The organism is Paenibacillus sp. FSL A5-0031, assembly GCF_001956295.1.
GTDB lineage: Bacteria > Bacillota > Bacilli > Paenibacillales > Paenibacillaceae > Pristimantibacillus.
The window spans coordinates 1-57,671 of sequence record NZ_MRTD01000012.1; the positions used below are offsets into that span (position 1 = coordinate 1).

The following is a 57,671-nucleotide window of genomic DNA, read 5'->3' on the forward strand; positions in this document are numbered from 1 at the left end:
GCAATGAAGAGGAACGGGGCGATGCCCATCTGCTGCAGGAGCTTATAAAGAAGCATCGGGTAGAGGTGCTACAAATTACGCCATCACGCTTCAAGTGGTGGATGGCGCAGGTGAGCCAAAGCGAGGTTTGGAAATTCTTAAGCGTAGTCATGATTGGCGCGGAGCCGTTGACGATGGATTTGCTCGAGAGACTGCGCGCGATGACGAGTGCACGTATTTTCAATCTCTATGGCCCAACGGAAACAACGGTATGGACATCGGTGTGCGAGGTAACTAGCGGTGAAGCTATTACGATTGGCACACCTATTGCAGGGGCAACAATGGTCGTACTGAGTCCAGAGCTGCAACTGCAGCCAACAGGTGTAATTGGCGAAATTTGCATCGGAGGAGCAGGCGTTGGTCGGGGTTATCTTCGCCATCCGGAATGGGATGAGGGAACATTTATTATGAGCCCGTTTGGTACAGGTGAGAGGATGTACCGCACGGGTGATCTTGGCCGTAGGCTGGCGAATGGTGAATTTGTATACGCAGGCCGCCGCGATCATCAGGTAAAAATACGAGGACATCGCATTGAAACCGGTGAGGTGGAGCAGCAGCTGCTGCAGCATGAACGTGTGAAGGAAGCGGTTGTCATTGCGTTTCAAGAGCATGAGGGTGAGCCTGTTCTCTGCGCTTATGTTGTCCTACAAAAGGCTGATGATGCTGATCTGCCAAATATCACCTCGTACGCGGATCATTATGTTGCAGCTGCTTTCGAAAGTATCCATAAGGGAGAAAGCGTATGGCTAGATTATGTAGGCGGGCATTCTCTCGGTGTAACCGAGGAGCTAATCGAGCATCTGAGAGGCAAGCTGCCTGCTTATATGATTCCAACCTATGTGATGCTGCAGGATGAAATACCGATGACGCCAACAGGCAAAATAAATCGCAAGGCACTTCCAAGACCGCAGCAGACAGAACGGAATGTACGACATTACCGGGAGCCGAGCACGGAGACGGAGCGCAAGTTGGTTATGCTCTGGCAGGAGCTGCTATTGACGGATAACATCGGAGCGACAGACAGCTTCTTTGAGTTAGGTGGACATTCGTTAAAGGCGGCAACATTGGTCAGTCGGATAGGCGTACAATTTGGTGTGCGCGTGCCGCTGAGAGAATTGTTTCAGAATCCGACACTAGAGTCACTCGCTCTAGTAATTGAAGGTCAAAGCCAGCAAACGTATGAATCGATTCCGCGTCAGCTGGACAGGGCGTATTTCCCGATGTCGCGCGCTCAAAGAAGGCAATATGTTTTATCTCTGCTGTCTGGAGAAGCAACGATGTATAATGTCCCTTTCGCACTGCATATCCGTGGGAATCTGGATGCGAAGAAGCTGGAGCAGGCGTTCACCGCTTTAATCATGAGGCATGAGAGTTTACGGACTTCTTTCCATTATGAAGATGGACAATTCAAGCAACGGATTCATCCATCAGCGGCATTCAAGCTGGATGGCAATGCATGGGCACGAATGACTGCCAAACGTTTGTTGTCAGAAGCGGGAATGGATGAAACCATCACTAGATTAATGGCGCGGTTCATCCGTCCATTTGATCTTGGCAGCTGCTTATTGCTGCGGGCAGGTCTTGTTCCGCTAAGCTCTAGCTCTCACTTGCTGCTGCTTGATATGCATCATATTGTTACGGATGGTGTATCGGTCAGTGTGCTTCTAAAAGAATTGATCGAATTGTACTCCGGCAATGAGCTTGCAGAGCTGCGGGTACAGTATAGAGATTATGCCGTCTGGCAGGAAGCTCAATTAATTGGTCCAGGGTACGAGGCGCATGAGCGCCACTGGCTGGATATGTTCTCAGGCGAACTGCCGATATTGGAGCTCCAGGCAGATAAACCGCGACCAGCGATGCAGAGCTTCGAGGGGCGGAGATATAGTTTTAGGTTGAATGAGAAACTTACGAGACGAGCGCAGCACATGGCAAAAGTACTGGGGACAACATTGTATACGGTGCTGCTTGGCGCTTATGCGCTTTTGCTTGGCAAGCACAGCGGCCAAGAAGACATTATTATTGGCACGCCGACAGCGGGACGTGACCATGTTGATCTTGAGGGGCAAATCGGTATATTCGTTAATACAGTTGCGATTCGATGCCGACCACAGCCTGAAAGAACACTTGTCGGTTACATCGCCGATGTTCATAATGATGTACTGCAAGCGCTGGAGCATCAGGAGTATCCGTTTGAGGATTTGGTGAAGCGATTGGAGCTTGGGAAAAATCAGAGTCGAAATCCTTTGTTCGACACGATGTTCATTTTGCAAAATATGGATCGTTCTGTCATGCAAGGAGGCGATTTAACCTTTGAGCTTCAGCCGTTCGAGCCGGGAGTTAGTAAATTCGATTTGACGCTGGAGGTTGTGGAGAGCAATGGAGAAATGATTTGCAGCTTGGAGTATGCCACAGCACTGTTTCACTCAGATACGATTACGCGCATGGCTCAGCATTATTGTGCAATCGTAGAGGAAATGACGGCTGCTGCCAGCCCTCTGATGAAACTAAGCGATCTATTGCTGCAAGATAGTCCTAAATAACATCGTTCTCGGCGGTATTTCCTTCGCGCTGTACCGCCGAGAAACGATTAAATGATACGAGTTTGGATCAATTAAGGAGGATAAGCGGATGAAAGTTACGTTGGACAGACAACCATTTAATGAATTCTGGGCGAACTGTATGCTCAATCAAGCCTATTCAATCGCTGTTTCTGCTCATCCCAGCTACCGATATGCGGCATATTTGAACATTCATCGATATTATCCTTGGTCTGCAGCGACAGACCAGCAATTTCGATATCCGACGATTGATACGCTATATTATCTCGACGATTGGACCAAATTCCCATTAACCGGTGTTATTAAGTGGATTGAGCCGGGGCACTTCCGCGATAAGGAAAAGTTTATAGATGAAATAAAAGAGGTGCTTGACGGTGGGCGCAATTTAAGTGTGAATGTCGATTTGTTTTATTGGCTGCCGGGAAGCATGGCTTGGAAAAAGTTTCATTGGTACCATTATTCACTGTTTAATGGTTACGATAATGAACGCTCATCCTTCTATGTCATTGACGATACGCTTGCTGGCTACAGTGAACATGAGGTTCCTGAGGACCGGCTCAGAAAAGCATTCAAAAATTCAGAGTACAATATCAATAAAAACTATAATGGCCCTGCCTATTATATTTATAATCTTCATCCAACGATCAAGCCGTATGAATTGAACTTATCGGAAGTTGTTGACAATGCCGAGCGGCTTACGCGGGAGCTTGACGATTTCTCCATGGAGGGAATGTGGCAAGTAGATTCAAGCCCGGATAAATATAGCGCTCATATTACGTATGCACTCATTGGAATCAACATTATATGCAACCGGCATATTGCAAATGAAGGTCTTATTCGAACGCTGCGAGAGCAGAAGCAAATCAATGTGACATTATACGAATCCCTTAAGGATCAATTGGAGATGATCTGTGACGGCTGGCATGCGATTAAGCAATCTTTTGTTACGCATAAATTTCAGCGAGATAGAGAGATAGCTCTAGCAGAAAAACTATTTGCGATGGAAAAAACATTTTGGCGTACGCTGGCTAGTGGTGTTTAACAAAATCAAATAGCTTCCTAACAAGGTGGTCGTTCCTAATTATGGATAGTATACCGTTGCTTTGTTTGCCTTACGCGGGGGGCTCCGCTCAGGTTTATAAGAAATGGTCGCGGCAGCTAAATCCTTCTATTCAATTGATCCCGATTGAATTAGCTGGGAGAGGAAGCCGGATGAGTGAGCCGCTCTACGAGGATATTCATGAGGCAGTTAAAGATGTATTGCATTTAATCCGTGACTATTCACAAAAACAGTATGCTTTATTCGGCCACAGCATGGGATGCTTGATCGCTTATGAATTAATTCATAGCATTCATGCAGCAGGATGGACGCTCCCATCCGTAGTTTTTATGTCAGGGTATGGGGCGCCTCATTCCAGCCATGTGAACCGAGAAATATATCAGCTTCCCGATAAAGCTTTTATCGAAGAAGTATTAAGCCTTGGCGGAACATCTGCTGAGCTGTTTGAGCATAAGGAGCTGCGAGACGTATTTATGCCCATATTGCGAGCTGACTTTAAGCTGGTTGGCACGTACAAGCCAGAGGTTAAGCCGCCGCTCCCTCTTCATCTCATTGTTATGAATGGCTCTGAGGACAGCAGCCTGTACGGGACTTCAGAAGATTGGCAGTCACAAACGACGGAGACCTGTAAAATCGTCAACTTCGAAGGAGGCCACTTTTTTATACATGAACGGGAACAACAAGTCGTTTCGCTCCTAAATGATACGCTCCTGAGGACATGGGCTGGCAAAAAAAGCATCCATTCACAATAGAGAGGAGCAAAAAATATGGATAAGGTAGTCATAGACGCCGGCCAGAGAAATCAATATTTGTGGCGAGAGGATGGAGGTTTTCCCTCCGACTTGCTTAGCAGAGAAGCGGAGTATCGTTTGATGGAGCAGCGTATCCATTTACCCAAAGAGCTCTCAGAAATGCTGCTCCGATATGCTGAAAATTCCAATCAGCGATTGTATAGCGTACTGCTTACTGCGGTTTACATCATGCTTTATAAATATAAAGGGGATGACCGATTAACGATCGGCATTCCGTCTCAGAGATTCGGAAGTCATATGGACGGGACATGGATTCCGCTTCAAATCAGGGTAGATGAGCAAAATATGCTTCAGTCATTGCTAAAGCAATTAGACGGAGCTCTGAATGAATTCGAGGACAGTAATAAGGGACATGTTTTGGAATTAGAAACTATCGATTCCGCCAGAACAAGCAGCTTCAATTCGGGACAGGCTGTAGCCGTAACCTTGGAAAATAGTTATGGGAAACCGAGTGCTGAAGGGGTTGGTTTGCTCTTTTCGTACAGTGTCTTGGAGTCAGAGTCACCCGCCATAACGCTTACTATGATATACAATAGCTCTGCTTACAGCTCAACAATGATGAAAAATCTAGCTAATCATGTTCATCGGGCAGCGGAGCTGTTAGTTCGAGGCGACGACATTCTCCTTAGAGATGCAGCCATACTGGATGAAGATGAAGTTCAAGCATTAATAAAATCACTTTGTATTGGTTCATGCACATCCACTGAAACTAAGCCTTTGCATAGAAAGGGAATAGCTGGTGAATCAAGCATGACCATGAATCACCTATTCGAGAAGCAGGCTCAATCTCGCCCCCATGAGACTGCACTTATTTGCGGCGAGGAGTCGTTTACTTACGACACGCTGAATCAGCGGGCCCACGAACTTGCTAGTAGACTGCGCAGCGAAGGCGTGCGTTCTGGAATTGTGGTTGGACTGATGGTGGAGCGAACGGTCGAGCTGGTAGTTGGCATCATTGGCATCTGGAAGGCTGGAGGCGCCTACTTGCCCATTGATTTGGAATATCCAGTGGATCGCATTCATTATATGCTGGAGGATACTAAGGCTCCGGTTTTGTTAACGCAGCATGATCTTCTCTCGAAAGCTTCACAATATGAAGGCAATATTGTTTGTATCGATGAGAGAGATGAGCAGGGCGAAGCTGGCAGGGAAGAGAAGGATTCACACATACTCTCAAGCAGCATGGAGCAGGACAATGCCTCTCAAAATCTAGCTTATGTGATTTATACATCAGGTTCAACAGGCAGACCAAAAGGTGTCATGATTGAGCATGAGAGTGCGATACGGTTTATAGAAGGAATGGCAGAGCAAATAGAATATGTACCAGGTAAAACGATTGTTGCTTTAGCAAGCGCTGCGTTCGATGTATCTATACATGACTTAATTATGCCGCTTCTTTATGGGATGAAGGTGATTCTAGCATCACAAGCGGAGCGCAGAGACCCAGACCTGCTGGATCGTCTCATCGTCAAACATGATGTTGAGATGATGGTAACTACCCCGATGAGACTGCAAATGCTGCTGGCTGGCAAAGAAGAGAGACCATGCTTGCACTATTTAAAAGATTTGATCATTGGCGGGGAGCCGTTTATTCCAACCCTATGGAATCGGCTGAAGCCTTATCCAAAGCTTCGAATATACAATGTGTACGGGCCGACAGAAACGACGGTATGGTCAACGATACAGCGGATTGAGGATAATCATCCCGGAATAGGCAAACCGCTTGCTGGAGTGCGAACGTACATTTTGGATAAGGCGGGACGTCTTCAGCCTCCTGGAGTAGCTGGTGAACTTTGTATAGCGGGGACAAGATTGGCCCAAGGTTACTTTGGGAAGCCGGAGCTTACGGAGGAACAGTTCGTTAGCGACCCTTTTTATCCCGGTGAGAGAATGTATAGAACAGGTGATCTTGCACGTTACTTAAACGACGGAAACCTTGAATTTCTCGGGCGCAGTGACTTCCAAGTGAAAATCCGCGGACATCGCGTCGAGCTGGAGGAAGTTGGAATGATGCTCGCACGGCACGAGGACGTTACTGAATCGGCGGCGCTGCTGGAAGAGGAGCAGACTAATGGCGGATGGTTATGCGCTTATTATGCAGCGGAGTCTGAATTGTCCGCATCAGAGCTTCGCAGCTTTATGGCAAGTCGAGTGCCTGAATATATGGTGCCGCAGCGTTACATTTGGCTTGCAGCATTGCCATTGAATAATAATGGAAAGATTGATCGCAAGGCGCTGCCAAAGCAGAATGAAGTGACTCGTTTGCAGGATAATGCTGCATTTGCGCTGCAGCTGCTTGAACTGGATACCGATACGGAGCGGAAAGTAGCGGCTCTTTGGCAAGAGGTGCTGCATACCGTCGACTTTGCCGCTGAAGACAACTTCTTCGAGGTAGGAGGCAACTCCATTCTGCTTGTTGCATTACATCACAACCTGGAGCAGCACTACCCTTCTCGTGTATCCGTTGCAGATTTGTTCGGACATGCGACACTCCGCGGAATGGCTGCGCTAATGGATGCACCGTTCAGTGAAGAAGGAGATATGGATGGGCTAGCAGGGCTGAAAGGTTTAACTTTCCCTAATCGCAACATAAGCAGAGAAACGGGTATAGATCATGCAGCCATTCCCCGTTCATGCAAGCTGGATGAAGCGATGCTCGGAAAATTGATGCAGCTATCAGAAGACATTGGATCAGATATCGTTGATATATTGCTTGTCCTTTATATGTACGTGCTCTCCGATCTTACGATGTCTGATGAAGTTACAGTCATCGTCAAAGACGGTGTAGGAGATCGGATGGTGCCTGTGACGCTGAATATGTCCCACTATATGACGGTTGTGGAAATGATCCCTGAAGTAGCTGATCAACTGGAAAACGGCGACTATTATACCTTTTCCTCGCTTGCGACAGCAGCTGGTTTCCGTACATTGGACAATGGAATCATACCATGGTTCTCATCAACCGACTTGAGAGGAATGGAGTCCTATATGCCGCTAATTGGCTTTGCGCTTCAGCTTGAGTTTAGTGAAGATGAGTTAAACATCCGATGTCTATATGATGCTCTTTCATGGGACATAGCAAGTGTGGATGAATTGCTCTCTCTGTATCTAGCATCACTTAAGGTTGTAATGGCAGAATTAGAAGAGGGAGCTGAAAGTGTATGGTAGGCGGCACATTGCTGTTTCCCGGTCAGGGCTCACAGTATGTTGGCATGGGCAAGGATTTGTATAGGAAATATGAGCTCGCCAAAGAGACCTTTCATGAAGCGAGTGAAGCGATAAGCATGGATCTCACAAAGCTTATGTTTGAGGGCAGCATGGAGGAATTGACAAGGACGGAATATGCACAGCCAGCTATATTAACTGTAGGGATGGCAATGTACAAAATATACAGAGACCTGCTGGGAAAGGCTCCGCGATTTTTAGCCGGTCATAGCCTTGGAGAAATTACCGCCTTAACTTGTGCAGGGGGTATCCTATTCGACAGCGCTGTCCGTATCGTTCATCGTCGCGGTGAGCTCATGCGTGATGCGGACGCTGCCGGCAGTGGTGCAATGGCGGCGGTAATATCGCTTAGCGCAGCTGAAGTTGCAGAGATCTGCAAGCACGCTAGTTCCTCGTTTCAGGGTGGAGCTGAAATTGTTGTAGTGTCTAATATTAATTCAGATGATCAGGTTGTCATCTCTGGACATAAAGGCGTATTGAACGAAGCGGTGCAGCGTATTTCCAAGCGGGGAGGCGTTGTCATCCCGCTTCATGTGAGCGCGCCGTTCCACAGTCCTCTTATGGCACCGGCAGCGCAGCTATTTGCAGAGGAGCTTAAAGGACTGAAGCTTGGAACACTCCAGCATCCGGTTGTTTCCAGTGTGACTGCAAGATTATATCGGAGTGCGGATGAGATTCCAGCAGTACTGACAGAGCAGATTACCGCACCCGTACAATGGACAGCGGTTATCCGTTTTTTGCTGGAGAACGGGGTTTTGGAAGCGGTTGAGATGGGCCCCCAATCGATATTGAAGAAACTAGCCAACAATAGTACTGCCCTTAGGGTGCTTTCTTTCGACCATGAACCGGATAGGGAACAGCTCCTTGGGAAGGGGCGGGATGAGGGGCAAGACTATTCGTTAGATTTTATTAACCAATGTTTGACTATCGTTACTTGCTTGCGTAATCGGAACAGGGATTTAGAACAGTATGAGCAAGGTGTAGTTGTACCTTACCGCGAGGTTCAGTCGATGTTGAATGAGCTTCAGCTTTCTCGTGGCAGGGCAGAGTGGAAGCATCTGGTTAAGGCTTATGAGATGCTGATCTCTGTGTTCCATACGAAGCTTGTTCCAGAGAACGAACAGAAGGATCGATTGGAACAATTGCTTCAAGACAACGGCCTTAAGGATAGATTAGGGAGTGAATTTTTAGCTTCTAATAGAAGTTAAAGGATATAAAAGGGAAGTCAACCATGCCAAGGAGGACTTTACGATGATTAGCAGCTTGGACGGGCCGATATATGAGTCCCCTCAATATCTATTGCAGCAATTAATACGGTTCAATACAACGAATCCACCAGGCAATGAGCGAGATTGTATTTATTTTATTCGTGATCTTCTTCTTGAATCGGGTATTAGCGATACGATCATTATTGCACAAGAAGAGCATAGACCTAATTTAATTGCACGATTAAAGGGGTGCGGAGATGCACCTCCTTTTCTCATGTACGGGCATGTTGACGTTGTAGGTGTAGAGAAGCAAGCATGGAGCCGCGATCCATTCGGGGGTGAGATTATCGATGGTTACGTATGGGGGAGAGGAAGCCTAGATATGAAAGGCGGTGTAGCGATGTTGCTTGCCGCCTTTCTAAGAGCCCACGCAGAGAAAACAACATTACAAGGCGATATGATTTTGGCTATTGTAAGCGATGAAGAAGCAGGCGGGGATTTAGGAGCCTCCTACTTAGTTAAACATCATTCTTATCTCTTTGCTGGCGTGAACTATGCGATTGGGGAGTTTGGGGGCTTCTCCTTTCATGTAAGCGGCCGAAAATTTTATCCCATTATGGTGGCAGAGAAACAAATTTGTTTCCTTAGAGCTACGGTTAGAGGAGGAGGCGGACATGGTTCTCTCGGCCAAAATGAAGGAAGCATGGCGCAGCTTGCCTATATGCTGGGAGCGTTAAATAAGGTCAAGCTGCCGATTCATGTCACGCCTGCAGCATCGTATATGATTCAATCCATGGCATCGGCATTGCCCCTATTGCCGAGGTTATTATTGAAGGGGCTGCTTCGGCCAAGCCTGAGCAATCTCATGCTGAGGATATTGGGTGACAAGGGGAAGTTGTTTCAACCGCTGCTTCGCAACACAATCAGTGCTACGGTTGTGCATGGCGGCGATAAAATCAATGTGCATCCCAGTGAAATCATCGTGGAGATGGATGGGAGGCTGCTGCCCGGTTTTACTCCAGAGCAGTTCATTGCCGAGCTGTACGCTCATGCCATACAACATCAAATAACGTTACAGGTAATTCGTCATGACCCTTGTCCAGAAAACCCGGAAATGGGAATGTTTGAATTGCTGTCAGATGTGCTGAAGAAAGCGGATGAAGCTGCAGTGCCCATTCCGATGCTGCTGCCGGGTGGAACAGATGCGAGACATTTTTCAACATTAGGCATCCAAACGTATGGTTTTTTGCCTATGACGCTCCCAGAGGACATGAATTTCTCGGAGTTGATCCATGCGGCAGATGAGCGTGTGCCTGTTGAGGCTATTCGTTTTGGGGCAAAAGCAATTCATGAAGTGATGGCGCGTTATGGGAAAACGAGTTTATGATAGATTCAGACGAAACTTTCGGATTAATTGAGGGGGAAAGGAGCAGCATAGCGTGCAGGCTGAGATCATGGTTTTGAAAATACCGCAAAACATCACGTCGAATGACTACCAGCAATTGTTAAGTCTTATATCAGAAGAGAAGCGTTTAAAAATAAGTCGATTGCGACAGCAATGTGATGTTTATCGGACGTTATTTGGTGAAGTGCTTGTACGTGCTGCAATTGTGCGAATCCTAGACCTACCCAATCAAGAGATTCAGTTTACTTACAATTCATATGGAAAGCCGTCACTTATCGGCTGCGAAGGTTTTCACTTTAATATTTCGCATGCTGGAGATTGGGTTGCCCTATTTATAAGCTCTTCCCCGGTAGGCATTGATGTGGAACAAATATGTGAAATAGATGAAAGTATAGCAAAATCTTATTTTTCGAAAATGGAATATGAACGTTTGTTTTTTTTGAGAGGGGAGGAGCGAACCTCCTATTTCTATGAGCTTTGGACGCTGAAGGAAAGTTACATAAAAGCAAAGGGTAAAGGGTTGTCCATACCGCTGGATTCCTTCTCTATACATATTGGCGAGGATAGCTCCATCGCTTTAAATCCGAGAACAGAGGGTTATTTTTTCAAACAATATGAACTGAACCGAAGCTATAAGCTGGCGGCTTGTACTACTGCTCCAAAGGGATTCCCTAATCAGCTGCAGCATTGGAGCATGGAGGATTTAATACACCTCTTTTTCTAATTAAGTGAAACGACATGACGCGTGATAAGCGAAAACCCTTTCTGTATCGAAAGGTGTACTTGGCTTATCGCGCGTCTTTTGTGTTTATACTATAATCAAAGATACTTGTGAATGGAAGAAAACGGATGTATGGAGGTTGTTGGATTGACATTAACGTTGATTGGTGAAATTACTGGCATAAGCAGGTACCCGATTAAGTCATTTGCAGGAGAGGATCTGGATACCTGTAAAATCGATAGTTACGGATTAATGGGCGACCGTTGTTATGCTTTTTATGATGAAACAAAGGAAGGCTGGGATAGCTTCTTTACTGCAAGAGAAATTCCGGCGATGCTCGCATACAAAGCGAAGCTGGTTGATGAACGCACGAGCGCAGAGCATCCCTTAGTAGAAATAACTTCTCCAGAGGGTCAGACCTTTAGCTGGAACGAGGAGCTGTTAGCTGAGATACAGAAGTACTCCAAGAAGAAGATGCGGATGCGCAGCTATCAGGCACAAAGTCCTGACCTTAAAGCGGTGGATGAAGGCAGCATTCTCATCATCACCGATAGGAGCTTGCAAAAGCTCGAAGCGATATGGGGAAAACAGCTGGACGCACGGCGTTTTAGAGCAAATATACTGATTACAGTAGAGGAAGGCGCTTTTGGAGAAAAAGAGTGGATAGGCAGAAGAATAACGGTAGGCGGTGCTGAATTGCAAGTGGATAAATATTGTGATCGCTGCTCCATGGTTACGCTTGATCCAGATTCCCTTGCACGTGATGCTTCCCTATTGAAAAAAATTAACACAGAGATGAATTTAAACTTCGGGGTGTATGCTTCTGTAAAAAAGACAGGAGACATTGAAGTAGGCGAAAAGGTATTTCTAATGGGTTGATATGAAAAAAAGATCGCTCCCTGTATGCCATAGTGGCAATAGGTTAGCGATCTTTTTTTGAACTAAGATGCTTATAGTCGTTTCCGTTTATAGAAGACGATGAATGCACAGGAGAGAAGCAGGATCACGATGGCAATTCCAACCGTCGCGGCTTCTTTAGGGCTGCCTTGTTCCTGAGTTTGCTGCGTGCCAGGGCCGCCGAAGCCTCCGCCCATGCCGCCACCCATATCATTTGGTCGTTGGCCGCCAAACCCGCCTTGCATGCCGCCTTGCTGATTAGGCATTTGACCATCTGGCGGCGCCATGCCCGCATCGCCCTGAGGGACCTGCCCGTCAGGAGCAGCAGTACCTGCGTTGCCCTGAGGGACCTGCCCGTCAGGAGCAGCAGCACCAGCATCGCCCTGAGGGACTTGCCCGTCAAGAGCAGCAGCATCTGCATTGCCTTGAGTGCTCTGCGTAGTAGGGGAGGTAGTATTATCAACTACTTGCTGAACGACGCTATCTGCCAGAGCACCTTGCGGACTCAGCTCTTTGTTCGCTGTAATTCCGGCATTAAGCTGTCCGGCTCCTGCGTTAACAGCAGCATTGCTGTTTCCCGCATCGGCTTGACCGTTACTCTCCTGAGCGTTTGGCCGATTGCCGCCGAATCCGCCGCCACCGCCCATGCCACCACCGCCACCCATCCCGCCGCCGCTGCCAGATCCGTCGCCAGCTGCAGGAATGGTGCCGGCGAGCTGCTGTGCAATGGTGCTGGTTTGCTGCGAGTTAAAGGAAACAACCTGAGCAACGCCTTGCTCATATTGCTCATACGTGTAGAAGGAGGAAGGGTCAGCCTTTACATAATCCGAGATCATAGCTTTAATTTCATCGACTCTTGCCTGAAACGTATCAGTTGCCAAATATCCTTCTAACATGCTTGTAACGATTTCGTGATATTTATCTTTATAGGCATCCACTTTAAGCAGCTTGTCAATAAGCGGCCGATCGGCTACCGCGCCGGTAGTTGGCTCATCAATGAGCACACTGGAGCCGCCGAAACCGCCAAAGGACATATTATAATCCCATGGCAAAATGCTGAAAATACCATCATCCTCATACAAATAATAATTATGTTTTTTCTCAGAGAGGTAGCTGTCAAAGTTGCCGGCTACTGCGTTTAAGGCAATGAACTTAAGCGCTTCATCAACGTCCAGCACACTCTCGTAACTTGCGCCATTGTTCAGTACATCCAGCATATCGAGCAAAATATCATCATTTGATTTGTCGGACTTCAAATCGAGGCCCGTATAGGCATCGATCGTTTCCAGCCAGTTGAGCTCGCTGCCGTTGCCGCCGTTTGCTTTGTAAAGCGCGCCATATGCATTGCCGAAATTACGTTCAAGATAGGCATCGCCAATCTGCTCGACAGCCAAATAAAAGCCCCATAGCTCTCCATTGACGTATACATTGACATATGAATATTTTGGGGTTGGAAGTCCCATTTGCTCAGCAAGCTCATACGATAGAAACTCTCGCATATAAGAGGCATCGCTGTAGTTGTTATTCAAATTAATTTTGCTTATTCCTTGCAAGGTTTGATTAACATACTCATCGAATGAAATTTTAAAGCTGTACCGATCGGAATCAGTCATTCTTACGACACTGTTCAAGCTGAGGTTGCCCTTCGTTCGAATGGCTACGTTATCGAACTTCTGACCGTTGTATTCGACCGAGGCTTCTTTGTATTCCTCCGCGCTGGCGTTGTCCAGCATATTTTGGAACGCATCCTCGTCGATCGTAATTTTTACATCTACGATTTTATCTTTAGGAAAAACCGTTTCATCTAGCTTTTGCTCATCCGCTGATTTCTCATCTGTACCCGTTGCTGCACCCGAGCTGCTGAGACTGAAGGATGTACCGCCTGCGGCACATCCAGCGAGTAAAGTAATCAGGAGAATGGAGCAAAAGCATAATAAGCTTACACGCGCTTTCGCTTTCATGAAAACACCTCCCGATAATTAGGATACATAGTCCCCGCTATAGCTAATAAGTACGGCGTTACGAACGCCAGCCAGCTCCGTCAGTTGGTTAACGAAACGTCCGGTTTCGTCGCGAAGGCGAATTTCCAGCGTCATTTCAATATTGCCCTGCGTCACGGTTTTTTGCTTCACGTTATAACGTTTAACGAGCGTACCGACTTGCTTGTGAACAAGCTGCTCGGTAGCGTCGCTGTCGCAGTTAACAACAAGCAGGTAAGGTGTTTCCACCGATCCGCCCTTAACGAAGAAGAACAGAATAAGACCAACAACAACCGAACCAATTACCGCTAGTGTAAAGAAACCCGCGCCAGTAACGATACCTGCAACAGCAGCCCAGAATAAGAAAATTAAATCGGTTGGATCTTTAATTGGAGTACGGAAACGGACGATGGACAGAGCGCCAACCATACCGAGCGATAGCACGAGATTGGAGTTAATCGCGATAATGACCACTGCAGTAATCATGGTCATGCCGATCAGCGAAACGTTAAAGCTTTTTGAATAAAGCACACCGCTAAATATTCGTTTATAAAGCAAGTAAATGAAGAAGCCGAGTAAAAAAGCGACGCCCAGCGTCATCAATATTTTCGAAAGGCTGATATCAGAAGCAAAGTTATCCAGTACTGAATTTTTTAAAAGATCGGCAAAATTTGTTGTCGTCTCCGTTGCTGCCGCGGCAGTTGTATTGGTTTCCATTTTAATAATCCTCCCAAGTGTTGAACTTCAAATGTTTTCGGCAGATGACATATTTTGAAGCGGATTGCCGGTTTAATCCTTCCAACTGCAAAGCGATTCGAATAAAAGCTGGAATGTATTCGTCATATTTCACCTCAAGAATGATTAAATCATTGTCGAGTGCGCGTACGGGCTCCACCTTCTCATCAAAAATATTAACGGCATGAAGCCCGGTGCGCAGCTCCTTATCGAACGTAATGCGTACGTTGCCGTTAGCGTAAACATATGGCTCACGGACATAATCGACGATGACCTTCGGGCGCAGCAAATGATGCTTCATTTCATTGTGAATTTCGTTCAAAAGCGGCTTGTCCGGCCCTCTAAGGACGTCGTAATCGCCATCCATAAGCTTGTCGTACATTTCCCTCGTTAGCGGCTCCTTCACCTTTGCGATGTAGTCCTTGAATTTAATCTTTTTCTCAAAATGAATGACATGGTCTTGGCCATTGTATATGCGGATACGATATTTGACCCGATCGCGAATGCCGCCAAGCTTCTCATGCAAAGCTTTGTTGTTTATATCATCAAAATATAAGCTTCTAATATGGTACTCGCCTGACGGACCGACATGTTTGTCTTGCTCCATCAGATCCTTTAGCCGCTGGCGAATAATAAAGTATTGATGATAGTTAATGAAAAATTTCAATTCATGGCGATAGTTTAGGTTATTGTTCATCTCACACCTCATTTCATGTTCAGCGCCCCTCGCTGCTTACAAATGTTATTCTACGAGCCTTTACTTATTCTTAACTTAAGGCTGGCTGAAAGATTGCTGAATGCGCCGTGCAACAGCTTTTTGTTAAGATATAATTAAAATTAGATAGAGAAAAAGGAGTGTGACTAGGATCAAGATCCGAAAAGACATGATGATACTGCTCATATGCTGCGCCTTATTAGTTGTTGGAGCCATTGGCATGGAATGGTTAAAGGCCAATAAGTCGGTAAAGCCAGCCGCGATTGTGACCACGTTCAAGGGCGATCCAAAAACTAGCCGCGCCTTCACTTGGCATAGTACGAATGCACATTCCGATTCAATTGTTCAGATCATTGAAGGAGCCGCCCCTAGCGATTGGGAAGAGGCTCTTGTAATGACCTTTAAGGGTACGACATCATCGAATGACATAGGTGAGGACACTTTGCGGGGTGTTCATAAAGCAGAAGCTACCGGACTTAAGCCGGGAACCACGTACACGTACCGAGTAGGCAGCGGAGAAAAAGAGACATGGAGCGATGCTGCACAATTTAAGACGGAGGCTGAAGCAAGCGATGCTTTTACTTTCATAAACGTAACGGATTCGCAAGGTGTGACGGAGCGTGATTTTGAGCTGTGGGGAAATACGCTGGATCAGGCGTTTAACGTTTTCCCATCCTCTGCTTTTATTGTTCATAATGGTGATCTGACAGAAGAGCCCACCGATGAGCAAGCCTGGACCGAGCTTTTCGCAAAAGCAGGCAAGTGGGTAACACAGGTTCCATTTATGCCAGTTACGGGCAACCATGATGAAGTGGATGGAGATGCCAAGCGATTTGTTTCTCAGTTCAACTTACCTGCGAGTGGCGTGAAGGGATCGAATGCGGGAACGACATACTCGTTTGATTATGGTTCTGTTCATTTTGTTATTTTAAATTCGGAATCAAATATAAAGGAGCAAACAAGCTGGCTGAAAAAAGATTTGGAGAGCACGGATAAGCCATGGAAAATCGTTGCTCTGCATCAAGGGCCTTATGGTGGTAATACGAACAAGAAGGTGAAGGATTGGACAGCGCTATTTGACGAATTTGAGGTTGATTTGGTGCTGCAGGGCCATAATCATGAGTACTCCAGATCCTATCCGCTTCGTGATGGTCAAATCACAGGCGATGGTAATCAAGCGGTGCAAAACCGAGCGGGCACTGTATATGTGGTAACCAATACAGCAGGGCAAAAATTCAATGAGAAAAAGGAAGATAAGTTTTATCACAAGGTTCATTTTCAGAATGAGAAGCAAATGTTCGCAGGGATTACGGTAAACGGCGACAATCTAACTTATCAAGCCTATGACGTGGAAGGTGCAAAGCTGGATGAGTTTGTGCTTCAGCATGGAGCTGCAGATTGAATAGTGAAGTGACATTACAAAAAGCCGATTTCTTTGCAAGCTAAGAAATTCGGCTTTTTCCATTTAAAATAATGTTTTTAGTTTTTGTTTGATCCCATTTATTATTTTTTGTCCGGTATTTACTTTATGAAGTGCAATGTCCCACAGCAGGACATCTTGATCTGATGTAGGATTAACAATTTTTATAGTAAGTTCCTTTGCTCCATTCAAAGGGATCTGAAAAAATTCGGAAGGAAGCTCTTCCTGTCCATCGAAACTCCATTCATATGAATGGATTACGGTTCCGTCTGCGCTAAAAATGAGATCGATATTTCCATTGCTGTTGCTTTGAATTAAGGCTTTTGATATCACGACATTACCTGCTATCATGTGATATTTGCCGTCTAAAAGATAGGTAAACTCATTTGTTCGTGTATTGTTTCGGCTGTACTTATTTAGTTTTGGCTCAACGTTCTCTTGAGCTGCGGGAAAGCTGGAGAGACTTTTATCCCAAAGAACAGTTCCAGCCTTTAATGGCAGTTCATCTAAAGCGATAACCTCGCTGCTTGCTTTATCTAGATAATTATTAATGCCTCCAATACTGCCAATGACAACAATCGCAAGTACAAATGCTGTTATTATTATTTTGCAGAAGCCTTTGAATGTATCACGCTCATGTCGAACAAACCTTTGTGCGCAGTAGCCTACTGCAGCGCCTAACGTATTAATAATAATATCGTTGATATCAAAGGAGCCTAAACGGGAAAACATTTGCAGCGTCTCAAGCATGGTAATCGATACAATAAATAGCAGTATAAAACCCAGAAAACGAGAACGAAACAGAAGCGGGATCATGATTCCGAAAGGTATAAATGCTGCAAAGTTGCCGAACTCAAAAAGCGAAAATGAAAAGTCTCTCTGCATAGGGAGGAATAAATGGATCTTTTCGGGTATTAGATTATATCGCAAGCCGCTGTCATGAATAGAGGCAGCTCTGTTGAATCCGACATATAAGAAATAGAAGATTAATACGGTATATAAAACCAACAGTAAAATAGTCATTTTTCGCAGCTTTCCTTGATACATCGTTACATCCTTTCTTGTCTGAGTGCGGCTATTACCAGAACAATTGCTTTACGTGTTATTCTATAGAATGAACATGAAAACTTTTTTAAGCATCTCTTATTTTTTCCTGAAGATTACTTTTATCCAAGACGATATTCTGATATTATCGGTGTAACTTATTAAATGAATTTAATAAGTGTAGCACTCAGAGGTGGTGATCATCATAAATGAGCTATTTGCAACTCCAAAAGAATGGAAAAAAGTTATTTTACGCAGCATTCGTGCGGCTCTTCTGGAGCATGGGAGTGCCACGAAGGTTGAGCTAAGTCAGAAGCTAGGAGTAAGCTTCCCTACCATTAGTAAATTTCTCACGCAAATGGAAAAGGACGGTGAACTCATTTTAGTTGGTCTCGACCATTCAAGTGGCGGAAGAAGAGCAAACAGATACGCATACAATCCCGAGTTCATGCTCGGTTTGGCTATATTTTTAGAGAAAACAGAAACTAACTATACCATTTTTAATTGTTTAGGCGAAGAGAAAGAACAAGGCAGTACTTCAAGTGTGCTAATGGATGATGCTTTGAGCTTATCTCATTTACTTGAAAGCATTATAGAAAAGCATCCCAAAATCAGCTCTGTAGCTATAGGTGTGCCGGGTTCAGTCAATAATGGCCGAATTATTTTCATCCCGAGCTATGAGCAGTTTCATGATTTTGATTTAAAAGGATATTTTGAGGAGCGTTTATCCATACCTGTCGTTGTTGAGAATGATATGAATGCGGCTGTTCTTGGGTACTACGACAACCGGATCAATAAAGACAAGGGTTCCTTGGTCTACTTGTATTTAGGTCAAAATGGTCCTGGTGCAGGCATTATGATTAATGGTGACGTCGTGCGAGGCAGTACGTTTTTCTCAGGAGAAATATCCTTTGTTCCTCAGTATGATGACCGAAATTTTGTACAAGCCCTGAATAACGAGGATGGAACAGAAACTGCATTGGTTCATGATGAAAAAAAGATTGATGCGATTAGTCGGTTGGTAGCCTCATTTACAGCTACAATAAACCCGCACACGATTATTTTTTCCAATGATGAAATAAATAAGCAAATAACCGACCAAATAACATTAAGAAGCGCAGCCTATATTCCTAAAGAACATTTGCCGGAGCTTACTGTGAGCGACTGGAAACAAGATTATTTGTATGGATTACAGAAGCTTGGTTTAGGCCTAATGATTTCAGGAACAAAAAAGTAATTGAATGAAGTGACCAGACAAACCGTATTTCTGCTTAAAATTGAAACAACAAACAGGAGTGGTACCAAATGAAGACAGAAAAAGAGAAAATGCTCAGTGGTGAGCTTTATAATGCAGCCGATGCTGTGCTGGTTGCGGATAGAATGAACGCTCGCAGACTTACGAGGTTATTTAATCAAACCTTGGAGACAGAGGATAACAAAAGAACTGAGCTGCTAAAGGAATTGTTCGGGTCCACAGGCAAAAGTCTATATGTCGAGCCCACTTTCCGTTGTGATTACGGCTACAACATTCATGTTGGAGAAAACTTTTATGCTAATTTTGATAGTGTACTATTGGACGTTTGCGAAATTCGAATTGGCGACAATTGTTTTCTTGCACCAGGAGTAAACATCTACACAGCAACTCACCCCTTGAATGCAAAGGAGAGAATATCTGGCGTTGAATACGGAAAACCGGTAACGATTGGCCATAATGTATGGATAGGCGGGAGAGCCGTTGTAAACCCTGGCGTAAGCATCGGCAATAATGTCGTTGTTGCTTCCGGTGCTGTCGTTACAAAGGATGTGCCAGATAACGTAGTTGTAGGTGGAAATCCCGCCAAGATTATAAAGCAGATTGAAGAGTGATGGAACGTAATTGAAATTTTTTATTAAACAAAATCGCTGGCTTTATGCTTGATTAAGGTGCCGAGCTTGAGAAAATAATATCGTCGACCATCCATGTATTTTGAATTTGTTTAAGGATGATTCTTCGCTCGACAATCATGCCTCCAGCATGTAAGGGGGATTCATATTGATTAATATATCCTTCTTTTCCTTCGGAATGACTGTATGCTGTACCTGTGAATGGAACGTTGAACTTTAATCCATTTTGTTTGATGATCTTATTAATGAATGTCCCAGTAAAATTGGATTTAAAATGGGCTCTAATTTGTGAATAGGATGATAGATTAGTCGCTTCGTTCGCTTTTTGGATCAGCGTATTGATATGTTCTTGCGGGATTGTAGACAAGTTAAAAGTAGACTCTGTAGTAATTCTTACTTGTTTGTCGCCTAAAGAAATGTCGGCTACTCTACTTTTAGCATCCCAAGAAATAGTACCGCCTAAGCTTTGTGAGATAAAGCGAATGGGGACGTATGTAACCCCTTTGGTTATTTGAGCAGGAACATCAATCGTGATTTCAGTACCATTCTGCATCACTTTATTTGAATTAATTTTGAGCATAACCTCGGTTTTTCCGTTAAGAATGGTTACCGTTTTGGACTGTTGGTTCCAATTAACCTCAGCCCCTAACCCTGCAGCAACATAGCGTACTGGAACTAAAGTGCGTCCCTGAACCACTTTTCCCTCTATTACGAATGGCTGATTTGCTGCTTCTGCATGAATGTGATTAACTGAAAATATACTGGCAGACAACATAAGAGATAATAATGCAACAGTAGTTTTTTTCATCTGAAAGTCCTCCATATCATGTATATCGTAATAGACGTCTCCACAAAGGATTAGTTGCTTAGATAACCAAAGCAATTTAATCCTTTTTTCATTTTTATTTTGGCAGGATGGGTGTAAACTGAAAGGAAAGATTGCTATACAGATATGAAAGCGTGGATAGGAGGCTGGACAGCTTTATGCAGGTGAAAATCGAAAAGGATCGGTTCGTTCGCAATGAGCGCGAAGCGGAAATCGCGGCGACAGCGGATCAACTGGCGAGCAAGTTTGCAGGAAGATCAGCTAAGCATGATAGGGAAGGATCTTTTCCACATGACAACTTTGCCGATATGCGGGAGTGCGGGTATTTGAAGCTTACTGTGCCGAAGCAATATGGCGGGGATGAAGCGTCATTGTATGAATTTGTACTAGCGCAGGATCATTTGGCCCGCGGTGACGGTTCAACGGCGCTCGCCGCGGGCTGGCATCTGGGGCAGGTAATGCAAATGCGGATAAGCCGTCCATGGCCGGAAGCTTTATACGCCAGCTTTTGCAAGGAGGTTGTAAGCAAAGGCGCCACAATAAATCATTATGCAAGCGAGCGAGCAACTGGAAGCCCAAGCAGAGGCGGCAAGCCGGAAACTACAGCGATAAGAACGGCTGGAGGTTTCCTTATTAACGGGCGCAAGACCTATAGCACGCTTAGTCCTGATGTGTCTTATTTCACCATATCTGCATGGATGGAAGAAGAAAATCGTGCAAGCGAGTTTTTAATTCCAATGGGCGCAGGCATAAGTATTGAGGAAACATGGGATACGCTCGGCATGCGGGCAACAGGGAGCCATGACCTCCTGTTGAATCAAGTATTCGTGCCAGACAGCGGTACGCTTGAAGGCGCAGAAATTAATCGTAAAGGCGGGACGGCCTTCGATGGCGGAACGCTGCTTCATATTCCTGCCTGTTATATCGGCATTGCACATGCGGCACGTGATTTTGCGATTCACTTTGCCCAAAACTATCGGCCTAACAGTTTGCCAGGCCCGATATCCGAACTGCCAACGATCCAGCGGCAAATTGGCGAAATGGAAGCGGAGCTAATAACGGCTCGCACCTTACTCTACAGCATCGCCGATCGCTGGGACCGGGAACCGGAGGGACGGAGCGGATTAAAGCCCGAGCTGGGTCTCGCTAAATATGTGGCGACCAATTCAGCCGTTCGTATCGTTGATCTTGCCATGAGAATAGTGGGGGGAAGCAGCTTGTCTCGCACGCTTCCGCTGGAGCGGATGTACCGCGATGTTCGCGCAGGCTTGCATAATCCGCCGATGGATGACATTACATTAAACGGATTAGCTCAGCGGGCATTAGCAGAGATGCAGTCTGCGGAATAGATGGTAAATAATGAGGGTGCCTATCCTCAAAAGCCATAAAATTGACAAAGATATCCTCTTTTATGAAGACAGTGCAGCACATACCAAGATCACCTTCTCTAACGAACTGTGTCAAGCTTATTAGGTAGAAAATGACCTTTTTTAAAATCTAACGAACCTTATTGATGTTAAGTCACACTTTACAGGGTGTCATACGCTGTTTTTCGCGAAATAACGATTCTGGAGTTCGTTACCTTTCAAATTGCTTACAAATAGTCTAAATAAGAGTTAATGAATTCGTTAGATATTGCCAAAAAATAAAGGAGCTAAGCACATTCTTTTCGCTTAGCTCCTTTTGTATTAAAATGTGTTCTTTACAGCTAAGAAATGTTTTTGTAACACTGAATCATCTCACTGCTGGCTGTAGTCTTGCATGTCGACTGGATTAGGCGGGGTGGTTGGGAGCAATATGCGGAAGGTTGTTCCTGCTCCGGGCATACTGTCTACTGTAATTGTACCTCTATGAGCTTCTACAATTGATTTCGTTATGGCAAGCCCTAGACCTGCGCCGCCCTTCTTACGCGTTCTGGATGATTCGTTTCGATAAAAGCGCTCAAACAAATGCGGCAAATGCATAGCCTCAATCCCTGTTCCATTGTCGGCAACGAGTATTTCTGATTGATTATTGTACGTTGCGAGCGTGATACTGATCACGCCTGTCTCCGAATCGGTATGCTGCACCGCGTTGAAAAATAAATTGAGCACCACCTGTTTCAGCTTATCCGCATGGAACTGGCCGCTCACATTAGGTGTGAGCAGCAGCTCTACTGTGCGATTGCCAGCAATCAATTGCAATTGCGGCTCCATCTCGAGCAGAAGCGCATCCAGCTTTGTTTCGGCCAGCTGCAGCTGCGGGTCTTGATCAAGCTTCGCCAGCACGAGTAAATCCTCGACCAGCTTGTTAATACGATTGGATTCAAGAAACATGCTGTTAAGCGCGCGCGAGAGTTGATCTGGATTCGAGGCCGCCCCTCGCAGCAGCACTTCTAGAAATCCGTGAATAGAAGTAAGCGGTGTACGCAGCTCATGGGAGGCGTCCGCTACGAAACGCCTCATTTTTTCAGTTGTTTTCCGTTCCGCCTCGAAGGAATGATCGAGGCGCTCAAGCATGCCATTAAACGCATCGGATAAACGATCGATTTCCTCTTGTCCTTGGCTGGCGGGAATTCGTTTCGTTAAGCTGCCTGCATCGGTTTGCTGCGCTGCCACAACGACGCGAGATAAAGGACGAAGCGTACGCCGAAGCAGCGGCAAATAAAGCGCGAGCCCTGCTGCAAGTGCAAGGACAGATAAGCCAGCGAATATAGCAAGCTGTGTCATGAGCAGCTGCTTGAGTGAATCGGTTTCGGTGCTCACTTGAATGATGCCTTCGGCTCTGCCTGGCGGTCCAGCCATGCGGAAGACGACTAGCTGCTCGATGCCTTCGGCATTGTTCAAGATTTTATAGCCAATTTGCTTATGCGCTTTAAGCTGATTTCTAATTTGCTCATATTCGCCCGCAGCTAGAAGCGGGGCGTTAAGGTTATTATCCTTCGATACGTCAGCCGTGACACCGTTTGAATCAATCAGGACGATAGACAACCCCGGTTGATAGAACATGGGCGAGTCGCGTCGATCTCGCTGCGGCTGTTCAGCCGAATTAGCGGGATCACCCTGATTGCTCGTTTCAGGTCGGTTATTCGTATCTTTCCCATCCATAAACCAATCCATGGGCATCGACATGATTTGAGCGTTTAAGGCATCGGCTTTATTTTGAAAAATAAAGTCCTTCATAATGAAGTATTGAAGCACGCCAATTAACAGAAACAAAGCCGCTAGTATAAGCAGCGACCGATATAATAATTGATATTTTAGTGAACGTGGAGCAAAGAAACGAGTGACGTCGGACGTTTTAATACGCGTCATGGCAGATCCATCCGATAGCCGGCCCCGCGGAGTGTTCGAATGAGGCGATGCTCCTTGTCGTCCAATTTGTCGCGAAGCGAGCGGATATACACCTCGACAATATTTTCTTCTCCACCGAATTGATATCCCCATACCTTATCCAAAATGAGCGATTTACTGAGCACGACACCATGATTTAGAATGATAAACCTTAGCAGCTCATATTCGGTAGGAGACAGCTCAAGAACCTGTTCCATATAAATGAGTTCTTTGCGGCGGTCATCGAGCCGGAACGGTCCATACACAGCCTCACCAAGCAAATTAGGAAACTGATTCCGCAGTCTCGCTCCTATGCGGGCAAGCAGCTCGCTGAAGCTGAAGGGCTTCACCAAATAGTCGTCAGCTCCAAGGGTTAAGCCTTTGACACGATCCTCAATCTCATCTTTTGCTGTCAGCATAATAATAGCGATATTATCGCCTGTAGCCCTTAATGCCTCGCATACTTCGAATCCGTTCAGCCCGGGCATCATCACATCGAGGATGACGACATGGGGCTGAAAGGTACTCGCTTCCTGCAAAGCGGATTCCCCGTCATAGGCGAACCGAATATCAAATCCTTCGTTAATTAGACCGAGCTCCAGAAATTGCACGATATTTGGTTCATCATCCACAAGCAATATTTTAATCCCTTTGAAGGACACCATTTCAAATTCCCCTTTCGCAGCTTACCCCTCTATTATCTGTCTTTTTAGAAAAAGATGCATCTGTTTACTCGCTCTTTCAGCAAACTTTCAGCCACATACGAAACCGATTGATGGGTTTAGTTTACAGGTTCTATTTTGCAAAAAATGAGGTAACCTTTATATTTATAAAGCATCTTATTCCTAGTGCGTTACTTAAACTGACGTAAACTTGTTTTTTTGTATTGACTAGAGAGGAAACGTTTGTTAATTTATTGATTAATAGAAACTAATTATTGAATAATGATAATAAGGAGAATCGGATATGGATCGAATTGTGGCTGCCAGAGGCGTTGAACTGCGTTGCAAAGGCTGGAGGCAGGAGGCGCTGCTGCGAATGCTTGAGAATGTTCTTGAAAATGGCGAAAACCAACAAGAGCTTACTGTCTATGCTGCCCTTGCGAAAGCGGCGCGTAATTGGGACTCCTATCATGCAATTGTCAGCACGCTCAAATCATTAGAGGAAGATGAGACGCTGGTCATTCAATCAGGCAAGCCTATCGGTATTATGAGAACACATAAGTACGCTCCAATTGTTGTAATGGCGAATTGCAACATTGTTGGCAAATGGGCAACGAGCGACAATTTCTATAAATATCAAGAGCAGGGATTAATCGTTTGGGGCGGTTTGACCGCGGCAGCTTGGCAATATATCGGTTCACAAGGCGTCATACAAGGAACCTATGAGATTTTTCAATCGATAGCTAGAATGCATTACGACGGCAATCTGGCTGGGAAGTTTATTTTGACAGCCGGTCTCGGAGGGATGGGCGGCGCACAGCCGCTTGCAGGAACGATGGCGGGTGCCGTTATTTTATGCGTAGAAGTGTCCGAGGCTAGAATCGACAAACGTATCGAGGTCGGTTATTTGCAGAAAAAAACGGCAAGCTTGGATGAGGCTTTGGAATGGATTCAAGCAGCTTGTGCGAATAAGGAGAGCTTGTCAGTCGGCCTTCTTGGCAACGCAGCCGATATTTATCCTGAGCTGATTCGCAGAGGCATTCAGCCTGACGTTGTAACCGATCAAACGTCGGCGCATGATCTCATGTACGGTTATATCCCTTCAGGCTACAGTTTAGATAAGGTTGCTGAGCTGCGCAAAACCAAACCGGATCAGCTTCAAGCGGATGCAAGAGCTTCTATCGCATTAGAAGTTGAGGCGATGCTGGAGTTCCAGCGCAGAGGTGCTGTCGTTTTTGACAATGGCAACAATATTCGTTCGCAGGCAGTACAAAATGGCGTTACAAATGCTTTTGATATTCCTGTGTTTACCGAAGCGTTTCTAAGACCGTTGTTTTCTCGTGCGATTGGGCCGTTCCGCTGGGTCGCTTTGAGCGGGGAGGTTAGTGATATTCGCAAGATAGATCAATATATATTGGAGCATTTCAGCGATAACGAGGTTGTAGTCAACTGGATTCGCTTAGCGAATCAGTATGTTCCGGTCGAGGGTTTGCCAGCACGCATTGGCTGGTTCGGTCATGGCGATCGGACGAAGCTGGCACTAGCGGTTAATGCCATGGTTCAAGCTGGCGAGCTGAGCGGTCCCATTGCCTTCTCGCGTGATCACCTCGATGCGGGATCAATGGCTCACCCGAATATTATGACGGAGAACATGAAGGATGGCAGCGATGCAATATCGGATTGGCCGCTGCTTAATGCGATGATTAACTGTTCATCGATGGCTGATCTTGTAGCGATACACTCCGGAGGGGGCGGCTACAGCGGATATATGACAAGCGCGGGTGTCACGCTCGTTGCAGATGGCACATCCGATGCAGAACTTCGATTAAAAACGACGCTAGACAATGACACAGGCCTTGGCGTACTTCGATATGCTGACGCTGGTTATGAGGAAGCGCTGGATGAAGTAAGCAAAAAGCGAATACGTCGAATTGATACGAATCGGAAGGAGAATGCATGATGCGTGAATTAACGATAGAGGATGTAAAAGCAGCAGTAAGAGGAGGGGCAGTATTCGCATCCGGAGGCGGGGGCTGGGTTGATCATGGCCTTGAGATTGGCGGAGCAGCAGTAGGCATTGCTAGACCAAAGCTGGTTTCGGTTGATGAGCTGCCTGATGATGCCATTATTGTGACAGCGACGGCGATTGGCGCACCAGCAGGCAATGACTGGGAAATGTGGGGCATTGATTATATTAAGGCTGTTCAACTTCTGATGGACAACTATGACGGCAAGGTTGTGGGGGTTATGACACCGCAAAACGGTATGTCGAGCACTATTAATGGCTGGCTTCCAGCTGCGGCGCTCGGTCTGGTTGTCGTTGATGCGACTGGTGATATTCGTGCGCATCCAACAGGCAAGATGGGTTCGATGGGCCTTGCTTCCCGCACCGATTATGAAACGATTCAGGTCGTTGTTGGCGGACGCAGAGATACGGGTTCTTATTTGGAGCTCGTTGTAAAAGGTACGCCAGCTAAGACATCGAATATTTTGCGGACAGCTGCAGATATGTCGGGAGGATTTATCGCTTCTGCTCGCCATCCGATTCCAGCATCTTATGTGAAGGAGCATGCAGCAATTGGAGGCATTTCGTTAGCGCTTGATCTAGGTTATGCGATGATCGAGGCTGAGCCGAACGGCGCGGAAGCGATTATGGAAACGGTTTGCAGCAAAACAAATGGACAGATCATCGGCCGTGGTGTCGTTTTGAAAAAGGACGTTCATTATTCAGGCGCTTTCGATATTGGCACCATTACAATGGCGGACGGATCAGGTGGTCAACTGACGATGCATGTCATGAATGAATATATGGCAGTGGATGATGCTGACGGTAAACGACTTACAACTTATCCGGATGTCATTACAACCTTTGAAGCAGCAACAGGTCTGCCGATCAGCGTAGGCGGCGTGAAGGAAGGCATGGAGATCGCATTGTTTGCAATCGATAAGCAATATGTGCCTCTGAGCTCCAGCGTGAAGGACCCTACCGTATATCCAGAGGTGGAGAAGGCGCTTGGCATACCGCTTGCTGAATATGGCTTGAAGGGTATTGTCTAGCACGATCAATCTAATTTATCGATATCTACTAAGAAGGTGCCTATTATGAATGAAGTTATAGATGGTATCGGTTTGGAGGATACACAGTCGTCCGAACGAGTGGTTACGCTTGATGGCAATACGCTCACGATTCGCGAGCTTGAGCTAATTGCATCGGAAGGTTATCGCGTGGAGTGCTCGCAGCATGCATTAAAGCGAGTAGAGGAGGCTCATGTTCTCATTCATGAGCTTGCTGCAGAAGGCATTCCGATCTATGGGCTAAACCGCGGCGTAGGTCTTAATAAAGATCGAACCATTACAACGGAGATGTATGAACAGTTTAACCGCAATCTTATTTATTCCCATTCGGCGGCTATTGCGCCTGCTGCTTCTGAGCAGCAGGTGCGGGCCGTGCTCGTTGCCAGGCTGAATTCATTGCTTATTGGTTGTACAGGTGTGCAGCCTGCGGTCGTACTCATGTATCAGGATTTGCTTAACGCAGCTATCCATCCGATCATTCCGCTTCGAGGATCTGTTGGCGCAGGCGACATCTCGGTTTTGTCACATATCGGCTTAACGATGATGGGAGAAGGAAATGTGAATTACAAAGGCCAAATGATGAGCGCGGAAACGGCTTTTCAAGCGGAGGGGATTACTCCTGTGAAGCTGGGGCCAAAGGATGCCTTGGCAATTGTAAGCTCCAATGCGCTGTCCGCGGGCACAGGTGCTCTGGCAGCAGCAGCGGCTTTAAAGCTGCTCGGTACGGCAGATGCTATTTTTGCATTGTCGCTTGAAGCGCTTCGGGGATGCATGAATCCGCTTGATCCGGCGTTATTTGAGGTAAGGCCATTCGAGGGAGCTGCAGCAAGCGCGGCAAATGTGAGAAGTTATTTGCAAGGCGGAACGCTGCAGCAGTCAAGTAAAAACGATAAAATTCAAGATCCGCTCAGCTTTCGCAGTGCTTGCCATGTACATGGCGCAGCTCGTGATGCGCTTGCTTATGCGACAAGGCTGCTGCTCATTCAATTAAACGGATCTGATGATAATCCTTGTATATTAATAGATGAAAGAAGAGTAGTGCCCTCCTCAAACTTTGACGTAACCTCATGGACCGTGGCGTTTGAGATGGTAGCGATAGCGCTAAGTCATGTATCCAAAATAAGCTGCTACAGATCACTTAAGCTCGGAACGCCATCCTTTACGGGTCTGGAGAGGTTTCTAGCCCCAAATCCAGAGTCTATCGCATTCGGAACGCTTCAAAAAACATATACCTCCCTTGATGCGGAAATCCGCTTGCTGTCTAATCCGGTATCTGCTGATTATTTATCGCTGGCAGGCGATATGGAGGATCATGCAAACAATACACCACTCGTCATTCGTAAGCTCGAAGATATCATCGATCGCTTAACCTACATTATAGGGATGGAAGCGCTGCATGCAGCCCAAGCCATTGATTTACGCGGTATACAATCTGAATTAGGCAGAGGCTCGGCCGCTGTTTATTCACAAATTCGCAGTGCAGTGCCTATGTTGACGGAAGATCGTCCGCTAACCCCAGATATTTCTGCTATGCATGAGCTTATTCGCAGCGGCATTCAATTGGAAGGAGGAGCAAATGGTGAATAACAGCTATGATCTCGTCATTTATGGAAATCTCGTACTTCCAGAGGGCGTCGCATACCATTCCGCAGTTGGAATCAAGGACGGTAAAATTGTTCGTATTGGTCATAGAGACGACGCGGACATGGCTGCCGCAACAGAAAAGATTAATGCCGAAGGCAGCTATGTGCTGCCTGGTGCAGTCGACGCTCATGTCCATTGTTACAGCTCGCTTGACGAAGGGTTTTACACAGCGAGTGCGGCTGCAGCTGCCGGAGGCGTAACGACGATTATTGAAATGCCTTATGATGCGATGGGGATGATCTGTACACTTCCTGCATTCAAGGAAAAAAAACAACAGCTGGAACAGCAATCCATCGTTGATATGGCGATGCTTGTTACGATTCATAAGCAAGACGGTTATGACCATATCCGCCAGCTTGCCGAGGCAGGTGCTTGCGGCTTTAAAGTATCGATGTTTAATACGGATTCCTTCCGCTTTCCGCGAATAGATGACGGACAATTGCTTGATTCGTTTGCGGTCATTGCTGAAACAGGTTGTCCGGTTGGCGTGCATGCCGAAAACGATGAGATCGTTCGCAGATATATTGATAAATATCGCTCCCAAGGTGCAGATCCACGTTCGCATGGCTGGAGCAGGCCGAAAGTAAGTGAATCAGCAGCAGCGCTGACCGCTATGGAGCTTGCTTATGAGACAGGAGTCAAACTGCATTTATATCATTGTACGTATCCGCGTATTTTTCAATTGGTGGACTATTTCCGTTCAATCGGAGCGAAAGTCACTGCGGAAACCTGTACCCATTATTTGACGCTAAGTGTAGAAGATATGCCGCGTTTGCAGGCGAAAGGTAAAATCAATCCACCGCTTCGCACGAAGCAGGACAAAGAGGATTTATGGGAATTATTGAAAACCGGATCGATCGATATGATTACTTCCGATCATGCTCCGTGGCTAATTGGGCGTAAATCAGACGCAGATATTTTTAATAATGCTTCAGGTGCTCCCGGAGTGGAACATTTGCTTCCGATTATTTACAGCGAGGGAGTGGCGAAAGGAAAATTGGCGCTTACCGATTTGGTCAGGCTGATCAGTCAAAGGCCTGCTGACGTATTTGGGCTTGGTCATCGCAAAGGCAGATTAACTGAAGGTTACGATGCGGATATCGCGATTATCGATCCTGCTGCAGCTTGGACGCTAGATGAGTGTGAGCTTCAATCAAGTGCTGGCTGGAGTGCTTATAACGGAATGAGTATGCAAGGAAAAGTAACGCACACGCTCGTAAGGGGAACGCTTGTGTATGAAGCGGGAGCTGTTACCGGCAAGGCGGGTCATGGCGAATTTATTAAAGCAGAGCATCTTGCTTAATCAATTTGCGAGAGAGGAGTGAATGGGATGGGTAGCAAAATGGATAGACTGGTGCCAAGTGTATCTCGAATGATGTCTGATATTGAACATCTATCGATGTTTGTTGATCCATCTAAACCCGGCTGGACGCGACGTCCATTTACGAAGCAGTATGCTGACGGCAGGCGCTGGCTGACCGAGAAAATGGAGGAAGCGGGCCTGTCTGTTTCGCTGGATGCAGCTTCAAATTTGATAGGCAGCTTGCCTGGCAGCGATCCGAATTTAGCGCCTATCATGATTGGCTCCCATACAGATACCGTTACTGGCGGCGGGCGGTTCGATGGAATCATAGGAGTGCTGGCCGGCATAGAAATTGCCCGTTTACTTCAACAATCAGGAACGCAGCTTCGGCATCCGCTGCAAATTGTCGATTTCACGGCAGAGGAGCCTAGTGAGTTTGGCATCTCCACGATTGGGAGCAGGGGGATGGTCGGCAATTTGTCTGAAGCGATGCTGGAGCTTCGCGACGATACTGGGCTGAAGCTGAGCGATGCGATTAATCAACAAGGCGGAAATGTCGAACGCCTGACAAGTGAGGCGAGGCAGCTGGGGGATGTAGCGCTCTACCTTGAGCTTCATATCGAGCAAGGTCCGGTGCTGGAGCAATCAGGCCATCAACTTGGGGCGGTGCTTGGTATCGTAGGTATTCATCGCTATCGTGTCACGCTCAAAGGTGCGCCAAATCATGCAGGGACGACGCCAATGACGCTTCGGAACGATGCGCTGGCAGGCTTTTGCGAGATTGGTTTAGCATTTGAACGTCACTGCAACGATCATGCGAGCGTAGCCGTAGGGACGATCGGCAAAGTGTCGAATGAGCCGAATGCATCCAATGTCGTGCCCGGCCTCGTTCGGTTTGATCTTGAAATCCGCTCACTAGATCATACGGTGGCTGACGCGGTGTACGCCGCTTTTGCAGCGGAGACGATCCAGATTGCTGCAAGGCGAGGCCTTCGTTTGTCGCTTGAGCTGCTGTCGAAGTCAGATTCCGTCATGGTCAAAAAGTCTGTGCTGGGTGGAGTGCTTGCAGCCTGTGCTTCTGTTGCTCCAGCTATTCACCTTGCAAGCGGGGCGGGACATGATGCGAACCAGCTCGCGCGTATTGCGCCAATCGGCATGATCTTTGTTCCTAGCAAGGATGGCAGAAGCCATTGTCCCGAGGAATGGACCGATGAGGATGATATTGCTGCGGGAACGCAGGCTTTAGCCGCCGCATTGCTTTATTTTGATAAGGAGGATTTAAGCGGGTGGCATGATGGCTAAGACTCAGCATGTGCAGGTCAACGGCAAACGGTTATGGGATTCGATTCAAGCTTTAGGTTTAATCGGCGCAGATCCAAGCGGCGGTGTAACACGGCTATCGCTCAGCAATGAGGAATTAATAGCGAGGCAATTTATTATCAGTGAAATGAAAGCAGCGGGACTAGAAGTCAGGCAGGATGAAGCGGGCAACCTGATTGGGCGATTGGAGGGGGAGGAGCAGCGGACAGGAGCTGTAGTGACGGGCTCTCATATCGATACGGTCATTCAAGCAGGCCAATTCGATGGAGCGCTTGGTGTACTTGGCGGTATTGAGGTTTTGCGAACGATTAAAGAGCAGTCAATCAGGCATTATAGACCTTTCGAGGTTATTTGCTTTACGGACGAAGAGGGCGTTCGCTTTGGAGCCGGCTATTTGGGAAGCCGTGCGATGGCAAATACTTGGGATGAAAAATGGCTGGATTTTACTGATTCTTCCGGCATATCGCTGCGCGAAGCGATGGAGCATGGCGGCTTGTACCCTGATCAAGCAGCTCTTGCAAGTCGCAGCTCAGAATCCATTCATGCCTATGTTGAGCTTCATATTGAGCAAGGACGAGTTCTGGAAGAGCTGAATACAGCAATTGGCATTGCAACAGCGATTTATGGACATCGCTGGTTCGAAGTGACCATTCATGGACGAGCGGACCATGCGGGAACAACGCCCATGAAGTTAAGACAGGACCCGATGCCTGCCGCAGCAGAAGTTGTTCTTGCTGTGGAGCAAATCGCAGTGAAGCATGGGGGCGTCGTAACAATAGGGACGTTTAAGCTTGCGCCAGCTGCAATCAACGTAATTCCGGGTGAAGCGGTGTTTACACTCGATGTTCGGCATGAATCCTTGGAGTCGCTCAATAAGCTGGAGGCTGCGATAAAAGTCGAGTTGTCACGCCTTACTGCAGCAAGAGGGCTGACCTGCGCTATCCGGACCTTAGATGCTGCTGTGCCTGTAAAAACGTCGGAGTATATTACAAAAGTGATTACAGATAGCTGTGAGGATGCGGGTTTGCCTGCGGAGTATATGATTTGCGGCGCAGGTCATGATGCGGTGGTCATGAGTGAATTAGCGGAAATGGGGCTCATCTTGGTACGTTCAAAGGATGGCATCAGTCATCATCCACTTGAATGGAGCAGCCAAGAGGACTGTGAAGCAGGAGTAAACATATTGCTGCAAACTCTTATCCAGCTAGGAAATGATGTAAATTAATAATTCCGATTGACATAATGGGGTATAAAGTTTAATAATAGTGGTAACAAGTTATTGATTAGTGATAATACAAAGGGGAAGGAGGATGACAAACGAGTGAATGTATTCCTCGAAGCTTATGACTATGTGAATGCTAACAGCGACAGATTTTTGGAAGCGGTCAAGGTGCATTTAAGCATAAGTTTCTACGCGCTCCTTATTGCTTTCGTCGTATGTGTGCCGCTCGGTATATTATGTGCCAAGAAAGAGTGGCTGACCGGTCCGATTATGGGACTGTTCAACTCCTTGCGAGTCATCCCAAGCCTTGCGGTTTTAGTCATTATTTTACCGATCATGGGAACTGGCTTTGCACCGGCATTAGTTGCATTAACGCTGCTTGCTTGTCCGCCTATTCTCATTAATACATACATGGGCTTTAGAGGTATTGAGCCAGCGATTATTGAAGCTGCTTCAGGCCTTGGTATGGGAGAGAAAATGATTATGCGGAAAATCGAGCTGCCGTTAGCTGCTCCGCTGCTGCTGTCAGGATTAAAAACAGCCGCCGTAGAAGTTATCGCCAGTGCAACATTGGCCGCATTCATCGGAGGAGGCGGACTGGGAACGTTTATTATTAACGGTCTTGGCATGTACAAATTCTCATTGCTGCTTGTCGGGGCGCTGCCGGTTGCGCTGCTAGCTATTTTATCGGAGATCGGATTTGCTGGAATTGAAAGAGCAGTAACCAAATATCAGCGTGTATAATGAAAGGGGAAAATTCAGATGAAAAAGAAATGGGTAAGCTTGGCATTGTTGATTATAAGTGTGGTACTCGTTATTAGCGCTTGTTCTTCTAAGGAAGGTTCAGGCAAAGAAAAGATTAAAGTCGGCTCGAAAAACTTTACGGAATCATTGATTTTGGGCGAGATGTACGCACTGGCACTTGAGGACGCTGGCTACAAGGTAGATCGCAAGCTCAATCTTGGCGGCACACTCGTTGCCCATGAAGCGCTCAAAAAAGGCGACATCGACTTTTACCCGGAGTATACAGGAACAGGCTTAATCAACGTTTTGGAATTGCCGCCAAACTCCGATGCCAAAACCGTATATGATACTGTAGCAAAGGGCTACAAAGAGAAATTCAACCTAGTTTGGTTGGAGCCAACTAACGCAAACGATTCACAAGGTCTTGTTACAACAAAGAAAATTGCTGAAAAATATAATCTTTACAAAATATCAGATTTGGTGAAATTAGCTCCTGAGCTTAACCTCGCTGCTGTTCCTGAGTTTGAAGAGCGTGAAGACGGATTAAAGGGACTAAATACTTTCTACGGTAAAATGGACTTCAAAAGCATCAAGCTGTTTGATTACGGCATCAAATACCGCGTAACACTAGATGGCGAAGCGGATGTAACAGTTGGCTTCACGACTGATGGCGATTTGACGAATCCGGATCTTGTATTGCTTGAGGATGATAAGAAGTTTTGGCCTCCTTACTTCGTGGCTCCAGTGCTTCGCGGCGAGTTGAACGAGAAGGACCCTGAAATTGCTAAAGTGTTGAACAAAATTTCTGCTAAGCTGGATAACACAACTGTTCAGAAGCTGAACGCGCAAGTGGATATCGACAAAAAAGAATACGCGGACGTAGCGAAGGCATTTTTGGAAGAGCAAGGTTTATTGAAAAAATAATTCATAATTAAATGCAGCGGGGTTTCTCCATATTGGGGAAGCCCCCTTCCTACAGGAGTTGATATAAAATGAGCAAAGAGGCCATTATTTTTGAGCAGGTGTCCAAAACATTTCCAAAGTCTGCGAATCCCTCGGTTAATGAAACGAGCCTTATTATTCCGCAAGGCTCCTTTGTTACGATTCTAGGTGCTTCAGGCTGCGGCAAAACGACCTTGCTAAAAATGGTAAACCGAATTATTGAACCGACCGCAGGAACGATTTCGATATTTGGCAAAGACATTCGCAGCTTGCCCGTGACGGAGCTTCGACGAAGCATCGGTTATGTAATCCAGCAGGTAGGGTTGTTTCCGCATTTGTCGATTGAACAAAATATAGCAACGGTCCCCAATATACTGGGCTGGGAACGGCAAAAAACAGCAGAGAGAATCGATTATTTAATGGATCTTGTTCATTTGCCAGCAAGCTATAAGAAGCTTTATCCGCGGCAGCTGTCAGGTGGACAGCAGCAGCGAGTAGGGATTGCTAGAGCGATGGCAGGTGATCCAGCTATTTTGCTGATGGATGAACCGTTTGGAGCGATTGACGCGATTACGCGCACGAAGCTGCAGGATGATTTTAAGCAAATCCAACGTGAGCTTGGCAAAACCGTATTGTTTGTGACGCATGACGTGGAAGAGGCGATGAAGCTCGGCGATCATATGATCGTGATGAACGAAGGGACGATTCAGCAATATGATACGCCTCTTGCCATCATGTCCAATCCCAATAATGCTTTCGTATCGCAACTGATTCAAGCCGATGATTTGTTCCAACAGCTTCACTTGATTAGGGCAGAAGAGAAAATGATTGCGCTGGAAGAACCGGCTGGATCTGATATTCCCCGCATTCCCGCTGGTGATAGTCTAAAGTCGGCGCTTCAAATTCTGCTGCAGCAAAATGTACCGTATGTGGCTGTGGAAAATAAAGAGCATGAAATCATTGGCAAAATTACGCTTGAGCAATTGAAGCTGCAGAACGGCAGGTGAGAGGCATGATTGACTATTTAACCCGCCATTATGATGATTTGTTAACCTCGTTGCTGGAGCATATTTATCTCACCTTTGTTTCGTTGTTTATCGCACTTGTTATTGCGCTGCCATTAGGTTATTGGCTGTCGAGGCATCGGCGGATTTCCGTTCCTATTTTGTCCGTACTCGGCATTATCTATGCGATTCCAAGCCTCGGGATGTTCGCTTTGCTTATTCCGCTAGTTGGCCTCGGCAGCAAGCCGGCGATTATCGCATTAGTGGTATATAGTCAGCTGATATTGGTGCGAAATGTCATTTCGGGCTTTCAATCGATTGAACCTTCGATTATTGAAGCAGCCAAAGGAATGGGCTATGGCAAGTGGAGGCTGTTCGTCCATATCGAGCTGCCGCTGGCACTGCCTGTCATTATTGGCGGCATTCGCATAGCATCGGTATCGGTAATAGGTATCGCAACCATAGCGGCGTGGATTAACGCCGGCGGGTTAGGCGGTATTTTATTCGAAGGCTTATATCAAAACTCAGTACCAAAAATGGTATGGGGCACGCTGCTCGTATCGTTATTAGCTTTATCTACAAATACGATTTTGCTGCAAGTTGAAAAATCAACGATGCGCAGAGCACGCGGAGAACAAAGGGTATGATATACTGATCCTTATAATTGACTACTATTGTAAATATTTTGAGGTGCAATGATGAATGGAACTCAAACATTAGGACGTGCTATCGATATTTTATTCGTACTCGCTGAATCGGGAGCAACGCTCACGGTTAGTGAAATTGCGGAGAAGGTAGGCATCCCCGACAGTACCGCATATCGTTTTATTCAAACACTTATAAAAAATGGTTTCGTAGAGCGTAAGGGCAGAGGGCAAATTGGTTTAGGTCTGCGTATTTTTGATTTAGCAAGAAGCTTATCGCAGCAAATCGAGAAGGAGCTTCTTACGATCGCGAGACCGATTATGGAGGATCTCACCGCACTTACGAATGAAACGACGGTGCTTTTTGTCCGCTCCGGTTCCAAAGCCATTTGTATCGAAAATGTAACGAGTAAACGTTTGATCAGGCTTTCTATTGAAAATGGAAGAATATTGCCGCTTAATTCAGGCGCATCAGGGAAAACGCTGCTCGCTAATGAAAATGACAAAGTTATTGAAGAGATGTGCAAGCTTTTTGGCGAAGATGCCGGCAAACCATTGCTTTTGCAAGAAATGCATCGTATTAGGGAAGCGGGTTATTGCTTTACTTTGGGTGAGGTGGATACGGATGCTTTTGCAATTGCTGCCCCTATTTTTGATCCTCAGCAGCGAATCGTAGCCAGCTTATCTGCAGCAGGACCTATCCATCGGCTTAACGAGAATGAAATTCCTAATGTGATCCAGTATGTAAAGGCAGCTGCATCACAAATTTCGTGCAAGCTCGGTGGCTTGGCATAAGTATTTTCAAATAGGATGAAGAAGAGTAGCGGAGCGCAAATAAGCGATCCGCTTTTTTTATTGATTCAATGTGGAATGAAATTAAATATTTGGGGATAGTAAGGGGGGAGTTAAATTCAAGAATCAAAAAGGATGGTGTATTTTGCATGCAACAACATAAAAAGGAAATTGATTCGGATGAACAACACAATAAGATTGGGAGGTTTGCTGCAAGGTACATAGGCGCAGCATTACTCGCAATCACATTGATGTTCAGTATGCCTCATACTGGTCAAGCGATTGGCAAAAATGCTAAGGGTCCAGATGTCTATGTTATTCAAGGCATGCTGAAATCTCTGGGCAGCTATTCTGGTAAAATTGACGGTCGATATGGGCCATCTACAGTGCGCGGCGTAAAATATTATCAAAAAACTCATGGCTTGCCTACAACAGGCGCCGTAGATGCTAAAACGCTACAATCGATTTCTTATTCCTATTCGGAGAAGAAAGCAGCAACGAAGGCAAAAACGCAAGCAAAATGGAAAGGTAAAGCAAAATCACTCGGCAACGGTAAAGGCGCTGGTAACGGAGCTGGCAATGGAGCAGGCGGAGCAGGTGGCGGTGCAGGCGGCGGAGCAGGTGGCGGTGCAGGCGGCGGAGCTGGTGGCGGAGCAGGCGGCGGAGCTGGTGGCGGCGCAGGCGGCGGAACTGGTGGCGGAGCAGGCGGCGGAGCTGGTGGCGGTGCAGGCGGCGGAGCTGGTGGCGGTGCAGGCGGCGGAGCTGGTGGCGGAGCAGGCGGCGGTGCAGGCGGCGGAGCTGGTGGCGGCGCAGGCGGCGGAGCTGGTGGCGGTGCAGGCGGCGGAGCTGGTGGCGGTGCAGGCAGAGGTTATGGTGAGAACCAAGGCAAAGGCGGCGGATTTGGCGGAGGCCAAGGAGAAAACCGTGGCAAAGGCGGCGGCATTGGCGGAGGCCAAGGAGAAAACCGTGGCAAAGGCGGCGGGTTTGGCGGAGGCCAAGGAGAAAACCGCGGCAAAGGCGGCGGCATTGGCGGAGGCCAAGGAGAAAACCGTGGCAAAGGCGGCGGTATTGGCGGAGGTCAAGGCAATAACCAAGGTATCGGTGGAGGCAACTCTAACAACCAAAGCAACAAAGCTCCATCCGAGAATCAAGGCAAAGGCGGCGCTCAAACGGAAAACCAAGGGCCGAATGGAAGCCATTAAGCAACTCGCTTCCTTGATATAGATGAAGGGACTTCTCTTAAGTGGAGGTCACAGATTAACAGCGATTAATGTTGTGAAGTGAATTTAAAATCAAAAAGGCGGCTTTCATTCCATCGTGAATGTAAAGTCGCCTTTTTATATTTTCGGATGTTGTTATGAGATCCATTCTATTTCCTTATGCGATTTGCGTAATAACAAGATGAGCTGAAACAGGTCTTGTTCCTCCAGCGAGAGGTGTGATCGTAAGTGCCGTGGAATTGCCCGCAGGGTTTCGCACGGTGAGTATTGAATTAATGACAGTCGTTTGTACAAGAGCCATTCCGACAATTTGTGAAGTACCTGTCGCTCGGCCAACTACTGTATAAGCTAGATCAGCGCCATTAACGGTTAAAATGAGCTGCCCCGGTTCGGTCACACTTACTTGAAACAAAATCTGATACGTTCCGATTACAGCTAAGTTAAACGTAGTAGCACCAGTACGGGTAATGTTAGTTCCGCTAGTAGGACCATTTTGCGGGAAACTTACATCTGCACCGACAGCAACTGTTGCTGCATTATCAGGCGGCATCAATGCAAAAAAATCGGCGAAGCTTAATACTCCTCCGGCTCCGCCAGTTGCGCCTGTAGCTCCAGTGGCCCCATTAGTACCAGTCGCCCCAGTTGCGCCTGTAATACCAGGTATCCCATTAGTACCAGTTGCGCCAGCGGCTCCAGTGGCCCCATTAGTACCAGTTGCGCCAGCGGCTCCAGTGGCCCCATTAGTGCCAGTCGCACCAGTTGCTCCTACTGAACCAGGAATACCCTGGGGTCCTTGAGGTCCAGTTGGTCCTGCCGGAGCAGTAACATTCACTTGAGGAGGAGGACATGTTACCTTCACAATTTTTTTAACAACTCTATTTCGGCGTTTCATTCTTTTTTTTGATTTGCATACTATTACACGTATCTTTTTGCAGCGATTTCTTTTATTCAAACAGCTCACTAAAGACACCTCCCTATTGATGGTTTAGTGTACGTTTATACCTTTTTTTAAGGTTGGATGAATAACCATTTTTAACTAGACTAAAAACTATTTTAAGAAAAATGGGTTAATGATAGGGTCATTTCGACGCCCAAAACTTGGGTCTATTAGACTTTTTATGGAATATAGGATATGATTCTATCGAATAATCGATAGAGTGAGAGCTATGCTCATAAAGGAGAGGATGTAGTGAGGTTCAAGGGGAAAACAACCGTTATTATTGGAATCCTGCTGATGTTTATGTTGGGAAACGCCATGCAGGCGTTTGCGTATGATGCGCAATTAAAGCCCTATCGTGATGTACCTGTTAAGGATTGGGCAGCCGAATCTATTTATCGTTTAGTCGCACTTGGAGTTGTTTCTGGATATGAGGATGGAACCTTTCGTCCAAGTGCTGAACTTACGAGAGAAGCATTCGTAAAGCTGCTAGTCCAATCCGTTAAACCAGTGATAGATAAAGAGAAGTCTGCTGGACTCTCCGACGTAGCCAAGGATCGTTGGTCTTATGCCTCTATTAAACCCGCATATGACGCTGGTTGGTTGGATTTGCTCATCGTAAATGGGAAATTTAATCCGAGTCAAAATATTAAGCGTGAGGAAGTAGCAGCTTTAACGGCTTTTGCGCTGCTCCAAGGAAAAACGGCAGATGAGAAACAGCAATGGTTAGATACAGGCTGGCTGGAAGCTAGCGAGAAAGCCGCTTTTGCCGATATGAATCAAGTGGATAAAAACCTTGCACCGTACGTGCTGCGTACATACGCGGATTCCATTATGCAAGGGGACAATAAAGGCTTGTTTCTTCCGAAAAAGTCGTTATCACGACGTGAGGCAGCGGCCATTGTTGATCGGATGATCAGCTCCCAAAGCGAAAGCCGCCAGCTTGAGGTATCAGCTTTTTTTGCAGCAGGTGGACCTTACAAAAAACTGGATAGATTCGCCGCCGCAGATGAGGTTATCTTTGACTGGGCTAAGCTTGACTATCAGGGAGCAGGCAAAGCATCCGTTCTTTTGTCGCCGCCAAGCGACTGGAAGCAGAGTCTGACAGCGGCAGAAACGAGTGGTTCTACAAAGACGCTAATGATCTTTGGGAATACAACGCTTCAGAAGCTTGGTGATTTCATAATCGATGCTGAAGCTCGCAAAGCATTTGTGAGTTCTGTAGTCGAGGCAGCTGCTAATCCATTGTATGGTTTTGAGCGAGTGGCTATTGATTTTGAAGGCATGGTACCTGCTGAGTATAAGCAGCCTTTCGTTGAGCTGCTTCGCGCAATTAAGGCCGAACTAAGCAGTGAAATATCACTTACGGCAGTTGTACCGCCTTCTTATTATTATGCAGGTTATGATTACAAACAAATTGGCGAACTGGCTGATGAAGTTATATTGATGGCCTATGAATTTACGCATGAGGAAAGTGGATTGCCGTCTGCGCCGCTTACGCTTGTTGGTGATTCCGTACGAAATATACTCTCGTATATTCCAGCAGCTAAGCTGAAACTAGGCATTTCTAAGCAGGCTAACCAATGGACTACAAAGGCAGATGGTACTGTAGAGTTTTTCCGGTCGCCAGCCATCGCTGCTGTAGAAAGTCGCTTAACAGCTGCAGATACCAAATCCGTCATGCAGCTGCCGTACTTTTTGAATCAAATTACGTTTAAGGACGATAGAGGCTCGCATCTGCTTTGGTATGAGAATACGCAAAGCATCGAAGCCAAAATACGTTTAGCGAAAGCGTTTGGCCTGCGTGGTGTTGCGGTATGGCAAATCAATCAATTAACGGATGCCGATTGGACTATGATCTCTTCTTATCATCATTAAGCAGCAAAAAAATAGGACAAAGCAGACTGATACAGCTGCTTGTCCTTTTTTTTTCGCCATTAGAAGGCAGACCCTTAGAATTATACCCTTATACCTTAGTTTCTTACATCGTCACATTATGAATGCGCTTTTATAATTGAATCATCGCCTTGAAGCAATCGCTTCTCTGAATAGGCTGTTCGATAATCGGTTGGGGTTAGATTTGTTTCTTTACGGAAAAATTTCGTGAAATGATTCGTTTCTTTAAATCCAGATTGATCGGCAACCTCCTTAATACTGCGAGAAGTTGTCGTTAAGAGCTGTTTGGCGCGATCTATTCGTTTGCGGCTGACGTATTTAAGCGGAGGCATCCCGAAATGTTTTTTGAAATAGGAACTAAAATAGTTGGGATGAAGATGAACAGCTTCGGCCATTTGATCGACGCTGATGCTCATATGAAGACGACTGTCTACATATTGCTGTATGACGTTCAAACGGTTCATCTCCTCGGTTCGGTGCTGCAGCACGCGAATCGGAACGGATTCGAGAAAACAGCTTATGATTTCTAGCAATACAGCTTTTTCTCGGAGCCTGGCAACAATTGAATCTTGTTTATGCCATTCGATGAGCTCATGGAACAAGCGCATCATCCTGTTCGTATCCTGAATGTTGATGCAAAGAGGAACCCCAATCCACTGAAAAAGATCAAGGGGACCTGCCATGATATTGAAATGGCACCAATACTTTAAGTATGGACGATGATTTAAAGAGGAGAACGATATCTTTGTATGCGCAGGCGTGAGAAACAGCTGACCGGGTTTAGGATAATAGTCGTCGTTGCCAATGCGAATCCAACCTTCCCCCTCGCAAATAAAATATAGCTTATTGTACTCGGGAACAGAATTGGTTTCTCCCCAATTGAGAGAGACTTGCGTTTTATGCGCCATAAGCAATTTTAGCTGCAGCGACTGCAGCAGCTCAGATAACGCATGTTGTTCACTTGTTCTAACCACCTGCGGCACCGCCATCCAATGTTTTTTGAAGGATTATTAATATAGTAATGGATTGTTCTCTTAAATAATAGATGAATGAAAAGGGGAATGGAAGATGACACAGATTGAAGAAACGCGCTTATGGTATAAGGAGCCTGCCTCCAATTGGGAGGAAGCACTGCCTGTTGGCAATGGCAAGCTCGGTGGCATGGTATTTGGGGGCATAAGACGTGAGCGGATTGCTCTGAACGAAGACAGCGTATGGTATGGCGGACCGCGTGATCGCAACAATCCAGATGCGCTGCCACATCTGCCGAAAATTCGTGAGCTTCTGAGAGAGGGAAGACTGCATGAAGCGCATGATTTATCTGCGATGGCTTTATCTGGCGTTCCCGAGACACAGAGGCACTATATGCCGCTTGGAGATTTAGAGCTAAACATAAGATATGATTCGAAAGAAGAAGTACGAGATTATGTCCGAGCTCTCGATATCACCAACGGTATTGCAAGTGTAACCTTTACTAAAGGAGAAGTACATTTTGCCCGTGAGACATTTGCTAGTTTCCCAGATGAAGCGCTAGTTACAAGATTCTCAGCAGATAAACCGGGAAGCATCAGCTTTACAGCCCGTTTACTGCGCGGCAGCAATCGCTACTATGACGAGCTGGTGAAAGCAGACGAGAATACGATCGTGATGCGCGGCATGTGCGGCGGTTCAGGCGGATCTGATTTCCGAACTTCTTTGCGCGCGGTTGCGGATGGCGGCTTTGTATCAATTATTGGCGAGCATCTCATCGTGGAAGGCGCCAATAGCGTAACGCTTCTATTAACCGCAGCAACTTCTTTCCGTCATGCTGATCCGGAGGCATATGCTGTCGATGCAGGAGTCCGAGCTGGCTTAATAAGCTATGATGAATTGAAATCGCGTCATATTCAAGATTTCACTTCATTGTCAAAGCGGGTACAGCTACGCTTAACGGATGCTGCTCATTCGAATGCTGCCGATGTACCTACAAATGAGCGTTTAAAGCTAGTTCAAGAAGGCAGCGCCGATGTAGGCTTAATGGCCTTATATTATCAATTTGGCCGCTATTTGCTCATTTCAAGCAGTCGTCCGGGCTCGCTTCCTGCCAATTTGCAAGGCATTTGGAATGAGAAGATGCTGCCGCCATGGGACAGCAAATATACGATTAATATTAATACGCAAATGAATTATTGGCCGGCAGAAGCGGGGAATCTAGCAGAATGCCATGAACCGTTATTTGATCTCATCGAACGGATGCGTGCACCTGGCAGAATAACCGCAAGAGCAATGTACGATTGTGGAGGTTTTGTCGCTCATCATAATACCGACATTTGGGGCGATACCGCTCCGCAGGACATTTATTTGCCAGCCTCGTATTGGACGCTTGGTGCGGCGTGGCTTTGCCTGCATATGTGGGAGCATTATGAATATGGCCTTAATGATGCTTTTCTTGAGCAAATATATCCAACCTTGAAGGAGTCGGCACAATTTTTTGTGGATTTCTTGACGGAAACAGAGGATGGTCTGCTCGTATTGAATCCTTCTGTATCTCCTGAGAATACCTATTTATTGCCAAATGGACAATCCGGTACGTTATGCATCGGTGCATCGATGGATAGTCAAATTTTATATGAATTGTTTACGGCTTGCGCAGAAGCAGCGAAGAAGCTCGGCATCGACTCATCGGAGCAGGAGCTTTGGCACAATATGAGAGCCCGTTTGCCGGAGCCTGCAATTGGCAAGCATGGGCAAATTCAAGAATGGATGGAGGATTACGAGGAAGCGGAGCCGGGACATCGTCATATCTCGCATTTGTTCGCCCTGCATCCGGGCAAGCGCTTTACGGTTAGAGGAACACCTGAATGGGCAAATGCTGCCAGAGTAACGCTAGATCAACGGCTTGCAAGCGGCGGCGGTCACACGGGTTGGAGTAGAGCTTGGATTATTAATTTCTGGGCAAGGCTCGAGGATGGGGAGAAGGCGTATGCGAATGTGCAAGATCTACTAAGTCATTCCACGCTGCCAAATCTGTTTGATAATCATCCTCCGTTCCAAATCGATGGCAACTTCGGAGGCGCTGCAGGCATAACGGAAATGCTGCTTCAATGCCATGCGGGCAGCCTGCATGTATTGCCTGCTTTGCCGGACGCATGGCCTCATGGAGAAGTGACAGGTCTCCGTGCAAGAGGAGGCTTCGAGGTGGACATCCGCTGGTCAAATGGTTTGCTTGTTGAGGCACGCCTACGTGCTGGCGCAGCTAATAGCTGCGTCGTGCAAAGCAGCATTCCGCTCATCGTAAGGGAAGATGGCCGTGAGGTGAAAGACGTATTCAGCAAGGATGGGCTTGTATCATGGACGGTGAGCGCCGGAAGCGAGTACGTGCTTTCTCCGAAGTAGAGGTTAGCCCAAAGAAAACCAGCTGTACCTGATAATCGGGTGCAGCTGGTTTCTTTGGGTTGCCGGCTTTTCTCGGCTGGAGAGATTCAATTCATTAGGGCTTTACCAATGCGCCGGACGCCCTCATAAATTTGCTGATCATCCAAATGCCCGTATCCAAGCAGCATCCGGTTATTCGGCAGCAAGGCCGCAAATACAGACGCTGCTTCCAACCGGTTTATTAAATCTTCCGGCAGCTGCGCATCAAACTGAGCGACCAAATGCAAACCAGCTGCTCGTCCACATATGTGGTAAGGCAGTGTAATTTGCTCATGTAAAGCATCAAGCAGCAGCTGGCGTCTCTTTTTGTACAACTTTTTCATTTTTAAAATATGAGCATTAAGCGATCCGCTGTTCATGAAACGAATCAAAGCGAGCTGCTCAATCATAGGCGTTTGATAGTCAGACAGCCGCTTAAGCTGACGACAGGACTCGATTAGCGGTTCAGGGACAATCATATAGCCGATTCGCAGCGAAGGAAACATGACTTTGCTGAAGGTTCCAATATAGACAACCTGCTTAGGACATAAGCTTTGGAGTGAATGGATAGGAGCACCGTCATATCGGAATTCGCTGTCATAATCATCTTCGAGGATATAGCTGCCGCTTTGGCGGGCGTATTCGACTAATTCAATCCGCCTTTGTATCGGTAAAATGCCGCCAAGCGGGAATTGATGAGAAGGTGTGACATAGATGCATTTTGGCCGCAGGTTTACGGGAAGCTTGTGGGTTAATAGGCCGGAATCGTCAACGGGAACGCCATGTAGCGCGGCTCCTGTAGAGGTTAATATCGTCTTTAAATCTACATTGGACGGATCTTCGACTAAAACATCTTCCCCGTCTCTCAGCAGCAGCTTAACGATCAGCTGAAGCGCCTGTACCGCACCGTTTGTAATTATAATTTGTTCGGGATTGCTGACGACTCCTCTTGAAATCCACAGCTGTTTAGATAGCAGACGACGCAATTCCAAATCACCGGACGGATCGCCATAACCTAATTCAGCAATAGAGGAATCCATGCATACACTTTGCAAAATAGAGCCCCATTTTTTCGTCGGAAAAAGATTCAGTGCTGGCAGGCCTGTTCGAAACGAGATGAAATCGAGCTCTGATGTGTTCGTCGATTCTGCTAATGAAGCGGGTAATGGTAACGGTGACGCCTTCGTGAAGCCAAGCAAGCAGGCTCCTTGAGCGACATAAGTTCCTGCACCAGAACGGCCTGTTATGTATCCTTCAGCCAATAAAAGCTCATAGGCTTCCAAAATCACGTTGCGTGAGACATGAAGCTGCGAGGCAAGCTCTCTAGTAGATGGAAGCTTGTAGCCAGCAGGCAGCTCACCCGAGAGAATAGCACCTTGGAGTGAGTTGAAAACCTGGCGAAACATAGGCAAATTCGCTTGTCTATCGATGGACAGCCACAAAATATCCAGACTCCTTTGGAAGTGGTACTTTGAAAATGCCTGTTTAATGGCACTACAACCAGTTAACGACCCTTTGCTACAGTATACATGAAACAAAAGTAGAGGGGTTGCTGAATGTGAATCATTCTCGTATTATTGCGTATGTTGAGCTGACCATTGCCGCTATTCTCATCGGAAGCTCCATAGTAGCCGGCAAAATAACGACGATGCAGATGCCGGTTTTTTTGTCACAGGCGATTAGCTTAGTCATTGCTTTATTGCTGTTAATTCCGATTTTGATGCTAAGCGGCAAATCCTCGCTCCGAGTCGGGAGAAAGGATTTTTTATTTTTACTGCTGCAAGCGTTTCTCGGAATGTTTTTATTCCGCGTATTCATGCTGTATGGCCTGCGGACCGCGCTCGCAACGGAAGCTGGTATTGTGACGAGCTTAACGCCGGCGGTCGTTGCTTTCCTTTCATATATGATTTTAAAAGAAAAATTAACGAATCCGATTAAAATAGGCATCATTTGCTCCATACTGGGTGTTGTTAGCATTCAGGTGCCAGGATGGCTGATTCCTTCCTCTGGACCTCCATCAAAAGCTTCGTATATTGGGCTTTTGCTCATTTTAGGCGCAGTTGTTGGGGAATCGATGCTTACGATCCTGCGCAAAATGACTGCAAGCAATGTCTCTTCACTGCTTGGGACAACCTATGTAACCTTGTTTTCATTCATCATGTTTTTGCCTATTGCGCTTGTCGAGGCTAAACAATACGATTTCAGCAGTGTAACTGTTGGCGATATCGGCCTGTTGTTTTATTACGGTATTTTCGTTACCGCTTTGGCTTATATATTATGGTTTCGCGGTGTTTCCAAAGTGAGTGCGGGAACAGCGGCTGTCTACACAAGCTGCATTCCGCTTAGCACGGTGCTTCTATCCTACGGCATTTTAAACGAACCTTTCTCATGGTCTCATCTCGTAGGCGGAGCGTTTGTTTGCTTAGGCATTTGGCAAGTTTCTAAGAGCGATTCATTCGTGTCTCGGAAGCCAAAAAAAAGCCCTAAAAGCAGCAGCGCTTAATCCTTACAAAGATCAATTCTCTGTTTATAGAAACTCCATTGTTTCACACCCTATACATATGGGATAATTAATGTGGAACGATCATCAGGAATGGAGCTTGTGTATGAACAAATTCAGTATTAAGAAAAAAGCGGATTTCGCGCTTCTTTTCTCAGCGATCGGAATATTGGCGGCTTTTCCCTTTCATGAAACATTTATTGGCGGCCTGTTATTTTCCTTATTTAGCGCTGCAACGATCGGCGGACTGGCGGATTCCTTTGCAGTTAGCGCATTGTTTGGAAATCCTTTGCAAATAAAGTGGCCGGTCTGGATGGGAACCAACATCATTTCTCGAAATCGTGAGCGCTTGATTGGCGAGCTTGTCCAAATGGTTCAAAATGAATTGTTAACCATCCCGAATATTAGGGAGAGGCTTGATGAATACAATATCGCAGACGTTTTAGTCACATATTTGAAGCAGCACGGCGGCGAACAGGGTGTGAATGACATTTTGCAGCAGCTTGCGGATGATGTAATTACGACCATTGATTTGCAGGAACTGGCCAAAACCGTTCAAACCTTCCTTCTCGAGCATGCCGATTCGATTCCTGTAGCAGACATTGCTGCCGATGCTGGCGATTGGACCATCAAAAATGGTTACGATGATCGGATTATTGAGTTTATCATTCCGGAGCTTATCAAAATTGTGAAATCGGCGCCATTTGGTGCTGTTGTCGGCCAAATCGTCGATTCAGCCATTCGTTCCTACGAAGGCGATAAGTTTAGAAGGAAGCTGATCGATTTCTCCGCAGGGCTGGAAGCGGCAAATATTAGCGGACGATTGCAGGAGTGGCTGGTATCTTTTCTACAGAAATTTCATGCTGAAGACCACCCGCAGCGCAAGGAAATCAAAGCTTTTATTGCGCAATTTGTTGCAAGACTGCGTACGGATGAACAATTGCGCAGCCGAATAGAAGCGGGGAAAACAACGCTTCTGGCATCTGTTAAGGATGAGCTTAAGCTCGATGCGTTCATCCAGCGGGGACTGGAGTCCATTCGACTCGCTGCGGCTTCAAATACAGAAGGCCAGCAAGTGCGCTATCCTTGGATCAAGGATAAAGTGGAAGAAGGAATAGCATTTGTAGTGGGTAATACAGAGCTGCTTACTCGACTGGATCAATACGTGAAGACGACGCTGCTGAAATGGGTGGAGCAGAAGCATTCTTTTATCGGCAAAATGGTAACTGACAAGCTGAACAGCTTCTCTGAAGAAGAGCTTATCGAGCTGGTTAAGGAGAAAGCGGGACGCGACTTGCAGTACATTCGGATTAACGGAATTGGTATCGGAGCGCTTATCGGCGTAGTCCTGCATCTAGCGACGTTTTGGATTGGAGGGCGAGCATAAATGGCTATGAGAAAAAAAGCAAACCGCAGCTTAATATTGCTTGCCGCCTTGTTCGTCATTGCGGCTTGCTGCTTATATGTCTTCCCAGACCAGTGGTGGGCACGGATGCTGCTCTACACGACCGAAGCGGGGCTCGTTGGCGCATTAGCTGATTTATTTGCTGTAACGGTTTTGTTCCGCCACCCATTTGGGTGGAAGTGGATTCCGCATACAGCGATCATTCCTAGAAATCGCGATAAGCTGATTGAAGGCGTCGCGAATATGGTCGAGCAGCAGCTGCTCAGCAAAGATTTGTTAAAGGAAAAGGTAAAGCAAATATCGCTTGTAGAGATCGGCATTTCATGGATCGATCGCCGACCAAACGGCATGCTCGCTGAGCAAGGCTGGACGCTGGTGGCTGGTCTGCTTGCCAAGCTGGATATTAAAGGTCTATCCGTCATTTTGGATGAGAAAGCACGGAAAAGCTTAGGCAAGATCAGCTTGTCGCCTTATGCGGGCAAAGCGCTCAAATGGGTGATGGCTAAAGGCAATTTCCAAAGCTGGGTTAGCCAGATCGTTGAGTTTGCAGCGGCGCGCGCAGCTGAAGAACAAACCAAGGTTGTCATTCGTGAGCTGCTTGGCAAGGAGAAGGAAAAGTTTGTAAATCAAGGCAGTATCTTCTCCAAGTGGCTCAAAAAAATGGCAGTGGAGATCGCTGAATCAACGAATGCACTGAATCTCGACGATGCTACAAATGTGCTGTTTGACGATTTGCAGCTGCTCATTAATGATTTGCGAAATCCTGAGCATGAGCTTCGTGTTTTACTGGAGGAAATGGTGCTGCAGCTTGCCGACAATTTGCAGCACCGCGAGGATGTTTCGGCTGCTGTTGATGAATGGAGAGATGAAGTGATTGAGAAGATCTCGTTGCTTCCTTCTATTGAAGCTTTGCTAGGCAACTTTAGACAGCTGCTGATCAGCGAACCGAAGCAGCAGCTAGCCTCGCCGCAGAAACATTCCGTCAATCCATCCGATATTAAGGAGCTGATTAATCAGTTCATTATGTCATACTGGGAGTGGTTCAAAGCGAACGAGGAAACGAAGGGCTGGCTGGAGCAATACGTGCAGAAATTTGTGCAGAAGATGATTGAAACCGAGCATGCAATTATCGGAATCATCGTACGCAAGACACTTGATAGCTTCACAGAGCAAAAGCTGGTGCATTTCATCGAGAGCAAGGTCGAGACCGATCTGCAGCGTATTCGTTTGAACGGAGCTTATATAGGCTCAGCGCTCGGAGCGGCATTTTATATTCTGCTGTACGGAGTATACGAGCCGATTTTGAACTTGTTATAACACGAGAAGCAGCTGTTTCCAGCAGGTTTTTGAGACCTATTGGAACAGCTGCTTTTACTTTTGAGTGAGCTTGTCTTTGGGCGATCGTACGCAGGTGCATTCGTTTATTTAATACTACACCATAAAGTTTGCAATTACCCCCGTGTAATCCGAAATACAGTCAGGTAGTATGTAGATAGGTAATGATTCCGTATTGAACATCTTTGAAAATGCATGAAGGGGAAGGTGAGAGGATGCTGCGTGCTTTAATAGTGGACGATGAATTTGAAATCCGCGAAGGTTTACGTAACCGCTTTCCATGGGAAACATTCGGAATTGATGAGGTACTGGTGGCTGATGATGGAGATACGGCATTAATGATTGCACTCGATATGAGACCGGATCTTATCGTCACGGATATTAAAATGAATCGGATGTCGGGGCTGGAATTTCTTCGTTCGTTGACTACCGTTGAAAATTATAAACCGGAAGCGATTGTTGTAAGCGGGTATGATGATTTTGAGCTGGTGAAGCAGGCGATACAAATCGGCGTTATGGACTATATCCTTAAGCCGATCAATTTGGACGAGCTGACCCAAATCGTTGAAAAAACGATGGATCATATCCACCGAAAGAGAATGGACCAGCATAATGAGCAGCAGCTTATTAATCAAGTGAGGTTCGCGATTCCAAAAATGCGCGAGGAGCTGCTCAGAGAAATGATTGAGCAGGACTATGATCCTTACCGTGAAGCACGGAGAAGACATCGCTTGCAGACTTTGAATTTGGAGTGGATAGCGAATCAGCATATGACGCTTGTTGTTGTGGAAGCTGATGATCTGAAAGCAATCGAGAATCGCCATACGAAGGAAAAGGATTTAATATTGTTCGGAATCGGCAATGTGGTCAATCAAACGCTGGAGGAAGATTATCCTCATCCCTTTGCGCTTTGCATGGACAGCAGCAATCGATGGATTGTCATCTTCAGCTGCTCGCGGCCAGAGCATGCGGAGCTGAGCCGGGGCATGGCGCAGCTTTGCTTACAGCGAATCAACGATTTTGTTAAGGTGAAAGCAAGCGCTGGCATGCGAACAACACCTTGCACGTTTGAAAATCTTCATGAAATGTATGCGGAAGCGATAAACGTATTGGAGCAAAAGGCTGTATACGGAGGCAATCGATTATTTACGGAGCAGGGTTTATTTTATGAGGGTGACGGGAGTGACTTGTCGCTTAGCGAGCCTGAAGAAGTGCTCGATCTCGTGAAGTATGGCACAGATGAGGAAATTACAGCAGCGATGGATCGATTTGTCGAGATGGTACAAGCCTGGCGTCTCAATCAATTGCGTGACATTCAGCAAAAAATATTCGAATGGCTGTTCGAAGTGTTTCGCAGAGCAGCGGCGGCAGGTGTTCCAAACAAAAATTTGGGCAGCAATCCGATCGCGGTGTGGGAGCTATTAGAGCAATACGATACATTGCAGTCGCTGCGCGTGCAAACAGAGCTGTTCCTTCTTGCAATCGCAGCAGATTTCCGCAAGCTGTCCAATACGCCGAGCCAGATCGTTTATGAAGCGGAGAAAATATTGCAGAGGGATTATGCCGAAAGCTTAACTCTTCAAAGTGTTGCAATGGCCGTTCATGTGACGCCGGTATGGCTGAGCAAGCTCTTTAAGAAGGAGAAACGGAAAACCTTTTTGGAATATTTGACAGAAATACGGATTGAGAAGGCGAAGGAAATGTTAGGCGACATCAAATACAAAGTGTATCAAATCTCATTTCAGGTGGGGTATAAGGACCCGGTGCATTTCTCGAAGCTGTTCAAAAAGCAGGTCGGCTGCACGCCGAAGGAATATAGACGACAAAGAGGCATTGCAGACGAAGAGCCAGCTATGCCACACTAATGATATGAAAATTTGCACTCAGCAAGAAGCATGAAGAGGCAGACTCCTAGGTGAAAACGGCATAACCTTGGGAGACTGCTTCTTTGCATTTTATCTTTTAATTTTTTGATTTGGTTATTTAGAAGCAGCGGCTAAACCAATCGTTACGATTTTGAAGCCTTCGACCTGAACGCTGTTTTTGATCTTATTAGCACTATCGTTCTCCATAATGTCACTTACATAGGATTCAGACGCAGCGCTTGGATGAATAGCTAAGCTGGTCGTGGATTCTGCTAAATTGTACCACCTTGCCATGCTGTCGCCACGCTCCTCGTTAATCTTTAGGCTGGAGAAAGCGAGCTGGTCACCATTCCATTTGAGGAAATCACAAGCAGGAGCGAGCTCGCCATCATGCAATCCAGCTGCGATTGCCGTAACGGGTATAGGGAAACGATAGGCTTCGCGATAAGCGGCAAAACGTTCTTCAGCGCTGCCGTAAGGAATGATCATCCATTCGGCTTCATTTGTACCTAAGCACTGCGCTTCAGGCGTATGAAATACACCCCAATCGCCAAGCTCTCCGACGGAGCGCAGAAGGGTTACAGCGATCGTATTTCTGCCATCTTGAAGCACTTCATATTCATTTAAGCCTTTGCCTGCAATCGTGAGGCCTCTATGCTCGCCGTGCACGTCAATGAACGTCTGCATATGCTGAGCATTGCTCGGATTTTGCCATTCCTTTGCAGGAACGTTTTGACGTTCAGCGACCTCGAAGATTGAATCTGCAAAGTGTGTGGATGCAGCAACATCCGAAGGTAGAAGCACGCGCAACCTGTGATCTTGCGATTGATTTTCAATACGCGCATGGACTTGAACACCTTTGCCCTCACGTTCCAGACTAACTAGTGTCACAATTTCTAGCGGCACAAGGGAAGACGATCTGCCAGCCTTCCGCTGCCGGAATTCAACCATTGTGCGGATTTCTTCTGCTAGAAGATCATCTGCCCGTGCAGGTATAGCAAGGTGATGAGTGATTTCAATGGCTGCTCGGTAAGGCGAATCTTCAACCACTCGAATTTCGGCTTTGCTGCCCTTAGTCGTGATCGGCAAGTCGCCGACTGGCTGCTTGAAAATATATTCATTTCCAATATCGCCTACATTCTCGTAATGGCCAAGATCCGAAAACAGCTGCTGGCTTTTCTTATCATAAACTGTAAAACTTCCGTCTTCCTCTATCGTCAATGTAAGACGAGCATTTTCCAGTGTTCGTTCACTAGTCACTAATGAATGGCGATTCTCGCTGGAAGTTTTAATCTCATTTTGACATGGTATCCAAGCAAAAGATTCATATCCCATCGAAGGCAATATGCCGGTCTCAAAGGTCAGACGCAGTGCACGAGCCATATAGGGCTGCCGGAATTTATCATTTGGCAGTTCATAGCAGAAGCGAACGCCCAAATCATGAGCAGTAAAGTCGATGCGTTCACCGCTGCCGTTCACCAAGTACCCTTCGGCGTGCGTTCGATCTTGAACCTGCTTAGCAATGGCAACAGGATCTTCGCTTTGATCGAAGAAACGGTGCGACCATTCGATCTCGAATTGGTGGACTGACGAGCCTTCATAGCCGCTTGAGTTAAAGACGATGAAGGGAGCAGCTGACTCACTGATATTGGCAAAATGACTTGTATTGACCTTAGCGCTAATAAATTTAACGCTCTCGGTCGTTAATGCTTTGCCAACCTCCATGCTTTTGGCAAAACGAGTTTTCATTTCTTGGTACACCTCATCGACACTGCAGCCGCAAATGCTGTCATGCGGATGATTTTGCATCAGTGTCTTCCAGGCATATTGGAATAGACCATGCGGATATGGCTTGCCGAGCTGATGGGCAATGGCAGAGATCGGCTCGGCCACTTTCTCCAGCAGCGTCTGATTTCGTTGATTAAGCTGTTTGATGTAAACACGAGCAGACGCTGTATTAACTAATGAATACCAGCCGTCCGTTTGCTGGCCGCGCAGCTCTCCGCGAGTTAGGCTCAGGTTCGGAGGCTGCTGCGTCTGAACCGCCTTTACATAATCGTCAAAGTTGGAGTGGATGAACTCGTACGCAGGGAACAGCTCTCTCGCAACGCGCAGCGCTTCGGAGAGATTGGTCTGAATGGGCTGATGATCGCAGCCGTTCATAAGCAGCAGCTGCGAGGTTGAAGCATATTGTTCCGCTCGCGCAAGTCGATGCTCCCAGTAAGGCTTTGCTTTGAGGGGATCAACTGGAATCTCCATGCCGTTGTTATACCAATTGGCAAATAGGATGCCTAATACGCTTGAACCGTCGGGTGCCTGCCAGATGAGCTCGGAATAAGGTGACTCAAGGCCTGAGGAATCTTCCACCCGATTGTTGAAGCCGGTTGCTTTCACACCTCTTCCGAACACGGCGGTATCGATGCCTGCTTGTCTTAATAGCTGAGCAGCTTGACCCATATTGCCAAACGAATCTGGGAAATAACCAAGCTTCGAAATCGGTCCATATTTTTTGGCATCCCGATGACCGATTTGCAAGTTTCTTACGTTTGCTTCGCTGCTGGTAAGAAACTCATCCTGCAAAATATACCAAGGACCCAAAGAAAGCTTGCCTTCATCACACAGCTTTTGTATTTGGCTCTGCTTCTCTGGGTACACCTGCAGATAATCATCTAAAATTATCGTTTGACCATCGAGGTAAAAGCTGCGAAAATCAGGATCGGCCTCGAACGTTTCCAGCAGCGTGTCCATTGTCTCAATCAGCTTGACATGATGGGCTTCGTAAGGCATATACCATTCTCGATCCCAATGGGTATGCGAAATGACATGTACCACCCGTTTCGATGCAGTCATCATTGTTCCTCTTTTCGTTGAAAGGTTAGGTATTACGCCATTAGTCTAAAGAATATGCAAGCTGCTCACAATGAGGGATATGCAAACTTTAAGGGGAATTATTATCGCTTTGCCAGGAATGTGGAATTATGCATATCGAAATGCTGTAACAAGCTTAAATTATTTATTGCAAAAGTAGCTCAATGAAGTATATTATCGAGGACAAGTCTACTCCAGTGATGGGGTTAGCATAGTGGAAGGCAGGTGTATACTTGTGAATAAAGTGTCCTTTCGGCTCGCTTCATCCTTTCGCAATCGGATGATTCTCATATTTTTTATGATCATTATCGTTCCGTTTCTGCTTTTTGCATATTATGCGCATATTAAATCGATCGAGGGCATCTCCAATACGAATACGAAAATGTCCATGAGCTATCTTCTTCAAGCAAGAAAAAACTTCGAGATTTATCTGGGCAACTTAAATGATCAAGTTAACGATGTCATCGGAAATAAGGAACTTCAGGATTTATTGGAAACGGAACCATTAAACCAGACAGAAGAGGAAGCGTTTACAGTCAATTTATTGACCGTGCTGTATCATGCTACGTCTACGATTGATGCTTTTAGAGTCAAGGTGTACCCAATCAAGCCAACAGATTATCCATCCTATATGAGAACAATTGATGAATCGGTGCGTATCGGAGACCAGTATTGGTTTCAGCGCTCGAAAGCGACGGTTAGTCCGACGTGGTATCTGACCATGCCCATGCATGGGAAATACGCAAAACCGCTGCTCTCCTATGTGAAGCGATTCTCGGGCTTGTACGATCAAAAATTAAGAGGCATTATTGCGACCGACTTATCCGAGGACTATTTAAGAAGATATTTCTCTCCGTCCGATCAGCTAAAGGATCAGAAGCTGCTGCTCATTAATGAGAAAGGCATCGTGCATTATGATTCTACAGTTAATGAATGGACAGGCAAGGAATTTCCGTCAACAGCGTTAATCTCTTATATGAAGTCGGGTGATGAAGGCTCTATGTCCATTACGATTGAAGGGGAAACCTATCTCGCAACCTATTTGAAGATGGCTAACCATCCATGGACCATCGTCAGCTTGACCCCTCTTCATGAGCTGACGGGTACGATTGATGAAATTAACCGCATGCTCGTAATCTTTTTGATCGGTTATCTTATTTGCTGCATTAGTGTCGTCTTTTATATCACAGCTTACTATACACAGCCTATTGCGCATTTGGTTCGTTTAATGAGGAGGCTGGAGGCGGAAAATCTTCATTACTTGCTGCCTTCGTCGTCCCGCAAGGATGAGGTTGGCTGGCTGTATAGAGGAGTAAGCAATCTTGTTCAGCGTATAGATGGATTGATTAAAGAGGCAGCGCGCTCCGAAAGGAATAAAAAAGCGCTGGAGTTTCAAGTGCTGAGCCACCAGATTAATCCTCATTTTCTATACAACACCTTGGAATCAATTAGGTGGAAGGCGGAAAATCATGGACGCAGCGACATAAGCGAGATGGTATCGGCACTTGGCAATTTGCTGCGGCTCAGTTTAAACCAAGGGAAAGAGATTACGACGCTGCGCCGCGAGATTGAGCAGGTGAAGGCTTATGTATCGATTGAACAAGCAAGAATGGGCAAGGTCGTTCGTATCTTGTATTCCTGCGAGACAGAGACGCTGGATATGCCGTTTCTAAGGTTATTGCTGCAGCCGCTTGTAGAAAATGCGATTCAGCATAGCGTGCGCGACGATTTTGATAAAGGGAAAATTATGATCGCAGCCAGAAAAATCGGAGAGGATATCGTAATCGATATTGTGGATAACGGTAAAGGCATTCCAGCGTCCGTGCTGGAACAGTTGGAGACGGAAGAAGAGCCTAGCGAAAAGTTCTCGCATACGCGCAGAGGCGTAGGGCTTCGCAATGTGAATGATCGTTTGAAGCTTTATTTTGGAGATCGTTACAAGCTTGAAATCAAGACGGGTCCCGAAATTGGAACGACGATAACGTTAAGGCATCCCATTTTGAAGGAAGACCAGAATATCGATTCGATTGGCAATGAGTGAAGCGTGAGTATCAAAGGAGGCATAATCTTGATAAACAAACGTAAACAAACATTTGTTATAAGTTTACTCCTGATGTTTATGCTAGTTCTAACCTCTTGCACGTTTAAAGGCTGGGATGGCGAGAATGCGGCAGAGGGATCAAATCGTGGTCAAGAAGGGCAATATTCAGGCAACACACCAGTTACGCTTAAGCTTCTGACCTGGGGAGGAGAGACGTATAAGGAGCTGTACGAAAAATTCAATGCCAAATATCCATGGATTACGATTGAGCCCATACAAATCGTGGGCGGCGATGACGAAATCATGAATCAAATTATTGCATTGGAGGCGGCAGGCACACCAGCTGATCTGACTTGGGTTGTTGGTGATTTGCTTCGTTATGAACAAAGCGGCCTGCTCGAAAATTTAAAGCCGTACATGGATGAAGATGCTTCCTTCCAAGGCAAGGTGCTGCCCGATGGATACTTTGATACGATGGCCTTTAATGGCCGCAGGCTTGCTGTGCCGTTCGTCGATGTTCCGATGTGGATTATTGTAAATAAAGATTTATTGGCTAAACATGGCATAGGTATGCCTTCAAATAATTGGAGCTTTGATGATTTGCGTGATATTGCAAAACGTGTCACGGACCCTGCAGCAGGGGAATATGGCCTCACTACGAACAGTGACTTTGTGATGCGCTTGCTGCCGATGAAAGCTGCAGCGGATGGGCATGCGCCTAATTTGGCTTACCTAAATGATCGATTGACCCAAAGCTTGCTAAGCACGCCGGATGTGATGGCGGATGTGCGCTGGCTGACTGAATTTGTCACCAAGGATGGGTCTATGCTCTCTTGGGCAGATTCCAAAGCACAAGGCGATGTGGTTAAGCAATTCATAAATGGTAAAACAGCGTTTGACATTGCCGGGGATTGGCTGCTTCCGACACTGCAAAAAGAGGCTGAATTTAACTGGGATATACTTCCCTTTCCGAGAGGGCAGGTCAACCAATACTCCTTCCATATTTACGGTCCGCTTGCA

43 protein-coding genes (1 of these 43 running past the window's edge) are annotated in these 57,671 nt (G+C 46.4%); 32 read left to right on the forward strand and 11 right to left on the reverse strand.

The features are described from left to right. From BK120_RS20650 to BK120_RS20685, 8 genes are all read left to right on the forward strand, one after another. Positions 1-2,579: condensation domain-containing protein (locus BK120_RS20650; RefSeq protein ID WP_144376809.1), on the forward strand; the 2,579-nt coding region annotated here is incomplete at its 5' end. Positions 2,580-2,667: 88 nt separating this feature from the next. Then, positions 2,668-3,639 (forward strand): cysteine peptidase family C39 domain-containing protein, encoded by a 972-nt coding sequence (locus BK120_RS20655; RefSeq protein ID WP_076269399.1) that lies wholly within the window; start codon positions 2,668-2,670, stop codon positions 3,637-3,639. 41 nt (positions 3,640-3,680) lie between these two features. Further along, a complete protein-coding gene (locus tag BK120_RS20660) occupies positions 3,681-4,409 on the forward strand; it encodes a thioesterase II family protein (RefSeq protein ID WP_076269400.1) in 729 nt (242 codons plus the stop codon). Between the two features lie 15 nt (positions 4,410-4,424). Continuing rightward, positions 4,425-7,637, forward strand: coding sequence for a non-ribosomal peptide synthetase (locus tag BK120_RS20665; protein WP_076269401.1), 3,213 nt, complete (start codon positions 4,425-4,427; stop codon positions 7,635-7,637). Beyond that, the gene (gene fabD / locus BK120_RS20670; protein WP_076269402.1) at positions 7,631-8,902 is read left to right on the forward strand and encodes an ACP S-malonyltransferase; all 1,272 of its coding nucleotides are present in this window, start codon (positions 7,631-7,633) and stop codon (positions 8,900-8,902) included. The genes BK120_RS20665 and fabD overlap by 7 nt, the downstream gene beginning before the upstream one ends. Positions 8,903-8,945: 43 nt before the next feature. Beyond that, positions 8,946-10,289: a M20/M25/M40 family metallo-hydrolase gene (locus BK120_RS20675; protein ID WP_076269403.1), complete on the forward strand. Its 1,344-nt coding sequence runs from the start codon at positions 8,946-8,948 to the stop codon at positions 10,287-10,289. A gap of 52 nt (positions 10,290-10,341) precedes the next feature. Continuing rightward, positions 10,342-11,031, forward strand: coding sequence for a 4'-phosphopantetheinyl transferase family protein (locus BK120_RS20680; RefSeq protein ID WP_083682250.1), 690 nt, complete (start codon positions 10,342-10,344; stop codon positions 11,029-11,031). 144 nt (positions 11,032-11,175) lie between these two features. Then, positions 11,176-11,907, forward strand: coding sequence for an MOSC domain-containing protein (locus tag BK120_RS20685; RefSeq protein ID WP_256710968.1), 732 nt, complete (start codon positions 11,176-11,178; stop codon positions 11,905-11,907). Positions 11,908-11,978: 71 nt separating this feature from the next. Here BK120_RS20685 and BK120_RS20690 read toward each other — a convergent pair whose 3' ends face one another. From BK120_RS20690 to BK120_RS20700, 3 genes are read right to left on the reverse strand one after another with little or no spacing between them, the layout of a single operon-like run. Continuing rightward, positions 11,979-13,886: a CotH kinase family protein gene (locus BK120_RS20690; protein WP_076269405.1), complete on the reverse strand. Its 1,908-nt coding sequence runs from the start codon at positions 13,884-13,886 to the stop codon at positions 11,979-11,981. Between the two features lie 18 nt (positions 13,887-13,904). After that, positions 13,905-14,621 (reverse strand): DUF4956 domain-containing protein, encoded by a 717-nt coding sequence (locus tag BK120_RS20695; protein ID WP_076269406.1) that lies wholly within the window; start codon positions 14,619-14,621, stop codon positions 13,905-13,907. Between the two features lies 1 nt (position 14,622). Continuing rightward, positions 14,623-15,336: a polyphosphate polymerase domain-containing protein gene (locus tag BK120_RS20700; protein WP_076269407.1), complete on the reverse strand. Its 714-nt coding sequence runs from the start codon at positions 15,334-15,336 to the stop codon at positions 14,623-14,625. 238 nt (positions 15,337-15,574) lie between these two features. Here BK120_RS20700 and BK120_RS20705 point away from each other — a divergent pair, with 238 nt between their 5' ends. After that, a complete protein-coding gene (locus BK120_RS20705; RefSeq protein WP_256710969.1) occupies positions 15,575-16,756 on the forward strand; it encodes a purple acid phosphatase family protein in 1,182 nt (393 codons plus the stop codon). Positions 16,757-16,819: 63 nt separating this feature from the next. On the opposite strand, the gene BK120_RS20710 is transcribed toward BK120_RS20705, so the two are convergent. Continuing rightward, positions 16,820-17,821: a VanZ family protein gene (locus BK120_RS20710; RefSeq protein ID WP_076269408.1), complete on the reverse strand. Its 1,002-nt coding sequence runs from the start codon at positions 17,819-17,821 to the stop codon at positions 16,820-16,822. Positions 17,822-18,023: 202 nt separating this feature from the next. Here BK120_RS20710 and BK120_RS20715 point away from each other — a divergent pair, with 202 nt between their 5' ends. Together BK120_RS20715 and BK120_RS20720 are read left to right on the forward strand one after the other, a co-directional pair. Further along, positions 18,024-19,055, forward strand: coding sequence for an ROK family transcriptional regulator (locus BK120_RS20715; protein WP_076269601.1), 1,032 nt, complete (start codon positions 18,024-18,026; stop codon positions 19,053-19,055). A 68-nt stretch (positions 19,056-19,123) separates the two neighbouring features. Beyond that, a complete protein-coding gene (locus BK120_RS20720; RefSeq protein ID WP_076269409.1) occupies positions 19,124-19,684 on the forward strand; it encodes a maltose acetyltransferase domain-containing protein in 561 nt (186 codons plus the stop codon). A gap of 52 nt (positions 19,685-19,736) precedes the next feature. Here the strand turns inward: BK120_RS20720 and BK120_RS20725 are convergent, their stop codons facing one another. Further along, entirely contained in the window at positions 19,737-20,510 is a 774-nt protein-coding gene (locus tag BK120_RS20725) for a copper amine oxidase N-terminal domain-containing protein (RefSeq protein ID WP_076269410.1), read from the reverse strand. 176 nt (positions 20,511-20,686) lie between these two features. Between BK120_RS20725 and BK120_RS20730 the strand changes: the two genes are divergently transcribed. Beyond that, entirely contained in the window at positions 20,687-21,877 is a 1,191-nt protein-coding gene (locus BK120_RS20730; RefSeq protein ID WP_076269411.1) for an acyl-CoA dehydrogenase family protein, read from the forward strand. 390 nt (positions 21,878-22,267) lie between these two features. Here the strand turns inward: BK120_RS20730 and BK120_RS20735 are convergent, their stop codons facing one another. Continuing rightward, positions 22,268-23,821 carry a sensor histidine kinase gene (locus BK120_RS20735; protein ID WP_076269412.1) on the reverse strand — a complete coding sequence of 518 codons (1,554 nt, stop codon included), beginning with the start codon at positions 23,819-23,821 and terminating at the stop codon, positions 22,268-22,270. Next, entirely contained in the window at positions 23,818-24,504 is a 687-nt protein-coding gene (locus BK120_RS20740; protein ID WP_076269413.1) for a response regulator transcription factor, read from the reverse strand. The genes BK120_RS20735 and BK120_RS20740 overlap by 4 nt, the downstream gene beginning before the upstream one ends. Before the next feature lie 301 nt (positions 24,505-24,805). On the opposite strand from BK120_RS20740, the gene BK120_RS20745 reads away from it, so the two are divergent. From BK120_RS20745 to BK120_RS20800, 12 genes are all read left to right on the forward strand, one after another. Then, positions 24,806-26,461 (forward strand): thiourocanate hydratase, encoded by a 1,656-nt coding sequence (locus BK120_RS20745; RefSeq protein WP_076269414.1) that lies wholly within the window; start codon positions 24,806-24,808, stop codon positions 26,459-26,461. Further along, on the forward strand, positions 26,458-27,558 hold the full coding sequence (locus BK120_RS20750; protein ID WP_076269415.1) for a thiohydantoin desulfurase: 1,101 nt from the start codon (positions 26,458-26,460) through the stop codon (positions 27,556-27,558). Before BK120_RS20745 ends, BK120_RS20750 begins: the two co-directional genes overlap by 4 nt. Before the next feature lie 45 nt (positions 27,559-27,603). After that, positions 27,604-29,163, forward strand: a complete 1,560-nt coding sequence (locus BK120_RS20755) for an HAL/PAL/TAL family ammonia-lyase (protein WP_076269416.1) — start codon at positions 27,604-27,606, stop codon at positions 29,161-29,163. Next, positions 29,153-30,523 carry a dihydroorotase gene (locus tag BK120_RS20760; RefSeq protein WP_076269417.1) on the forward strand — a complete coding sequence of 457 codons (1,371 nt, stop codon included), beginning with the start codon at positions 29,153-29,155 and terminating at the stop codon, positions 30,521-30,523. Before BK120_RS20755 ends, BK120_RS20760 begins: the two co-directional genes overlap by 11 nt. A 27-nt stretch (positions 30,524-30,550) precedes the next feature. Then, positions 30,551-31,825 carry a Zn-dependent hydrolase gene (locus tag BK120_RS20765; protein ID WP_076269418.1) on the forward strand — a complete coding sequence of 425 codons (1,275 nt, stop codon included), beginning with the start codon at positions 30,551-30,553 and terminating at the stop codon, positions 31,823-31,825. Further along, complete coding sequence (locus tag BK120_RS20770; protein ID WP_083682256.1) at positions 31,815-33,068, forward strand: Zn-dependent hydrolase; 1,254 nt, start codon at positions 31,815-31,817, stop codon at positions 33,066-33,068. The genes BK120_RS20765 and BK120_RS20770 overlap by 11 nt, the downstream gene beginning before the upstream one ends. Before the next feature lie 96 nt (positions 33,069-33,164). Next, a complete protein-coding gene (locus BK120_RS20775) occupies positions 33,165-33,809 on the forward strand; it encodes an ABC transporter permease (RefSeq protein ID WP_076269419.1) in 645 nt (214 codons plus the stop codon). Between the two features lie 18 nt (positions 33,810-33,827). After that, positions 33,828-34,733 (forward strand): ABC transporter substrate-binding protein, encoded by a 906-nt coding sequence (locus BK120_RS20780; RefSeq protein WP_076269420.1) that lies wholly within the window; start codon positions 33,828-33,830, stop codon positions 34,731-34,733. Positions 34,734-34,801: 68 nt separating this feature from the next. Then, on the forward strand, positions 34,802-35,758 hold the full coding sequence (locus BK120_RS20785) for an ABC transporter ATP-binding protein (RefSeq protein ID WP_076269421.1): 957 nt from the start codon (positions 34,802-34,804) through the stop codon (positions 35,756-35,758). A 5-nt stretch (positions 35,759-35,763) separates the two neighbouring features. After that, positions 35,764-36,402: an ABC transporter permease gene (locus BK120_RS20790; RefSeq protein ID WP_076269422.1), complete on the forward strand. Its 639-nt coding sequence runs from the start codon at positions 35,764-35,766 to the stop codon at positions 36,400-36,402. Between the two features lie 48 nt (positions 36,403-36,450). Further along, entirely contained in the window at positions 36,451-37,194 is a 744-nt protein-coding gene (locus BK120_RS20795; RefSeq protein WP_256710970.1) for an IclR family transcriptional regulator, read from the forward strand. A 146-nt stretch (positions 37,195-37,340) separates the two neighbouring features. Continuing rightward, positions 37,341-38,393, forward strand: a complete 1,053-nt coding sequence (locus BK120_RS20800) for a peptidoglycan-binding domain-containing protein (RefSeq protein ID WP_076269424.1) — start codon at positions 37,341-37,343, stop codon at positions 38,391-38,393. 175 nt (positions 38,394-38,568) lie between these two features. On the opposite strand, the gene BK120_RS36050 is transcribed toward BK120_RS20800, so the two are convergent. Next, positions 38,569-39,270 carry a collagen-like protein gene (locus BK120_RS36050; protein WP_256710980.1) on the reverse strand — a complete coding sequence of 234 codons (702 nt, stop codon included), beginning with the start codon at positions 39,268-39,270 and terminating at the stop codon, positions 38,569-38,571. A gap of 330 nt (positions 39,271-39,600) precedes the next feature. Between BK120_RS36050 and BK120_RS20810 the strand changes: the two genes are divergently transcribed. After that, the gene (locus tag BK120_RS20810) at positions 39,601-41,226 is read left to right on the forward strand and encodes an S-layer homology domain-containing protein (protein WP_083682260.1); all 1,626 of its coding nucleotides are present in this window, start codon (positions 39,601-39,603) and stop codon (positions 41,224-41,226) included. A 116-nt stretch (positions 41,227-41,342) separates the two neighbouring features. Here BK120_RS20810 and BK120_RS20815 read toward each other — a convergent pair whose 3' ends face one another. Then, positions 41,343-42,218 carry a helix-turn-helix domain-containing protein gene (locus BK120_RS20815; RefSeq protein ID WP_076269426.1) on the reverse strand — a complete coding sequence of 292 codons (876 nt, stop codon included), beginning with the start codon at positions 42,216-42,218 and terminating at the stop codon, positions 41,343-41,345. A gap of 94 nt (positions 42,219-42,312) precedes the next feature. On the opposite strand from BK120_RS20815, the gene BK120_RS20820 reads away from it, so the two are divergent. Then, positions 42,313-44,619: a glycoside hydrolase family 95 protein gene (locus BK120_RS20820; protein ID WP_076269427.1), complete on the forward strand. Its 2,307-nt coding sequence runs from the start codon at positions 42,313-42,315 to the stop codon at positions 44,617-44,619. An 86-nt stretch (positions 44,620-44,705) separates the two neighbouring features. Here BK120_RS20820 and pdxR read toward each other — a convergent pair whose 3' ends face one another. Continuing rightward, positions 44,706-46,079, reverse strand: a complete 1,374-nt coding sequence (pdxR, locus tag BK120_RS20825) for a MocR-like pyridoxine biosynthesis transcription factor PdxR (protein ID WP_076269428.1) — start codon at positions 46,077-46,079, stop codon at positions 44,706-44,708. A 116-nt stretch (positions 46,080-46,195) separates the two neighbouring features. On the opposite strand from pdxR, the gene BK120_RS20830 reads away from it, so the two are divergent. The 4 genes from BK120_RS20830 (at position 46,196) to BK120_RS20845 (ending at position 51,742) form a co-directional block, all read left to right on the forward strand. Next, a complete protein-coding gene (locus BK120_RS20830; protein WP_076269429.1) occupies positions 46,196-47,140 on the forward strand; it encodes a DMT family transporter in 945 nt (314 codons plus the stop codon). A gap of 103 nt (positions 47,141-47,243) precedes the next feature. Further along, positions 47,244-48,524 carry a DUF445 domain-containing protein gene (locus BK120_RS20835; RefSeq protein WP_076269430.1) on the forward strand — a complete coding sequence of 427 codons (1,281 nt, stop codon included), beginning with the start codon at positions 47,244-47,246 and terminating at the stop codon, positions 48,522-48,524. Continuing rightward, complete coding sequence (locus tag BK120_RS20840; protein ID WP_076269431.1) at positions 48,525-49,859, forward strand: DUF445 domain-containing protein; 1,335 nt, start codon at positions 48,525-48,527, stop codon at positions 49,857-49,859. Positions 49,860-50,092: 233 nt separating this feature from the next. Further along, complete coding sequence (locus tag BK120_RS20845; RefSeq protein WP_076269432.1) at positions 50,093-51,742, forward strand: response regulator; 1,650 nt, start codon at positions 50,093-50,095, stop codon at positions 51,740-51,742. A 114-nt stretch (positions 51,743-51,856) separates the two neighbouring features. On the opposite strand, the gene BK120_RS20850 is transcribed toward BK120_RS20845, so the two are convergent. Continuing rightward, a complete protein-coding gene (locus BK120_RS20850; RefSeq protein ID WP_076269433.1) occupies positions 51,857-54,592 on the reverse strand; it encodes an alpha-mannosidase in 2,736 nt (911 codons plus the stop codon). A 253-nt stretch (positions 54,593-54,845) separates the two neighbouring features. Between BK120_RS20850 and BK120_RS20855 the strand changes: the two genes are divergently transcribed. Beyond that, positions 54,846-56,651: a cache domain-containing sensor histidine kinase gene (locus BK120_RS20855; protein ID WP_076269434.1), complete on the forward strand. Its 1,806-nt coding sequence runs from the start codon at positions 54,846-54,848 to the stop codon at positions 56,649-56,651. Positions 56,652-56,678: 27 nt separating this feature from the next. Further along, a protein-coding gene (locus BK120_RS36055) for an ABC transporter substrate-binding protein (RefSeq protein WP_076269435.1) crosses the window boundary here: on the forward strand, positions 56,679-57,671 show its 5' portion. 372 nt of this gene lie beyond the right edge of the window; only the first 993 of its 1,365 coding nucleotides appear in the window; the start codon lies at positions 56,679-56,681; its stop codon lies beyond the right edge, outside the window.

Excerpts from the sequence above, each read along its gene's own strand:
- BK120_RS20665 (WP_076269401.1), top strand. The coding sequence starts at position 4,425 with ATGGATAAGGTAGTCATAGACGCCGGCCAGAGAAATCAATATTTGTGG.
- BK120_RS20730 (WP_076269411.1), top strand. The coding sequence starts at position 20,687 with ATGCAGGTGAAAATCGAAAAGGATCGGTTCGTTCGCAATGAGCGCGAA.
- BK120_RS20850 (WP_076269433.1), bottom strand. The coding sequence starts at position 54,592 with ATGACTGCATCGAAACGGGTGGTACATGTCATTTCGCATACCCATTGG.
- BK120_RS20750 (WP_076269415.1), top strand. The coding sequence starts at position 26,458 with ATGATGCGTGAATTAACGATAGAGGATGTAAAAGCAGCAGTAAGAGGA.
- BK120_RS20695 (WP_076269406.1), bottom strand. The coding sequence starts at position 14,621 with ATGGAAACCAATACAACTGCCGCGGCAGCAACGGAGACGACAACAAAT.
- BK120_RS20735 (WP_076269412.1), bottom strand. The coding sequence starts at position 23,821 with ATGACGCGTATTAAAACGTCCGACGTCACTCGTTTCTTTGCTCCACGT.
- BK120_RS20765 (WP_076269418.1), top strand. The coding sequence starts at position 30,551 with ATGGGTAGCAAAATGGATAGACTGGTGCCAAGTGTATCTCGAATGATG.
- BK120_RS20800 (WP_076269424.1), top strand. The coding sequence starts at position 37,341 with ATGCAACAACATAAAAAGGAAATTGATTCGGATGAACAACACAATAAG.
- BK120_RS20745 (WP_076269414.1), top strand. The coding sequence starts at position 24,806 with ATGGATCGAATTGTGGCTGCCAGAGGCGTTGAACTGCGTTGCAAAGGC.
- BK120_RS20820 (WP_076269427.1), top strand. The coding sequence starts at position 42,313 with ATGACACAGATTGAAGAAACGCGCTTATGGTATAAGGAGCCTGCCTCC.
- fabD (WP_076269402.1), top strand. The coding sequence starts at position 7,631 with ATGGTAGGCGGCACATTGCTGTTTCCCGGTCAGGGCTCACAGTATGTT.
- BK120_RS20660 (WP_076269400.1), top strand. The coding sequence starts at position 3,681 with ATGGATAGTATACCGTTGCTTTGTTTGCCTTACGCGGGGGGCTCCGCT.
- BK120_RS20705 (WP_256710969.1), top strand. The coding sequence starts at position 15,575 with ATGGAATGGTTAAAGGCCAATAAGTCGGTAAAGCCAGCCGCGATTGTG.
- BK120_RS20780 (WP_076269420.1), top strand. The coding sequence starts at position 33,828 with ATGAAAAAGAAATGGGTAAGCTTGGCATTGTTGATTATAAGTGTGGTA.
- BK120_RS20710 (WP_076269408.1), bottom strand. The coding sequence starts at position 17,821 with ATGTATCAAGGAAAGCTGCGAAAAATGACTATTTTACTGTTGGTTTTA.
- BK120_RS20655 (WP_076269399.1), top strand. The coding sequence starts at position 2,668 with ATGAAAGTTACGTTGGACAGACAACCATTTAATGAATTCTGGGCGAAC.
- BK120_RS20795 (WP_256710970.1), top strand. The coding sequence starts at position 36,451 with ATGATGAATGGAACTCAAACATTAGGACGTGCTATCGATATTTTATTC.
- BK120_RS20720 (WP_076269409.1), top strand. The coding sequence starts at position 19,124 with ATGAAGACAGAAAAAGAGAAAATGCTCAGTGGTGAGCTTTATAATGCA.
- BK120_RS20760 (WP_076269417.1), top strand. The coding sequence starts at position 29,153 with ATGGTGAATAACAGCTATGATCTCGTCATTTATGGAAATCTCGTACTT.
- BK120_RS20845 (WP_076269432.1), top strand. The coding sequence starts at position 50,093 with ATGCTGCGTGCTTTAATAGTGGACGATGAATTTGAAATCCGCGAAGGT.
- BK120_RS20785 (WP_076269421.1), top strand. The coding sequence starts at position 34,802 with ATGAGCAAAGAGGCCATTATTTTTGAGCAGGTGTCCAAAACATTTCCA.
- BK120_RS20700 (WP_076269407.1), bottom strand. The coding sequence starts at position 15,336 with ATGAACAATAACCTAAACTATCGCCATGAATTGAAATTTTTCATTAAC.
- BK120_RS20840 (WP_076269431.1), top strand. The coding sequence starts at position 48,525 with ATGGCTATGAGAAAAAAAGCAAACCGCAGCTTAATATTGCTTGCCGCC.
- BK120_RS20770 (WP_083682256.1), top strand. The coding sequence starts at position 31,815 with ATGATGGCTAAGACTCAGCATGTGCAGGTCAACGGCAAACGGTTATGG.
- BK120_RS20690 (WP_076269405.1), bottom strand. The coding sequence starts at position 13,886 with ATGAAAGCGAAAGCGCGTGTAAGCTTATTATGCTTTTGCTCCATTCTC.
- BK120_RS20755 (WP_076269416.1), top strand. The coding sequence starts at position 27,604 with ATGAATGAAGTTATAGATGGTATCGGTTTGGAGGATACACAGTCGTCC.
- BK120_RS20835 (WP_076269430.1), top strand. The coding sequence starts at position 47,244 with ATGAACAAATTCAGTATTAAGAAAAAAGCGGATTTCGCGCTTCTTTTC.
- BK120_RS20675 (WP_076269403.1), top strand. The coding sequence starts at position 8,946 with ATGATTAGCAGCTTGGACGGGCCGATATATGAGTCCCCTCAATATCTA.
- BK120_RS20725 (WP_076269410.1), bottom strand. The coding sequence starts at position 20,510 with ATGAAAAAAACTACTGTTGCATTATTATCTCTTATGTTGTCTGCCAGT.
- BK120_RS20740 (WP_076269413.1), bottom strand. The coding sequence starts at position 24,504 with ATGGTGTCCTTCAAAGGGATTAAAATATTGCTTGTGGATGATGAACCA.
- BK120_RS20790 (WP_076269422.1), top strand. The coding sequence starts at position 35,764 with ATGATTGACTATTTAACCCGCCATTATGATGATTTGTTAACCTCGTTG.